The sequence below is a fragment of the Sphingomonas sp. 4RDLI-65 genome, from assembly GCF_049472435.1.
Taxonomy (GTDB): domain Bacteria; phylum Pseudomonadota; class Alphaproteobacteria; order Sphingomonadales; family Sphingomonadaceae; genus Sphingomonas.
Genome location: NZ_JBCEBT010000007.1, coordinates 1 through 57,671, shown reverse-complemented (window position 1 = coordinate 57,671; position 57,671 = coordinate 1). Strand labels below are relative to the sequence as shown.

Genomic DNA, 57,671 nt, shown 5'->3' with positions numbered 1-57,671 from the left:
AGCCGCGATCAAGTGGATCAAGGGCCTCGTCGAGGAAGCCGAAGTCGGCAAGGTCTATGACGGCAAGGTCGTCAACCTGGTCGATTTCGGGGCGTTCGTGAACTTCATGGGTGGCAAGGACGGTCTCGTCCACGTGTCCGAAATCAAGAACGAGCGCGTCGAGAAGGTGTCGGACGCTCTGACCGAAGGCCAGGAGGTCAAGGTCAAGGTTCTCGAGATCGATCCGCGCGGCAAGGTGCGCCTGTCGATGCGCGTCGTCGACCAGACGACCGGCGAAGAGCTGGAGGACACCCGTCCTGCACGTGAGCCCCGCGAGGGTGGTGACCGTGGTCCGCGTCCTCCCCGTCGTGATGGCGATGGTGGCCGTGATGGCGGCGGTCGTGGTCCGCGCGGCGAAGGCGGCGGCGGTGATCGTGGCTCGCGCGGTCCGCGTCGTGACGGCGATGGCGGTCGTGACGCAGGCGGCAACGGCGGTGGCCGTGGCCCGCGTCGTGACGGCGGCGGTCAGAGCGGCGAGCGCGCTCCCCGCGCCGAGCGTACCGAGGGCGACAAGGCTCCCGAGTTCGCGCCGGCGTTCCTGACGGGCGATCGCGACTAAGCCTTTGCCATATAACGGCAATTGATCGAGGGGCTCGGGAAACCGGGCCCCTTTTTCATGAATGGATCGTCCTGCCGCTTTGTTCGGTCCAAAGAGCGTAAACGACGGAACGGAGCGATGGGTCGGCAGTTCGACCCGGTATGATTGCTATTCCGAAGTCCGTTATTCTCGTCGTCGACGATGATCCGCTCGTCCGTGTGCATTCCCAGTTCGCGCTGGAAGACGCCGGATTCGAGGTGGTCGAGGCAGGCAATGCGGCCGATGCGCTGGAGCGGCTGGCCGAGCGGCCCGACATCGCGGCGCTGTTCACCGATATCCGCATGCCGGGCGCGCTCGACGGGGTCGGGCTGGCAAAGACCGTTCATGCGCGTCGGCCCGACATCTCGATCCTGGTCACATCGGGTGCAAATGACGGCAGCGAGCTCGCGCTTCCCGACGCCGCGCAGTTCGTCCGCAAGCCTTATACCGGGATACAGCTCAGCCGGATCCTGGTCCGAATGGATGAGCTTGCTTAAGATCTGACCGCCTGTCGGTTAGATCGATAATCGATCGGACGCCCCGGGCATCTCCCCGCGCACTGCGATAGACAGTGCAGCAAGCGTGGGGCCAAATCCAATATGCCGAGCAAATTACCGATACCAGTCTTGCGGCTCCGTCCTCGTGCCGGCCTGGACATGATCGCGTCGCGACTTCGTCACGCCTTCGGTTTCGCGCACAGCGTGCCGCGCGATGTGTCGCTGGGCGCGCTTGAGACTCGGCTGGACGATGTCGACTCGGTCTGAACGCCATGTCGCCGCCTGTTTTGCCCGCCATTTTAGCGCCTGCCTTAACCCCTGCCTTAACCATTGCCTTACGCGCCGTGGCTAGATCGGTCGGCAGGCAAAAGGCGAGGCGCAGTGGCGCAATTCCGTATCGATACTTCACTATTCTCGTCGCTGCGCACGATCGGCAGGACACCGCTGGGCGCCGCGATCGGCAAGGGCTTGGTCGCGCTGGCGGTATTTGCGAGCGTGTTCGGCGGATGGCTGTTCGTGGTCCAGTCGCGCGCCGCAACGCGTGCTGCGACCGCGCAGCTTCCGGGCGGCGGCGCGGCGGCGGCGTGCGCGATATGGTTCGTCGGCAGCTCGTCGATCCACAAATGGACGACGCTGGAGGCCGACATGGCGCCGTGGGACGTGCGCAATCGCGGCGTCGATGGCGCATCGATGCCCGAAATACTCCAGATGCTTCGCAACGAACCACGCGGACCCGGCCCGCGCGCGATCCTGTTCTATGCCGGCGAGAACGACATCGCGCATGGGGCGCGCGCCGCCGACGACATCGGCAACCTGCGTGCAGTTCTCGCCCTCAGGATGCGCCGCTGGGGCGACGTTCCGATCGTCATCATGTCGCTGAAGCCAAGCCCGACGCGCTGGGGCAATCTGCCCGAGCAGACCGCCTTCAACGCCGCCGCCCGGACCATCGCCGCCCGGACGCCCGGGGTGACGTTCGTCGACGTCGTCCCGCGCTTCCTGGTGAACCATCGCCCGGGGCCCTTCTATGTCGACGACGGCATCCACCTCAATCCGGCGGGCTATGCGCGACTGACCCGCGCGATCCGACCGGTGTTGCAGACCATCGTCCGGCACGACGGGTCCGGGCGGTGCGATCACCGCGAACCGGACGCGTAGCCCTGCGGGTTCGCCCGCAATCATGACCAGCGGCCCACCCAGTACCAGGATCGAGGGCCTGTCGGTGTGGCGCGCGGTCCTGATGCTCGGCGGCGTCGTCCTGCACGGTGCGATGGGCCTCGAACATCTGCCCGTATTCGCGGCCATTCCGCTGATATCGCATGCGTTCCGGATGGGCAGCTTCATGCTGATCTCGGGACTGTTGTGCGGCTATGCCCTCGCCCGCCGGCGTTCGCCGCTGGCCTGGCTCGGGCGACGCAGCATCCAGCTTGGCGTACCCCTATCGGTCGGGCTGCTGGTGATCTGCCCGCTGATCGGCTGGATGCTCGACGATGTGACGGACCGAAACCGCTGGCCGTTCGCCATCGCGCACGACTGGTATCACCTGTGGTTTCTGGTCGCGCTGCTTGCCTATGCGCCGCTCAGCTATGCGTTTCACCGGATCGACCGACGCCATGACGTGGTCGGAAAGCTCGAACAGGGTCTCGTCGCGGGTCGCCTCGGCCGGAGCGGGTCGGCGCAGACCATCGTGCTGCTGACCGCGGCGGTGGCGTGTTGCGCGCTGATGATGGTGACGCGCCAGATGCTCGCCGGACGGGCGCCGCCGCTCTATGCCGCGGCGCTGTCGCACGTCCAGCTGATGCTGGGCTACGCGCCCTTTTACCTGCTTGGCTTCCTCCTCGCGCGGTCGCCGATGCTGTACCGCATCCTGACCGCCTCGATCCGCACGCCGATCGTCATCCTTGTCGCGGTCGGTTGCGTGTACGCGCTGTGGTTCGGCGGCGTGAGCGCCATGCTGGGCCCGACGCTGGGCCCGATACGCCAGGCGATATTTGGCGATCTGATCGAGCTGATCGGCATGTCGCTGTGCCCGCCGGCTGCATCGGTGCTGATCCTGCGATCGGCGGTATCGATCCGCACGGTGCCGCTGATCGTGCGACGGTTGGCCGATGCCTCGTTCACGATCTATGTCCTGCATTTCCCGATCATCATCGCGCTGAAGATTGCGCTGAGGCACGTGCCGTGGAACCCGTATGTCGAGTTCACGATCACGATCGCGATCGCATCGCTGACAACCTATCTCGCGCACATCCTGATCGTCGAAAGATTTCCGGTGATGTCGTTCCTGTTGAACGGTCGTTATCCAGAGCCCGCAAAGACACGGGCCGCCGCCGAGATCTAGTTTTCCAAGTTCTTGATCTATAGCAATGCCATGGCAGGCCCGTGTGATCTTGCTTGCCGGAACCTTCGATTAGGATCATCCCCTTCCCTCCAAGCATCGACTCGCGGGGGCGACAGGATGGCGACGGGCGTTACGACGAGGGTACCGCGGACCGCACTGGCCAGCGAGCGACGGTTTTTCCTGCTCATGGCGATCGCGATCGCCGTCACGGTGATCGTCGGCTTCACCGTGAACGCCGCGCGGATGCATTGGAGTTTCCTGGAACTGCCGACGCAAGTCCATCTCCATGCCGCCGTCTTCCTGGCGTGGATCCTGCTCTATGTCGTGCAGAACTGGCTGATCGTGCGTGGCTCGGTCACGCGGCATCGCCAATTGGGCATGCTCGGCGCAGGCATCGCAGCGGTGATGGTCGTGCTCGGCATCGTCACCACCGTCATGGCGATCCGCCAGCACCGCGTTCCCGGCTTTTTCCCGCCGGGCATATTCCTGATGCTCGACGTCCTGGGCGTCCTGGGGTTCGGCGTGCTCACCGCCTGGGCGATCGCGCTGCGCAGACAGGCGGCATGGCACAAGCGCCTGATGCTGTGCGGCACGATCCTGGTGATGTCGCCGGCGCTCGGGCGGATCCTGCCGATGCCGTTGCTCGGCTCGCTAGCCCCGCTGGCGGTGTTCGGGTCGATGGCGCTGTACGTCATCGCAGGCATGCTGTTCGACCTGACGTCGCGCGGTCGCGTGCATCCCGCCTATTGGTGGGGTGGCGGCGTGCTGGTCGTGACCCAAGTGCTGATCGGCCCGCTCGGCTTCAGCCCGCCGGTACTGCGGCTGGTCGAGCATATCGCCGCGTGATCAGAGGATAGTGGGGAGCTTCTGTTGCTCGGTGCCCCCCGTACCGCCGGTGTCCACTTCTGTTGCCCGGTGTGGCCCGAACCGCGCTTTCGTCCGTATAACTTAGGTCGTTAGACCGTCAGTTATGCGGCAATTGCGAGTGCTTCGTTATCGTTGGCACTTGTGTATGGGCCGTTGCGGTGGTCCCATTCCGAGCGAAACATAGCGTCGTTGAACACACGTCGATCCTAGTTCGACCCCGTCATCGTCCCCCTCTTGCGAAGAGGGCGGTGGTGGAGTCGCCGGGTACTGCCCCCGGGTCCGCTGTGTCTATGACACGCCACGGTTTATCGCCATAGCCGCCAAGAGAAGATTCCCCCGACGGCATCCCCGATATAGGCGCGCCGCAACGCGATGAAAAGCCCGGGCTCCGATGCTTTTTTATCGAGAAACGCCAATGTCCTAGCACGCCGCGTGCCAAACCGCCTTCCGCTCGCCACAAAGCGCGTGCATAGCAACCTGCATTATGTTGACGCAGCGCTCCCGCTACGCGCTCCGCGCGATGATCTTCCTTGGCGGTGCCCCCGCCGGTGGCCCGCCCATCCCGATGACGCGCATCGCCGCCGAGGCGAACGTGCCGCGCAAGTTCCTCGAGCTGATCCTCGCCGACCTGCGCGAGTCCGGCCTGTTGATCAGCCATCGCGGCAAGATGGGCGGCTATTGCCTGTCGCGGCCGAGCCATCTGATTTCGCTCGGCGAGATCATCCGGATCATCGAGGGGCCGCTCGCGCTGGTGCCGTGCGTAAGCCGGACCGCGTATCGGCCATGCCTCGACTGCAAGAGCGAGGCGGATTGCGCGATCCGCTATGCGATGATGCGGGTCCGGGACGAGACTGCGCGGATCCTGGATGGGACGAGCCTGGCGGATGCCAACGCCGAAGATCTCGTAGCGGCGTAATTCTATCCTTCTCCCCTCGGGGAGAAGGTGGCGCGGCAGCGTCGGATAAGGGGGAGTTGGGATACGCTCCCGAGCCTCAAGCCCCTCACCCTTCCGTCGCCTGACGGCTCCTCCCTCCCTCTCCCCACAGGGGAGAGGGACAAGGCGGTCACCCCCTAGCCTTCAACTCGTCACGGATCTCACGCAGCAGCGCGATCTCGACCGGCTCCGGCGCAGGCGCGACCGGCGTGGCCTCTTCCTCGCGCTTCAACCGCGCCGTCTCGCGTTCGAGCAGCGCGGCGGTACGGTTCACCACGCGCAGGATCATGAAGATGATGCCCGCGACGATCACGAAATTGACCAACTGCGTCGCGAACGCGCCATAGCCGAGCAGAGGCACGCCGGCCTTCTTGAGCGCGGCATAATCGCTGAGCGAACCCGCGTAATTCGCTGGCACCGGCCCCATCCGCCAGAAATAGCTCGAGAAATCGAGCCCGCCGAAGATCTTGCCAATCACCGGCATCAGCACGTCGTCGGTCAGCGAGGTGACGATCTTGCCGAACGCCGCGCCGATGATCACCGCGATCGCGAGATCGAGCACGTTGCCGCGCATGATGAAGGCCTTAAATTCCTTGAGCATCCGCGCTCCCCTTGCTGTTCGACGTTCAGGCTACCCGCCGATTTCGGTTTCGCCAACCCTGCCGACTGTCCTATGAGGGTGACACAGGTATTCAGGAGAGCCCCGATGTCACGTGCCCCAATCGCCCGCGGTACCGCCGCAATCCTCCTCGCATCCGCACTCGCCGGCTGCGGGATCAACAGCATTCCGACCGCCGAGGAGACCGCGAAGGCGCGCTGGGCCGACGTTCAGAACAACTATCAGCGGCGCGCCGACCTGATCCCCAACCTCGTCGCGACCGTGAAGGCGGCCGGCGCGCAGGAGAAGGATATCCTGGTCCAGGTGACGCAGGCGCGCTCGGCCGCGAACTCGGTTCAGGTCTCGGCCGCCGATCTGTCCGATCCGGCCAAGATGGAGCAGTATCAGCGCGTCCAGGGCGCGGTCGGGCTGTCGCTCCAGCGCTTGCAGGAGGCCTATCCCGAGCTGAAGAGCCAGGCCAATTACACCACGCTGATGAGCCAGCTTGAAGGCACCGAGAACCGCATCACGATCGCGCGGCGCGACTACAACGGCGCGGTGCAGGCGTATAACACGAAGATCCGCACCTTCCCCGACGCGGTCGGCGCGAAGATCTTCTACGGCGCCAAGCCGATGGTGCCGTTCGCAGCGACCACCCCGGGCGCCGAGACCGCGCCGACGGTGAACTTCGGCAACGCGAGCTGATCGCGGCCCGATGTTCCGCCACCTCCTGACGCTGGCGTTCGCGGTGCTGCTGGGAAGCGGTACCGCGAGCGCGCAGACGCTTCCGAAGTTCACCGGCTTCGTCGTCGATGCGGCCAATGTGATCCCGCCCGATCAGGAAGCGGCGCTGACCAAGCGGCTCGACGACCTGCAAAAGTCGACCGGCAACCAGCTGGTGGTCGCGACGGTGCCCGATCTCGAAGGCTACCCGATCGAGGATTACGGCAACCGGCTGATCCGGAGCTGGGGCGTCGGGCTGAAGGATGCGAACAACGGCGCGATCCTGCTGGTCGCGCCGAACGACCGCAAGGTGCGGATCGAGGTCGGCTACGGGCTCGAGCCGGTGCTGACCGACGCGTTCTCCAGTGTCGTCATCAACCAGCAGATCCTGCCGCGCTTCAAGGCGGGCGACATCCCCGGCGGCATCGTCGCGGGCACGAATGCGGTGGCGGACCAGCTCGCGCTGCCCGATGCGGAGGCGCGCGCAAAGGTGACCGCGGCGGCGGCCGAATATGACAAGACGCATCGCCGGTCGAATTCGGGCGGCGGCGGCGTGCCGATCGGACTGATCTTCTTCGGGATCGTGCTGGCGGCGATCGTCATCCCGATGATCTCGCGGCGCGCAGGCGGAAAGCATTATGTCGATGGCGGGAGCCGGGGCGGCGGCAGCGGTGCCTTGCCGATCGTGCTGTGGAGCATCGCCGACGCGATGACCCGTGGCGGCGGTGGTGGGGGTGGCGGCTTCGGTGGCGGCGGCGGCGATAGCGGCGGTGGCTGGGGCGGCGGTGGTTTCGGTGGCGGCGGCGGTGGATCCGGCGGCGGCGGCGGCGCATCGGGGAGTTGGTGACATGCGGCTGAACGAAACCGATCACGACCGCGTCACCGCAGCGGTCACGCAGGCGGAAACCGCGACGACCGGCGAGATCGTCACGATCGTCGCGCGGCAATCGGATGCGTATCACGACGTGTCGCTGCACTGGGCGGTGCTGGCGATGCTGCTGACGCTGGCGCTGCTCGCGTTCCACCCAGTCGCGGCGGATCATATCTACGCGCTGGTCGATCCCTGGCAGGCGGCACCGCAGGGTGCGCTGTACGTGGTGGCGCTGGCGCTGGTGACCCTGGTATTCCTGGCGGTGCGGCTGGTGCTGGCATGGACGCCGGTGCGGCTCGCGCTGACGCCGGGTGCGACCAAGGCGCGGCGCGTGCGGCGGCGGGCTTTGCTCCTGTTCCGTGCGGGGGCCGAGAAACGCACCAGGGGCTCGACCGGCGTGTTGCTGTACCTGTCGCTGGCCGAGCACCGGGCAGAGATCATCGCCGACGACGCGATCCATTCACGCGTGCCGAACGAGACCTGGGGTGCGGCGATGGCGGCAGTGCTGGCCGGCGTCCGCGATGATCGCCCTGCCGACGGCATGGCCGATGCGGTCGCGCAGATCGGCGCCGTTCTGGCGGAACATTTCCCGCGGACCGGCGCTCCCGTCAACGAACTCCCCGACAGGTTGATCGAGCTATGAGCACCACCGCCTGGTCCGGCAAATTCATCACCGTCCAGACCGAAGGCAGCTGGGAATTCGCTGCCCGAAAAGGGGACATCGCCGCCGCCGTGATCGTCGCGATCGACGACGGCGACGTGATCCTCGTCGAGCAGTTCCGCGTGCCGTTGGGACGTAACTGCCTCGAACTCCCTGCCGGCCTGGTCGGGGACGAGACCGCGGGCGAGAGCGTCGCAGTGGCGGCGGGGCGCGAGCTGGAGGAGGAAACCGGCTACCGCGCGGACGCGATCGAGGATCTCGGCGTGTTCTACTCCTCGCCGGGGATGACCTCGGAATGCTTCACGCTGGTCCGTGCCACCGGGCTGGCCAAGGTTGGCGATGGCGGCGGCGACGGTGACGAGAACATCACCGTGCACCGAGTCGCGCTGGCGAACGTGCCGGCGTTCGTGGCGGCGAAGCGGGCGGAAGGCGTGGCGATCGACACCAAGATGCTGCTGATCTTGGCGGGCTCGATCCTCTAGGACGAATCGGCAATAAGCGGCGGACACCAGAACTGACTAGGTCCTGCGGCCCATGACGCGCCGGGGTTCGACCGAAATCTTCACCTGCCGCACCCGCTCGACCAGAAGCGATTGAGTCCCCATCCACACATCGGGCATTCCTACCGCAAGCATCTGCGACGTTGTGGAGTCACCCCTGCCATAGTCGAACAGGCTTTCGTCACGGTCTTCTTTTCGACGAATATATCAAGACAAGCGATCTTGGTCCTGATCGTGCGCAAATACTGCAGATCATGACCGACTCATCTCGGCTTGACCTCCACCAGCGGCATCCGCATCACCGATGATCGGGCCGCCGGGGCATGGCCTGGGGGAGCGGCGATGACTATCCTGAGGATCGACGATTTCGCGGGCGCGGTGAATGACGGGTTCGACATGGCGCTGGGCGAGGCGACGATGGCGCTGACCCTGGTCGAGGTCGCACAGCTTCCCGTCCATCCGTTCCCCGGCATGCTGCGTGCACCGTTCGCGCTCGTATTCCGCAGCGGCCAGGCCGTGATCCTCCCGCAGCGCATCTACCGGCTGCGACACGATCGGCTCGGCGCGCTCGACGTCTTCCTCGTGCCGACCGGGCGCGACATGCGCGGCGCGCTGTACCACGCCGTGTTCAACTGACGGCGAGATCCGCGACCGGCTCGCGCGTCTACCGCGAACCGCAGGTCTACTTCGCGTGCGACCGCTCCGTTTGCCGCCCGCGGACGTCGCGCCACAGCATCCGCCGATGCGTCGGATAGGCCGTGATCGCCTCGACGAACCCGAGCGCGGTATAGAGCCGGGCCGCGCGCGAATTGTCACGCGCGACGTGCAGGTCGACGTCCTCCGCGCCCCCGCGCCGCGCCGCATGCTGGACCCAGCGCAACAGCGCACGCCCCAGGCCGCGGCATTGCAGGCCTGGATCGATCGCGATGTCGACGATCCGCCACATCGACGAGGTCCGGTCGAGATACAGCCGTCCGGCCCACTGCCCGCGATACTGCACGATCAGGAAATCGCCACCGCCGTGATGCGCGAGGAAATGCCGATGTTGCAGCACGAACTGACGCTCCCCGAACGCCGTCTTCTCGGCATCGGTCCATGCCAGCCGCGCCAGTTCGTCGGCGCGCGTGCCGATATAGAGCGCGCGAAGAAACGCCAGGTCGGCGTCGACCGCGCAACGCAGCGTCACGCCGATACGGCGCAGCGCTTCCCGATCGGGCAATGCGGCTTGGTCGGGCAGCGCGGCTTGGTTGGGCAGTGCGGCCGGTTCGTACGGCGTGCCTGGATCATGCCCGGCATTGCGATCGGAAAAGCCACCTTTAGCCGGCAGGGCATCGTGATCGGGCGAACCAGTTCGACCGGCCAGCCCCCCCGCCGATACCGCACCTCGATCGGACGATGTCTTACGATCGGTCGGCGACGGCGCTAGCGGAAAGGACGCGGGCACCCGCGTCAGTTGAATGTGGGAAAGATGCCGGTCATCGCGACCGCATAGATCAGTCCCAGGAACGGCTGTCGGTTCTCGTGCGGGATTCCGTTCCCGGACATGCTGACGGCGGCGGGGTTCAGGCTGGTGGCCGGTCCCACCGGCGCGAAGATATTGATGCCATTGGTCGTGCCGATTCCCGAGGTTGCCGCCGGAACGCCCGAGAGCTTGCCGACGCCTTCGGGCTGGTAATCGCTGAAACCATGCGTGTGCATCGGCATCTGCACCCCGGTGAGCGCGACGTTGGGCGTGCCGAAGGCCTCGCCGATGACGCGCGCGGAATTGCCCGGCGACCCACCCGTGTTGCAGCCCGTGCGCGCCGCCATGTTGGGCAGCCCGAAATTGTTGGAACCGTCGCCGCCGAACGTCGTGCCGTAGAGCGCATACAACGCCGTCGACTGCCTGAGCGGGATCAGCTGGCCGGTCGCCTGCGCCCAGTTCATGGGTGCGAAACCGAACCCCAGGATCTGCACTTCGCCCAGATATGGATCGGTCATGACATTGTCCTCGAATAGGCGGGAGAGGCGCGGCCGGCGCTCACGACGGGCATCAACTTTGGCTCGGAAAGACGCCGTACAGGGAGATGCAATAGCGCAGCGTCAGCGTCGGTGCGGTATTGTCGTGCGACTGGCTGCCGCCGCCGGTCTTGACCATGGTGGCGGGAAACGCGACGCCGTCGGCCGGCGCGGGGCTGGTCGCATAGAGAACTTCCTCGGCCACGCCGCCGACCGCGCCGAGTACCGTGTTGGCCGGGCTTGCGGTGGTGCCGACCACAGTCGACGCCTGCATGACGTGGAAATGCTGCCCCATCTGCTGGGTCGTCAGCGTCACGGTCTCGACGCCACCGACCTCGCCCATGGTCCGCGGCGTCAACCCCGCGCCTTTGCCCTGATGCAGGGGGACCCGCGATCGCAGGTCCGGCACCGCGAAAGTGGACTGACCGTCCCCGCCATAGGTGGTGCCGATCAACTGGTACAAAACGTCGTATTCGGCGATCGACAACAGCGATCCGTCGCAGCCCTGCCAGTTTTCCGGCGCGCCCCGCGCATAGGGCAGGATGCGGATTTCCCCGATATATGGCGTGCTCATCGCGTCGTCCTCCCGCCGGTCTTGGTCCTGCCGCTCTTGGTCCTGCCGGCCATGGTGAAACCGGTCGTACCCCGACCGATCGCGCCCCAGCCTGTTACGCCTGAGCCGGTTACAGGTGCGCCGATTACACCCCAGCCGGCTACGCCCAGGCGCCGCATCCCCCTGCCCGCGCCACGCCGGTCCGTAACACCTATGCGTATGACAGCCCCGCGTGTCGCAGCGCCGCTTGTGGTCACGCCGCTTGTGCTTACGGCGCTTGTGGTCACCCCGCGTGCGACCGCCCCGCCTGTCGCGACCCCGCCGGTCGCAGTCCCATCGGCCGCTCCGCCGGTCGCGACCTCGCCACCTACGGCCGGGCCCGTCGTCGCCGAGCGCGCTCTGGTCCCGACCACTCCTGTGACACTTCGCCTGCGCATCATGCCTCCCCTACTCGCTCGCGCCGTCGCGAACCTTTGATGGGGTCCGGCGCCATGGCCGACGCGAAAATCCGCGCCGATGGTTGTTGATCTCCGCGTCACGACCGCGAGGGAAAGACCCCCGACAGCGCGATCGCGAAGTTGATCACCGCATAGGGCTGCATGTTGCCGTGCGGCTGTCCGCCCCCCGCGATCGTGGATGGCCCTCCCCCCAAGGGCACGAGCGTGTCGGGCGCTGCGTAGGTCAATGCCGGGATGCTTGCCTGCGCAAGGACATAGGGGCCGTCGACGAACGTGCCGATGCCGGGATCGGTGGTCGCGGTCATCGCGTGCGTGTGCGGACCGTTCTCGGCCATCGTCAGGCTGACCTGCTCGACACCCCCGGGCGCGCCCCAGGGATAGACCGAGGGCTGCCAGCCGGGATCGGCCGAAGGACCCGCGCCCGCAGGACTCCGCCCACGCAGATCCGGCAACGCGAACGTTTGCCTGCCATCACCACCAAAGGTCGCTCCCAATAGCGAGAACAATGCCTGGTTCTGCTGGACGGCCATGATCGCACCATCGCACCGCGCGAAATATTTTTGCGCGAAGCCGAACCCCGTCATCATGACCTGGCCCATGAAAAATTCCGACATGCGCGGTATTCCTCCTCCTGCCCGGATTCTTCGCCCTTTGGCGGCTTTCGGCATATCTCTAACATTTGCCCTTGCAGACTAATCATGTGCTCGATTCGTTTATTTAACAAGCGTCTTTAGACTTGATGCAAATCACACCATCGCGAATATTGGATTGGTTGATAATGGTTGAAAGTCCCGACTGTTTCTTATTGATATTATACTCGCAGTAGGTCCATCTCGACTCTCCTTCTTATTGCTAGACTTCACGAGTCGATGATGCGTGCGACCAGAAGGGGAGAAGTCGCGATAGGGTGAGCGCGACAGGGGACGAGACAGTGTCGATGGTCGGGGACGTGGCGCAACGATCGCTACATCAGAGGTGTCCAGCTTCGGAGTCCGGCTCGGGGCCAGCATCGCGGCCGCTCGTCCGTCGGCTGCTCGCGCTGTTGCTGATGCTGTGCGCGACGCTCGGCACCACCGCGGCTTATGCCGCGACCTGCGCGGTCGTCGCTGGCGCCGGCGGAGACGGCAGCGGCACGCTGACGACGCTGCGCATCCTGAACGACGGTGCCGCCAAGGCGATCTGGAACCCCATTCTCGCCAATGCCGGCGCATCGACCAATAATCCCGGCAAGGTCTGCGGCGCGCCGTGGAACGGGTTCAATTCCTATGCGCGGTTCAAGAAAACCAGCACCGGGTTGTTCAAGTCGCTGAACCAGAGCGGCTTCATCGTCCAGTTTGCCGATGGCGCGACTTTGACGCGGAACGGTGGCGACTATTTCTACACGCCTGCGGCCGGTGCATCGGGCGTGAAGCTGCTGACCGGGCCGGTGACGATCCTCGCGGTCGGCAGCATCAATGGCGGCTCGGTCGATGCCAACGACGTCGCGGTCGGCGATACCGGGACGTTCGACGGCTATGCCGGCGGGCAGACCGACACGAACGCGACCAACGCGACCGGCGGCACGTTCGACATATCGGTCACGATCGTCCCGCCGCCGGCGATCAGCAGCGTCGCGCCCTCGGCCGGCCCGGTCGCGGGCGGTACCAGCGTGACGATCGCCGGCACCGGCTTCAGCGCGTCGGGCAACGCCGTCTCGTTCGGCGGCACCGCGGCGGCGATCACCACACAATCGACAAACGCGATCACCGCCACCGCCCCCGCGCATGCCGCCGGCGCGGTATCGGTGGTCGTCACCACCAGCGATAGCCAGACCGCGACGGCGGCCGGCGGCTATACCTATGTGGTCGCACCGACGCTCGCCTCGCTCGCGCCCGCCACGGGCAGCACGGCAGGCGGAACCGTGGTGACCGCGACGGGCACCAACCTGTCCGCGGTCACCGCCCTCACCGTCGATGGCAGCCCGGTGACGGTCAGCGGCAACAATGCCACCGGGTTCACCTTCACCACACCGGCGCATGCGGCGGGCCCGATCGCGGTCATTGCGACGACGGCGGGTGGTTCGGCGACGATCGCCTACACCTATGCCGATCCGCCGACGCTGACGACCGTCGCACCGGCCGCAGGGCCGCTTGCCGGCGGCAATGTAGTGATCCTGACCGGGAGCAACTTCACCGCCACGGGCACCAGCGTGCTGTTCGGCGCCACCGCCGCGACAGCGACGTTCAACAGTGTCACGCAGCTGTCGGTGATCGCGCCAAGTGGATCAGGGACCGTAAACGTCACGGTGACGACGCTGGGCGGCAGCGTTACCAAGACCGCCGCCTATGGCTATGCGGCCGCGCCCACCGTGACGCTGGCGGCGCCCGCCAGCGGTCCGATCGCCGGCAATGCCGTGGTGACGATCACCGGTACCGGTTTCATCGCCGGCGCCACGGTCGCCATCGGCGGCGTCGCGGCGACCGGCGTCACCGTCGTCGACGCGCTGACGATCACCGCGACGAGCCCCGCACACGCGGCCGGTGCGGTCGGGGTGACCGTGACCACGGCCGGCGGCACCGCGACGCTCGCCAACGGCTATACCTATATCGCCGTCCCCGCCGCGCCGATCGTGACGGCGCCCGCCAATGGTGCGATCGTGACGACCGCGACGCCGACGGTGACGGGTACGGCCCCCGCGAACACGACGGTCACGATCTTCCTCAATACCGTGCAGGCCGGGCAGACGACCGCGAGCGGCGGCGGCAGCTGGACGTTCACGACGGGAACCGCGCTGCCGCAGGGGGCCGCGACGGTCTATGCCACCGCAACCAGCGCGGGCGGCACGTCGGCGAATTCGGCGATCACCAGCTTCACGATCGACTCGATCGCGCCCGCCGCGCCGGTCATCACGGCGCCGGTCAACGCCGCGACGATCGGCACGACGACGCCGACGATCACCGGCACGAGCGAGGCCGGCGCGCTGATCACGCTGACGATCGACGGCGGCGCCGGGGTCACGACGTCCGCGAGCGGCGGCGGCGCCTGGAGCTATACGACGACGGCACTCACCCGGACCGCGCACACCGTCTCGGCAATCGCGCAGGACAGCGCCGGCAATGTCTCGGTGGCGAGCAGCACGACGACCTTCACCGTCGGCACGCCGCCCACCGTGTCGTCGCTCAGCCCGGTCCAGGGGACGACCGCCGGGGGCACGATCGTGACGATCGCCGGCACCAACTTCACCGGCGCGACCGGCGTCGCCTTTGCCGGCACGAGCGCGGGCTTCACGGTCGTCAGCGATACCCTGATCACCGCGACGAGCCCGGCCGGGGCAGCCGGTGCCGCCATCGTCAAGGTCACCAATGCCGCAGGCCCGGGCACGGTCGATGGCAGCTATACCTATGTGGCCCCGCCGGTCGCCGCCGCGCAGACGATCGCGGTGCCGTTCAATACCGCGACCGCGATCACGCTCGGCGCGAGCAACGCCCCGACTGGCTACACGGTCGCGACGGCGCCCTTGCACGGCGTGCTGAGCGGCGCGGCGCCCGCGCTCACCTACACCCCGACGACAGGCTATCGCGGCGCCGACAGCTTCACCTTCACCGCGACCAACGGCGGCGGACCGTCGGCGCCTGCGACGATCGGCATCGTCGTCGCCGACCCGATCCTCACGCTCAACGGCACGCCCCCCGCAGGAACCTACGGCACAAGCTACAACTTCGCCTTCGCCACCAGCGGCGGCACCATGCCCTACAGCTATGCCGTGACGTCCGGCATCCTGCCGAGCGGCGTCACGCTCGCGCCCGACGGCACGCTTTCGGGCACGCCGGCCGGCAGCGGCAGTTTCCCGATCACCGTTACCGTGACAGATTCGACACCGGGAAGCCCATCGATCACGGCATCAAGAGCCGTCACCCTGATAATCGCAGCACCCGCGCTCGCGCTGACGCCCGCGACGTTGCCCGGCGCTGCGGTCGGTACGGCGTACAGCCAGGCGCTTGTCGCCAGTGGTGGGACTGCGCCGTACGGCTATGCGGTCACCGCGGGCGCGCTCCCGGCCGGGGTGACGCTGTCGGCTAGCGGCACGCTGGCCGGTACACCGAGTGCGGGGGGCAGCTTTGCCTTTACCGTCACCGCCACCGATGCGACCGCGGCTGGCAGCGGCGGGCCGTACACCGTCTCGACCGCCTATACGCTGGCGGTCGCCGTACCGAGCATCACGCTCGCGCCGACCACGCTGCCCGCGGGAACGTCGGGGGTCGCCTATAGCCAGGCGCTTGCGGCAACCGGCGGGACCGCGCCCTATGCCTATGCGGTCACCGCGGGCGCACTGCCCGCCGGGCTGACGCTGTCGCCGGCTGGGGTGCTCGCCGGCACGCCGACCGCGAGCGGCAGCGCCAGCGTGTCGGTCACCGCCACCGACAGCTCGACCGGCAGCGGGCCCTATGCCACCACCCGCAGCTATACGCTCGTCGTCACCGCGCCCGCGCTGACGCTGGCGCCTGCGACCTTGCCCGGGGCTGCGGTCGGGGCGGTGTACAGCCAGGCGCTCGTCGCCAGTGGTGGGACTGCGCCGTATGGCTATGCGGTCAGCGCCGGTGCGCTGCCGGCCGGGGTGACGCTGTCGGCGAGCGGTGTGTTCGCTGGGACCCCCACCGCGGGCGGCAGCTTCGCCTTTACCGTCACCGCCACCGATGCGACCGCGGCTGGCAGCGGCGGGCCGTACAGCGTGAGCGCCGCCTATACGCTCGCGGTTGCCGTGCCGAGCGTCACGCTCGCGCCGGCCACGCTGCCCGCGGGAACGTCGGGGGTCGCCTATAGCCAGGCGCTCGCCGCAACCGGCGGGACCGGGCCGTACAGCTATGCGGTTACCGCGGGCGCACTGCCGGCCGGGGTGACGCTGTCGCCCGCCGGGGTGCTCGCCGGCACGCCGACCGCGAGCGGTAGCGCCAGCGTGTCGATCACCGCCACCGACGCCTCGACCGGCAGCGGACCCTATGCCACCACCCGCAGCTATACGCTCGTCGTCGNCNGCCCCTGCACTSGCGCTGACGCCYGYGACCTTGCCCGGSGCTGCRGTCGGTGCGGTCTAYGGCCAGGCGCTCGTCGCCAGTGGYGGGACKGCGCCSTACGGCTATGCGGTCAGCGCCGGCGCGCTGCCGGTCGGAGTAACGCTGTCGGCCGGCGGTGTCCTCGCGGGCACGCCCACCGCGGGCGGCAGCTTCGCCTTTACCGTCACCGCGACCGACGCGACCGCGGCTGGCAGCGGCGGGCCGTACACCGTCTCGACCGCTTATACGCTCGCGGTTGCCGTGCCGAGCATCGCGCTCGCGCCGGCCACGCTGCCTGCGGGAACGTCGGGGGTCGCCTATAGCCAGGCGCTCGCSGCRACCGGCGGGACYGCSCCSTAYGCCTATGCGGTCASCGCMGGCGCGCTGCCSGCCGGGSTSACGCTGTCGCCSGCCGGGRTACTCGCCGGCACGCCCACCGCCAGCGGCAGCGCCAGTGTGTCGATCACCGCTACCGACAGCTCGACCGGCAGCGGGCCCTATGCCACCACGCGCAGCTACACGCTCGTTGTCGCCGCGCCCGCGCTCGCGCTGACGCCCGCGACCTTGCCCGGGGCTGCGGTCGGTGCGGTGTACGGCCAGGCGCTCGTCGCCAGTGGTGGGACCGCGCCCTACGGCTATGCGATCAGCGCCGGTGCGCTGCCCGCCGGGGTGACGCTGTCGGCGAGCGGTGTCCTCGCCGGCACGCCCACCGCGGGTGGCAGCTTTGCCTTTACCGTTACCGCCACCGATGCCACCGCTGCGGGGAGCGGCGGGCCGTACAGCGTGAGCGCCGCCTACACGCTCGCGGTCGCCGTACCGAGCGTCACGCTCGCGCCACCTACGCTGCCCGCGGGAACGTCGGGGGTCGCCTATAGCCAGGCGCTCGCCGCAACCGGCGGGACCGCACCGTATGCCTATGCGGTTACCGCGGGCGCATTGCCCGCCGGGCTGACGCTGTCGCCTGCCGGGGTGCTCGCCGGCACGCCGACCGCCAGCGGCAGCGCCAGCGTGTCGATCACCGCCACCGACAGCTCGACTGGCAGCGGACCCTATGCTACCACGCGCAGCTACACGCTCGTCGTCGCGCTGCCGCCGCCGCCGGTCGCCACCGACGCGCCTTCGCACAGCATTCCCGCCTCAACCGCGACGACACCGCAATCGAGCATCACCGACCTGTCGAGTCTGGTCACCGGCTCGGTAACCGACATCCAGATCGCGACCCAGCCTCAGCATGGTACGGTGACGGTCGCATCATCGAGCACCGCCACGGGCACCCGCTTCCTCGCGACCTATACGCCGGTCGCCGGGTTCAGTGGCGACGACGGCTTCACCTATGCGGCCGTCGGACCGGGCGGGCGATCAGCAACGGCGCGCGTCGCGTTCACCGTCGTCGGCGCAGTACCGATCGCGGGTGCGGTACGTGGCGAGACGCTGTCGGGCCAGGCGGTGATCATCGACCTGACCGCAGGCGCCACCAACGGGCCGTTCACCGCCGCACAGATCGTCACGGTCTCGCCGGTCGATGCCGTCACGCTCGAGCTGATCGAGGGCGGCACTGCGGCCAGCCGACTCTATCAGCTTCGTGTCACGCCTGGCGGGCGGTTCAGCGGGACCGCGACGATCCGGTACACGATCAGCAACGCGTTTGGGGCATCGGCGCCCGCGGTTGTCACGATCAACGTCACCGCGCGTCCCGATCCGTCGCAGGATCCCGACGTGCGCGCGATCAGCGCAGCGCAAGCCGAGGCGATCCGGCGTTTCGCATCTGCGCAGACCGACAATTTCATGCGCCGCACCGAGCAACTCCACGGCGATGCCGCCGCCAGCCAGCGGTCTCCGTTCGGGATCACCATGAGCGGTCTCGCGAACGGTCTAGGCGGCAACGGCCTAGGTGGCCGCGGCGGCTATGGCGGCGTGCGGTCCGGCGCCGCGCCCCCTGATTTCCCCGCAGAGTCCGACGTCGCGATGCTCAAGATGGGCCATGCCACCGCGGTCGCCGATGCGGAGCGTGCCGCAGGGCTGATCTCGTTCGAACGGAGCGACGCGACGACCCCGCTCGAATCGGTGATGGGCCGCGGCCGCTATGTGACGTCGACGCCGAACGGAGCGAGGATGGCTCGGGATGCCGACCGGTCACACCCGGGGTCGGGATCAAGGTCAGGATCAAGCTCGTCACCCGGATCGGATGCGAGCGTGAACCCGCGCATCGGCGACACAGTGGCCGGCGAGGATGCAGGTCGTAAGATCGGCTCGCTCGCGCTGTGGAGCGGCGGCGCGGTATCGGTTGGTACGCGTGACCAGACCAACCGCCGCGCCAAGCTGTCGGTCACCACCGCAGGGCTGAGCGCAGGCGCCGACATCAAGCTCGCAGAGGGCATAACGCTCGGCGCGGGTGGTGGATATGGGGCCGATCGCACGAGGATCGGCGGCGATACCGGACAAGTGGACGGGGATAGCTGGGTCGGCGTGGCCTATGGCAGCATCGCACCGGTCGACGGACTGTTCGTCGACGGCGTCTTCGGGGCCGGACGACTGGCCTTCGACACGCGCCGCACCATCGCCGCCAACGGCGCCGTGGCACGGGGACACCGCGAGGGATCGATGCTCTTCGGCTCGCTCGCCACCGGCTTCGATCGCACAACCGATCGCTGGAGCCTGTCGGCCTATGGCCGGGCGGACATCCTGTCGGCCGATCTCGACGGCTATGCCGAGACCGCGGGCGGGCTGTACGGGCTCGCCTTCGATAAGCGCGACGTGACCTCGCTGACCGGCGTGCTGGGCCTGCGCGGGGCCATCGCGGTCGGTGCCTTCACGCCGCGGGTCCGTGTCGAATGGCGGCATGAATTCCGCAATGGCGGCGTCCAGGCGCTCGACTATACCGGCCTGCCCGGCTTCGGCTATCGGATCGACGGCGACCAGTGGCTGCGCGATGCCTTCCGCATCGATTTCGGCAACGACATCCGCTTCGGCAATGGCTGGCGGTTCGGGACCGAAATCGGCGGGGCGTTCGGCCAAGGCGCGGCAAGCGCCACGGGCCGCGTGACGCTTGGCATGCAGTTCTGATGCGGTTCCGGTTATGCCCGCTGCGCGGTTGCGCGAACGCGGTCGAAACGGGCGGATGGGACTTGGGCCTGTGTCGTACAAACAGCCTTTTGGTACACTTCAGTCGGATCGGTTTCCAACGCCGACCTGACGAAAGCGCGAACGCCCATTGGCGATGACATGCGCCATAGTCCTTTGACGGCCGCGCCCCGATGACGTCGGCCGACGATACGAAGCTTGGGTGTTACATCGCCGACTAACGGCTGGGCGGCGGTAGCCAGAGCATGCGCGACGTGCTCAACCCCCGCGATCCGCGCGGGCCAGCGGCACCACCGCTCGCCAATGTCGCTGACGCGATCGAGCGCTGGAGGCAGCACCGCGTGGCTTCGGCGCCCAACTCGCCACCCCGGCCGAAAGCGGGCCGCGGGCCCAACCGATCGATCACTGCTGGCCCTACTGCTTCGACCTAGCCACTCGGCTCCGCCAACTCTGCCAATGTGGTCCCGCCTCAGGTTCGCTATTTTGGCTCCGTCTCAGGTTCGTCGCTCGGCTCCGCCTCAGCTTCACCAGCTGGCATCGCCCCGGCTTCTCCACCCGGCCCGACCAAGTCGGTCTCCACCGTCTGGCCCCACGGCATCGCGCTCACAACTCCGCTCCACCGCTATCGGTTCAGCCGGCTTTCAGGGTCCGCCCCGCTGCCCCGGACTTATCCCGCAGGCACACTCTGAAAATCAGGGCCCGCCGCTATTCTGTCCGACCGAAACGCATCGGTTTTTCCTGGGCGTTGGATCCTGCAATCGGGTTTGCCCGGATTCAGCCGAAGGGGCGTTGGCAGAAGGCAGGATGGTGCCGCCTATTCCAGCCGACCATCGCGCGGCGCTGGAATCACCGTGCACGTCCGCGCACCTCATGGCTAACAAGCCGTTTCAAGACGCCGCCATCACGGTGCGAACTCAGCCCCGTGTTTTGTTGCCGGCACGCCAGTTGCGCAATAGCGCAGCCTGGACATCGGACCCGTCCGACCGGTCCGACCGAAAATCGGTCGGGACAGGCACGATCGCGATCGGCCGAGCCGCTACCGGCCCAACCGCCACAGCCGCCCCCGCCCCGCTCACTCCAGCCACGACGGATGGCCCGGATAAGCGATCGCGTGCGGGCCGGCGCGCGATCGCGTCGCCCTCGATAATCTGGCGCACCGTCTCGCGGCCGCGGCTGACCCTGCTCTTGATCGTACCGAGCGCCACGTTCTGCAGGCGCGCAGCCTCTTCATAGCTCAATCCGTCGCGCGCGATCAGCAGCAGCGCGTCGCGTTGTTCGTCCGGTAGCATCGCGAGCGCGGCGGCCAGATCGTCGGACAGCAACCCGCTCTCCTGCTCGGCATGCACCGCGACGTCGGGAAACTCGTCGCCATATGTGTCGGTGCGACGAACCTTCTGCTGCCGGATGTGGGACAGGAACGCGTTGCGCAGGATGCGGAACGTCCACGCCTTCAGGTTCGTACCCGCGACGAACCGCGCCCGAAACCGCCAGGCCTTGGCCAGCGCGTCCTGCGTCAGATCCTCGGCCAACGTCCGATCGGCGCACAGCGACACCGCATAGCGATACATCGATACCGCGAGTGCGCTGACCTGCGATGCGAATTCGCGGTCCGGTAATGGCGCCGGGCGCGGTACTGCGTCCGTCATGAAAAACGTCGTCATATATGCCTCGAAATATTCCGGCCGAAGATCGCACGGGCCGATGAGGGACGGCTGACCGAGCCGCCAATGGAAAGGCGGATCGTCGCAAAGCCGGATTGCGGCCTCTCGGCCATGCCGGGGGCGCAATCGGTGGTGAGGCCGCTGCTCCGATGACGACGCCACCGGCAACCTTATCCACCCGACGTGCCAGCGCGTCCGACCAGCCAGAATGGCGATGTCGCGGCCTGTCCAGCCACGCAGCCGCCCGATCCGGCCTGCACGTCTAAAGCCATGCGCCGCGCGACGGTTCCGCTCCGCTGAAAATAAATCTACCGGACAGTGTCCTTATTTCCGTCTTGGGAAAGTGCCGCGGTCGCTCCGCGCGCGCCCTGTCTCCAGGGGCCGATATCGTTCGAAAGCGCATCGTCGGCGTCCCTGTCACGTCCCGCCGAAATGCCGCTTGGCGTGCGTGTTCCTCCCTCGCATCGGCACACGCGATCGCGCCCAGCACCTGATGGCTGCGTTCTTGTAGCGCTCGAGGATTCCCGGGGTTCGTCGCCTGTTCGCGCGCAGGATCAAGACGTTACCGGTCGCTTGCCGAGCACCGGCATGTCGACCGCGGACTGCTCGCAATCGCTCGATGCGTCGCGCATGAATTCGACCGGCAGAACACGACGTCTCCGTCCCGACGATCAGCCCGCGACGGCCGCCGTGCCCGCCCGACGATCGCATCCCGCCGCATTATCGGCCCCGGCCAGTTGCAGGAACGCCGCCCAGCGCGAGGCGAAAAACGTCGTTTCGGACAATCCCCCCATCACGCTCGCCACGGGGCTGTTGAAGGTCATCCGCGTGTTCGGGCCCTGCAGAAGGTCCATCAGCAGCAGCGTCAGCAAATGCGGCTCCCCCGCCACGACCTCGCCCGCGGCCTGCGCCTGGACGATCAGCGCATCGGGACGCTCGGTAGCGCGCCGCGTCCAGGTCTGGAGCCGGTTTGCGAGATCGGCGTCGTTCAGTCGTTCGAAGCTCAGGAACACGCCGAACCGCTGCACCGCCGGATCGAGCGTGAACACGAAATAATGGCGCGCCCATTCCTCCAGCGCGAACAAGGGGCTGGGCGGCGCTCCGTCCGCGGGCAGCATCGCGGTCTCGACGCGCAGGATCTCGCGTTCGACGACCGCCTCGACCAAAGCGAGCTTGTTCTCGAAATGCCGATAGATCGTCCGCTTGGTAACCGCAGCCTTCTGCGCCAGTGCATCCATCGCAAGACCGCCGATGCCGCGTTCGCACAGCATCGTGAGCGCGCATCCAAGCAGCCGCTCGTGCAACGCGCTTGCAGCCTCGAGCGTGGGGCGTCCGGTCTTGCGCGGTAATGGATGGTCTGGCTGCATTCGTCCGCTCCCTCGCGCGCGCGTTCCCTGTCCTGCTGCGTTCAACATCGGGCCTCGTCCAGCGTTGAATCGAACGGCGATGACGCATCGTGCGCCTCGCTTCACCCGATACCCTGTTTCGAGCCCTGATCGATCCACCATTCGGCATTGGCGGAAGGATTTCGTTCGTCATCGCCCTCCGCAGCGTACCTGCAAGCAATTCGACGCGCCATCGACCACATGCCCTCCCCCCCGAATATCAATTCTGCGGTAGCGCCGGCCCGCGCGCGAACCTAGGGTTCCGGGGTGGCGACGATCTCCGTTCTGATCCGCCCCCGAATTCTCAGCCTCACGAAGGAGTTGGCATTGGCGATCATCGACAGGCGCATGGCATTGCTGGCGGGAGTGGCATTGGTGACCGCCTGTGCGGATCGCGCGCATCTCGGCAACGCGATCGCCGACCGGCGCGCACCCGCATCGTTCGTCACCGTCGCGGGGCACGGCTTCGAACGCAACGGCAAGCCATATCGCTATGCCGGTGCCAATATCTGGTATGGCGCATGGCTCGGCGCGGAGACGGCGTACGGCAACCGGGCAAGGCTGGCGCGCGAGCTCGACCGGTTGCAGGCACTCGGCGTCCGCAATTTGCGTATTCTCGGCTCGGCGGAACTGTCGCCGCTGAAGAACTCGATCACGCCCGGCTTCCGCGACAAGAGCGCGACCTACAACGAGGATCTGCTCAACGGGCTCGACTGGACGCTCGCGGAGATGGCGAAGCGCGACATGACCGGCGTGATCTACCTGACCAACTTCTGGGAATGGTCGGGCGGGATGATGACCTATCTCTCGTGGGTCAACGGCGGCAAGTACATCAACATGAACGACCCCGCGCACCCGTGGCCCGAGTTCGCCGACTGGAACGCGGCGTTCTACACCAATGGCCAGGCGCAGGCGATGTACCGCGATTACATCCGCGCGGTCGTCTCGCGGACCAACAGCGTGACGGGCGTCGCCTATGCCGCCGACCCCACGATCATGGCGTGGCAGCTGGCGAACGAACCGCGTCCGGCCGGCGGCGACAAGGTTGCCGTGCCCAACCTGCCCGCCTTCTACCGCTGGATCGACGAGACCGCGCGTTACATCAAGACGCTCGATCCCAACCACCTCGTCTCGACCGGATCCGAAGGTCTGAAAGGCTCGATCGAACGCGAGGACGTCGTGCTCGCCGCGCATCGCCCGTCGTCGATCGACTATCTCACCGCGCATATCTGGCCGAACAACTGGACGTGGATGGACGCGGGCAACCTCGCCGGCACCTACGACGCGGGCGCGGCGAAGGTGGCCGACTATATCGACACGCACATCCGGCTCGCGACAACGCTCGGCAAGCCGCTGGTGATCGAGGAGTTCGGCTATCCGCGCGACGGCCAGGACGCCTATGATCCGACCATCACGACGGTGTACAAGGATCGCTTCTACCGCCAGATCTACGCCGCGATCGAGGCGAACGCCAAGGCCGGCGGGCCGCTTGCCGGCTCGAATTTCTGGGCGTGGAACGGCGAGGCGCGCACGCCTCATGTGGACCACAGGTTCCAGCGCGGCGACCTCGGATATATGGGCGATCCCCCGCACGAACCGCAGGGCTGGTACGGCGTGTTCGACAGCGACGCGTCGACGCAGTCCGTGATCCGCGCGCACGCTGCGGCGATGGCGGCACTCTGATGCTCAACCGTCGCGAGACGCTGGGGATGACGGCGGCGCTTGGCCTGCTCCACGGCGTACCGGCGCTAGCCGCAGTGCCGAACCGCAGCTTGAGCAATCCGAAAGCCACCCCCGCCACCCGGCAACTCTACGCCTATCTATGGAGCCAATACGGCAGGAAAACGCTGACCGGGCAACAGGAGCAGGGTTCCGGCCCGACCAATCCGAACGGCGAGCTCGACTATCTCCAGCGCGTGACGGGCAAGCTCCCCGCGATCCTCGGCCTCGATTACATCGACCCGCGCGACAATGATGCGGTGAACGACCGTGCCACCGCCTGGGCGCGTTCGCGCGGAATCGTCACGCTGTGCTGGCACTGGGGCGCACCGGACGTCGGCACCGGCTACGAGAACTCCAAGAAGGATTTCGACGTCGCCGCCGCGCTGAAACCCGGCACCCCGCAGAACGTCGCGATGATGCGCGACATGACCGAGGTGGCGCGCCTGCTGAAGGTGTTGCAAGACCGGGGCGTCCCCGTCCTGTGGCGCCCGTTCCACGAATTCAGCGGCGACTGGTTCTGGTGGGGCAAGCACGGCCCCGACGCGTTCAAGGCGCTCTGGGCGCTGATGTACGACCAGTTCACGCGCGTCCACCGGCTGAACAACCTGATATGGGTGCTCGGCTGGGCAGGGCAGAACGTCGATCCCGCCTGGTATCCGGGCCGCGCTACGGTCGATGTCGCGGGTGCGGATATCTACGCGAACGACCACGGCAATCTCGCAGCCATGTTCGCGCAGGTGAAGGCGATCGTCGGCGACACGCTGCCGATCTGCCTGCACGAGAACGGCCCCGTTCCCGATCCGGCGTTGCTCGGTCCGACCGCGGACTGGCTCTGGTTCATGACCTGGCACACGCGCTGGCTGACCGGCGCCGACCAGAACACGCCCGACCAGTTGCGCCGCGATTTCGCATCGAAACGCTACGTCACCAAAGACGAACTCCCCGCATGGTTGAAGGTGAAGGCATGAAGACGATCCTCGGGCTGTTCGCTGCCGCACTGCTGTCGACGTCGGCAATCGCCGCCCCGCCGACTGTGACCCCGACGACCGCGAAAGCCGGCGCGCCCCTCCCGGTCCACATCGGCGGCCGCGTCGAGCGGACCGCGGATGGCTATGAGCGCCAATGGCCCGGCACCTATTTCGAAGTTGCGTTCCGCGGCCCGAGTGCGCTCCTCAGGATAGGCCAGGGCGATGTCATCCTCCGCGTGGCCGTCGATGGCGCGCTCGCCGTTAAGCTCGTCAAGCCGAAGCCCGGCCTCTACCGCGTCGCCGGCCTGTCGAACGGCCGCCACACGATCCGCGTCGACGTCGCCAGCGAGAGCCAGGCCGGACCGAACGTCTTCGGCGGCTTCTTCGCAGGTCCCGAAACACGCGCGCTCCCCGCGCCCACCCGCACCCGCCAGATCGAGTTCATCGGCGATTCGCATACCGTCGGCTACGGCAACGTCTCGGCGAAGCGCGACTGCACCGGAGCCGAAGTCTGGGCGACCACCGACACCGCGCAAGGCGTGCCAGCACTGACCGCCCGCCGCTACGGCGCGGACTATCAAGTCAACGCGATCTCGGGCCGCGGGATCGTCCGCAACTATGACGGCATGGCCGCCGACACCGTCCCCGCCGCCTACCCGTTCACGCTGTTCGACAAGGCCAAGCGCTACGCAGACCCGGCCTGGCACCCAAGCCTGTTCGTGATCGCGCTCGGCACCAACGACTTCAGCACGCCGCTGAAAGCCTCCGAACCGTGGCAGACGCGCGATGCGCTCCACGCTGATTACGAGGCGAAGTACGTCGCCTTCGTCAAAGCCGTTCGCGCGCGCAATCCGGGCGCGCATGTCGTGCTCTGGGCGACCGATCTGGCGGACGGCGAGATCGCGGCGGAAGTCGGCAAGGTCGCCGCGCGCCTCAAGGCCGAAGGCGAGCGCAACATCGGTTTCGTCCCCGTCACCGGCCTCGCCTTCTCGGCCTGCCATGCGCATCCCTCGACCGTCGACGACGGCAGGATCGCCACCGCATTGGCCGGCTATGTCGATGCGCATCCCGAAATATGGACCGCGACCAAATGACCAAATGATTTGCGTAATACTGCCCGGGGCCGGTAGCAGGGTCGCAAAGGTACCGATCGCGATCGGGTACCGCCCAGGGAGAGTATGATGTCGGCGAGTTTTTCCACGTTCACGATCGCGCTTCTGCTGCAATCGGCGGCAACGCCGGTAGCGGCCCCGACCGCCCCCCTGTCGGCGGTCGCGCATCCCGAGATCTGGCCGACCGCCAACGCGCGGCCGCTGCGCGATCCGAAGGTCGAGGCGCGGATCGACGCGATCATCAAACGCATGTCGGTCGCGGACAAGATCGGCCAGCTGATCCAGGTCGACATCGCCAGCATCGAGCCGTCGGACCTGCGCACGTACAAGCTCGGCTCGATCCTCAACGGCGGCAATGCCGGGCCCGGCGGCAACGATCTGGCGCCGCCCGTCGAGTGGCTGAAGCTCGCCGACGCCTTCTATGACGCCTCGATGGCGCGCAGCGACGGCCGGCCCGCGATCCCGGTGATCTGGGGCACCGACGCAGTCCACGGTAACAACAACATCCCCGGCGCGACGCTCTTCCCGCATAACATCGGCCTCGGCGCCGCGCGCGACCGCGACCTGATGCGCGAGATCGGCCACGTCACCGCGATCGAGACCGCCGCCGCCGGCATCGACTGGACCTTCGCGCCGACGCTCGCCGTCGTCCGCGACGATCGCTGGGGCCGCACGTACGAGAGCTATTCCGAAGAGCCGCAGATCCAGGCCGATTACGCCGGCGCGGTGATCGAAGGCGTCCAGGGCAAAGTCGGCACCAAGGAATTCCTCGCCCCCGACCACGTCATCGCGACTACCAAGCATTTCCTCGGCGATGGCGGCACGGGCGGGCGCGACCAGGGCGATGCGCGCATCCCCGAAACCACGCTCCGCGACATCCACCTCGGCGGCTACCCGGCCGCGATCGAGGCCGGCACGCAGTCGGTGATGGCCAGCTTCTCGAGCTGGAACGGCGCCAAGATGCACGGCAACAAGAGCCTGCTGACCGGCGTGCTGAAAGACCGCTTACACTTCGACGGCTTCGTGGTCGGCGACTGGAACGGCCACGGCCAGGTCGATGGCTGCTCGAACGAGAGCTGCGCCGCGGCGATCAACGCCGGCCTAGACATGTTCATGTATTCGGGCAGCGGGTGGAAGACGCTCTACGCCAACACGCTGAAGCAGGCGCAATCCGGAGAGATCCCCGCCGCCCGCCTCGACGACGCGGTCCGCCGCATCCTGCGCGTGAAAATCCGCGCCGGCACGTTCGATCGCGGTCGCCCGTCGTCGCGCGCGCTCGCCGGCAGGATGACCCTCATCGGTGCCGCCGACCACCGCGCGATCGCGCGGCGTGCTGCACGCGAATCGATGGTCCTGCTCAAGAACGAAGGTGGCCTGCTCCCGCTGAAACCGTCTGCGAAAATCCTCGTCGCGGGCGGCGGTGCGGACAACATCCCGCAACAGGCCGGCGGCTGGTCGCTGACCTGGCAGGGCGGCGGCACGACCAACGCGAACTTCCCCAATGCCGAGACGATCTGGTCGGGCATCAGCACCGCGGTCAAGGCAGCGGGCGGCACCGCGACGCTGTCGGCCGACGGCAGCTTCGCCAAGAAGCCCGACGCGGCGATCGTCGTGTTCGGCGAGCAGCCCTATGCCGAGTTCAAGGGCGACCGTCCGAACCTCGAATACAGCGCCGAGGACAAGTCCGACCTCGAACTGTTGCGAAAACTGAAGGCGGCGGGCGTCCCCGTCGTCGCGGTGTTCCTGTCGGGGCGTCCGCTCTGGGTGAACGCCGAGTTGAACGCCTCCGATGCGTTCGTCGCGGCATTCCTGCCGGGCAGCGAAGGCGGCGGCGTCGCCGACGTACTGTTCCGCAAGAAGGACGGCAGCGTCGCCAACGACTTCCGCGGCAAACTGAGCTTCTCGTGGCCAAAGCGTCCCGACCAGTATGTCCTCAACCGCTCCGCCGCCGGCTACGACCCGCTGTTCGCGTTCGGCTACGGCCTGAGCTACGCCAAGCCGGGCACCGTCCCCAAGCTCGACGAAACCCGCCCTGCCGGCATGGCCGCGTCGTCGAATGGCACGATCTTCGGCAAGGGCCGCGTTCCCGAGGGCTGGTCGCTCACCCTGGTCGAGCAGGACCAGTCGAAGGTCCGCCTGCTCGGCGTCAACGCTACGACCGCGACCAAGCGCCTCACCGCCTCCGCGGTCGACCGCCGCCGCCAGGAGGACGCGCGCGCGCTCGTCTGGGCGGGGGGCCCCGCGGATGCGCGTGTCGAGGCCTCGGGCCCGCTCGACCTCACGCGCGAGAGCAATGGCGAGCTGAGCCTCGTCGTCGACGTCCGCGTCGATCACGCGGGCAACGCACCGGTCGGGCTCGGCATGGTCAGCAACGACGGCAAAGCCGTGACGGTGCCGATCAGCAAGACACTCGCGGCGGGCAAGCCCGGCGACTGGCAGCAGGTCATCGTCCCGTTGCAATGCTTCGCCAAGCGCGGCATCGACATGGCGCACGTCACCGCGCCGTTCGTAATCGCCACCGACGGCAAGCTCGGCCTGTCGATCTCCGACGTGAAGATCGACTCCGCGCCCGTGCCGATGACGAAGTGCGGCGATTGAAGCGGCTCCTGCTTGGTGCGGCGGCCGTCCTGCTGACGACCGCCGCCACGCAAGCCCCACCCGCACCGATCCGGATCGACCAGGCCGGGTTCGAGACGACCGGCCCCAAGCTGGCGGTGCTGCCATCTGCGCAGACGAAACCGCTCGCGTGGACACTGACCGACGCGCGCGGCAAGATCGTCGCGTCGGGCCAGACGATACCGATCGGTCCCGATGCAGCGTCAGGCGAAAGCGTCCACCGGATCGACTTCGGCATTTTCCGGACGCCCGGCACCGGCTATCGCCTCCACGTCGGCACAGCCGCCAGCCACCCGTTCCCGATCGCCGAGCGCCCGTTCGCGGCCGTGGCGACCGCGGCGATGGCGTTCTTCTACCAGCAACGCAGCGGCGTCCCCATCCTGCCCGCGTTCGTCGAGCGCAAGGACCTCGCCCGCCCCGCCGGCCATGCAACCGACATCGCCACCTGCTTTGCCGGCCGCGACCAGAAGGGCGTCGAATGGCCCGGCTGCAGCTACAAGATCGACGCGACCGGCGGCTGGTACGATGCCGGCGACCAGGGCAAATACGTCGTCAACGGCGGCGTCTCGACCTGGACTCTGCTCGACTTGCACGAACGGCTCGCGGCGTTCGGTGACGCAACCGCGTTCGCCGACGGCCGCCTTGCCCTACCCGAACGCGCCAACGGCAAGGACGACCTGCTCGACGAAGCGCGCGTCGAAGTCGCCTTCCTGCTCGCAATGCAGATCCCCGACGGTACCAAGCTCGCTATCGCTCCAGACGCGGGCGTCGCAGGCGAGGCGATCACCCGGTTCGAGACGATCGACGCAGGCGGCCTCGTCCACACCAAGATCGCCGACGAGAACTGGACCGGACTTCCAACCGCCCCCGCCGACGATCGCGAACGCCGGTTTCTCTACCCACCATCGACCGCGGCAACGCTCAACATGGTCGGCATCGCGGCACAATGCGCGCGGATCTGGCGAACGATCGACCCCGCCTTCGCCACCAAATGCCTCACCGCGGCGCGACGCGGCTGGGCGGCGGCACTTCGCCACCCAGCCCTCCTCACCAGCTCCGACTTCACCGGCAGCGGCGGCTATGGCGACCCAGACGTCCGCGACGAGTTCACCTTCGCCGCCGCGCAACTCTACGCGACCACTAACGAAGCGGTTTTCTTCGATCGCTTGCGCAAGGACGGCATCTTCACCGATCCCGGCACGGATATCGGCTGGGGATCGCTCAGACTGGCGGGGGCGCTGACGCTCGCGACCGTGCCCGACGCGCTCCCCGCGGATGACCGTACCAAGCTCCGCACCCGGATCACCGCGCTCGCCGACGGCTTCGTCGCCGAGGGCAAGCGCAGCGGCTACGGCATACCCTTTGGCGGCACCAGATATCCCTGGGGCTCGAGCAGTTCGATCCTCAACCGCGCGATCATGCTCGGCGTCGCGTGGCAGATCGACCGCAAGCCCGCCTATCGCGACGCGGTATTGGCGAGCCTCGACTATATACTCGGCCGCAACCCGCTCGACCGGTCTTACGTCACGGGCATCGGCACGCGCCCGATGCAGCACCCGCACCACCGCTTCTGGGCGGCCGCAGCCGACAAGCGCTACCCCGCACCACCCGCCGGCGTTTTGTCAGGAGGCCCCAATTCCGCCGCCGCGAACGAGCCCGGCCCGATGAAAGGCTGCGCACCGCAGACCTGCTGGATCGACGACTACCGCGCCTTCACCGTCAACGAAGTCGCAATCAACTGGAACGCCCCGCTGGTCTGGACCGCAGCCTTCCTCGACGCGACGCGAGGCCGCTAAATTCGGCGCTAGCGTCGTTCCAGCGTTCGCGCGAGGTATCCGCGGATCGCTTCGGTCCGTTCCGGCGACGGGCTCCCCAGCACGCCGCGCATCGCCTCGGGCAGGTGCGCGGCCGCGGCTTGCGCATCGTCGCCAAACACATACTGGTCGAACCAGCCCCGCACCGCCGCCCGCTCGCCCTCCGGCAGATCCCGGATCGCCAGGATGGCGTGGATCAGCGCGGGGAACGGCGAAGTCGCGCCCCCCTGCCCCCACCAGTAATTGACCAGCACGTTGAACCGCCCAAGCGCCTTCACGTCATGCCACCACATTGAGGGTATGAAGATCGCGTCGCCCGGCTCCAGCACCGCAACCTGCATCTGCTCACGCGCCGTCGCGAACCGGGGATACCGCTCCAGATCGGGCGCCTCGAGATCGACCAGGCTCACCGGCTGGCCGGCGATCGTCACGTCGAGCGGCCCGACATACAGGTTCGGCCCCTGCTCAGGCGGAAACAGGCAGAACCGCCGCCGCCCCGCGACCACGACCGCGACGTTGCTCGACACGTCGTAATGCGTCGAGACCCGGCTCTCGTTCCCGATCCACACCCGCGGCACCGCATCGGGAGTCGGCAGCGGCAGGACGTTCGCCTCCGCCCAGCCCGGCAGGAACTCCCCCGCCGCAGCCGCCCCGGCATAGATTGCCGGCGCGCCCGGCACTCCCTGCAACGCGATCAACTGGTCGACCAGCGTCGGGATCGGCGCCTTGGCGCGCTCGAAATTAAAGCCGCTCAGGTCGTCGCTGTAGAAGAACCGCCCGCGCACGTCGCTTTGCGCGACCATCACGTCGGCGGAGCGCCCGCCATCGAACGACACGATATGCTCGCCGATCGCGCGATCGGATTGCCGCGCGGCGCGGACGGCGGGCCAGTCCGCCGCCAGCCCGCGCATCACCACCGGGCGATAGCCATGCGCGATCTCGGCTTCGAACCGCACCGCGTCGATCGCACCGGTTTCGGCAACCGGAAGGCCAAGGATCTCACTCATCGCGTGCGTGTAATCCCTGGCCTCATATCCCGCTACCTCAGCCCGCTACCTCAGAAGGTCATGCGCGCCGAGAGCGTATACGACCGGTCGTTCTTGAAGAAGCTGCGCGGCGCTTCGAGACCCGCGCCGTTCAACAGGAAATTGGTCTTGGTCGTCTCGTCGAGCAGGTTCGACGCGGTCACGCCGAGCTTGAAATGCTCGTTCACCGTCACGAATGCCGAGGCGTCGAGCTGCCCGGTCGGCAATGCGTAGACCGGCAGGAACGGGAAGCAGCAATCGCGGTTGGTCAGCAGGAACTTCGAGCGCCAGCTATACGCGACGCGGGCATAGAACGGACCCTTGTCGTAGAAGCCGGCGACGTTGACGGTATGCTTCGACAGGCCCTGGAGCGGGAGGTTGTCGTACAGGCCGGCGACGTCCTGCGGCGGACGGCTGCCATCCGCGGCGCCGTTGGCGGGCACCGGGTTGGGGATCTTGCCCGCCTTCACGAAGGTGTAGTTCGCCTGCATGCCGAGACCGCTGAGCGCGCCGGGCAGGAAGTCGAAGGTCTGCTGGTACGCGATTTCCGCACCCTTGATCCGCGACTTGCCGTTGACGTTGGCGGGACCACTCACCTGCACGTCGAACGTCTGCCCGTTGTTGGTCAGCGTGCGCGTATAGCCGAGATTGTCGACGATGATGTTCGACAGAGTCTTGTGGAACAGCGTCGCGGTGAGCGAGCCGACCTTCGAGAAATACCACTCGCTGGTCAGGTCGAACTGGAGCGCCTCGACGGGGCGCAGGAAGGGATTGCGCGACTGGGCGGCGAACTGGAAGTTGCCGGTCGTGTTGCCACCCGATGCGCCGACACCGACATAGTTGCGCAGATCGCCGAAGTTCGGTCGCGAGATCGCCTTGGATCCTGCCGCACGGAACAGCAAGGTCGGCGTGACCTGAAGCTTCACGTTCGCGCTCGGCAACCAGAAGTTGAACTTCTGCTTGGCGATATCGGGGGTCGAGGAGCCATTGGCATACGCCACGATCGCCGCCTGTTGCGCAGCCGGCACTGTACAGATCGGATTGATCGATCCGGTGGTCGGCGGCACGTCGCGCTGCGATTGGCAGAAACCCGCCAACGTGGCCGGATAGGTGCCGCCGTTGGGATTGGCGGGCAGGTTGGTCGTGCTAAAAATCGTGTTCTGTTGCGGGAAGGTGATCGCACCGTCGGAGCTGTCCTTGGTACGGACGAAGCGCAGACCGATATTGCCCGTCAGGCTCATGCCGTTGCCGAAATCCTCGACGCCGAAATCGGCGCGGGCATAGGCGGCGAAGGTCTGCTCGCGATTTCGGTACACCTCGCTCGGCAGGTATGCGCCATCGATCAGCGGACTGCCGTCGGCGGTCTTGCGATCCTCGGCAGGCGTATAGGTGCCGCCACCCAGCGCCGTAATCTTGCGAAGCAGGTTGGTGAACGCGTCGTGGTCACGCAGGATATCGTCGGAAACGAACGTCGTGCTCGGCGGCGTGTTGGTACCGCCGCGGAAGAAGTTCGTGAAATTGTGAAGGCTCTGCTCGTTCTGGTCGAGTGCCGCATAGCTGACCACGCCCTTGGCGGACCAGGTTTCCGACAAATAGCCCCAGTTATTGTAGTCGACCGCCTTCACCGTCTGCTTGCGATCGGCATAGCGGCCGCCGACCCGGACGTTGCGCAGGAAGGCATCGTCGCTGACGTCGAACTGCGCATCGCCGCGGAACGCCCACTCATGGCCCTCATTGTCCTGACGCCCGTTAAAGGCGTCGCGGAAATACAGCGAGTTCGGGTTGGCGAAATAGCTGGCCGTATCGAAGCCCGGCGTGATCGAGGTGATCTGCGGGATATTGCCACGCAGGTCGATCGCGGTCTGGCTGAACGTGGCAGTATCGAGGATGTCGTCGCGGACCTTTACCTTCGACGTCGCGTACTGGCCGTCGAAGTTCAGGTGCAGGCGATCGATCGGCTCGAACTTGATGTTGAGCGACTGATCCTGCGAGATCGACTTCGAGAAGAAATGCCGGTTGGATTCGGTCGTGAACACGCCATCGGGCGCGAACTGGGTGAGAACGCCGTAGCCGGCCGGGGTATTGCCCTGCACCGCACCGCTGCGCTTGCCGAGCGTGCCGCTCGTGAAGACGCCATCGTCGTCGTAGGTGAAGCCCGATGCGCCGACCGGGAAGACGGTATTGGCATCCCCGTAATACACGTTCGGCTCGACCGTGTGCTCAAGCCAGTCGTCGGTCGATTCAGCCCGAACGAACTGTCCGGTGATCAGCAGATTACCCGATGCGTTCTCATATTGCGCGGCGCCCGAATAGCCGATGCGCGTGCGGTTGAAATCCTGCGTGCGGGACCCGGCGCCCAGCGGCGCGTACACCACGTTGCGACCGGCGGGCAGCGGGAAGGTGTCGAACAGCGTGGACTGGTACGGCGTCCCTGCGTTGAGCACACGACCTTCGCCGGCATCCTGAACGCCGTTGCCATTGGTGTCGTCATTGTAGCGCGGCAGCATCGACGAGATGAACACCGAGTCCGAGCGGCTGTAGAGCTTCTGGTAGGTGCCGCTGGCGAGGATGCCGAACCGGCCTGCGCTGCCCAGGTCGAACTGCTTCGAGACGAGCCCGACGAACTGCGGCGCGCCGCGCTTCTCCAGATCGCCGAGGTTCATGCCTGCCGAGAGGAACAACAGGTCCTTCTTCGAATCGAACGGCTTGCGCGTGTTGATGTTGACGGTGCCGGCGATGCCGCCCTCGACCAAGTCGGCAGTGAGATTCTTGAACACCTCGACCGACCCGACGATTTCCGCCGGAATGTCGTTGAAGCCAATCTCGCGACCGCCGCCGGCTGCGAACGCGTCGCGGCCGTTGAACTCGCCGCGAACGTAGCTGAGGCCGCGAATGACGACGCCAGAGCCCTGTGCGGAATAATGTGCGGAGTCGCTGGGCGCGGCGAAGCGGCTGATCGACACGCCGGGGACACGCTGCAACGCTTCGTTCACCGAGCGATCGGGCAGTGCGCCGATGTCTTCCGCGGTGATCGCGTCGACGACGGTGTCCGAATTGCGCTTGATGTTCTGCGCGTTGGCCAGGCTCTGGCGGATGCCGGTGACGACGATCTCTTCGCGCTCTGGGTCGGGGGTGGGGTTGCCTGCGTCCTGCGACGCGCCCGAGGTGCCGGTGGTGTTGCTGGCAGAACCCGGCGCGGTGCCTGCGACGGCCGAGTCTAGGCTGGTTGCGCCCGAGGTCGTGCTGGCGGCGCCCGAACCCGCCGGAGCCGGCACAGCCTGCGCGTCGGCGGCAGGCGTCACGGCAGGATCTGCGACCTGCGCGAAAGACGGCTGGGCGATGAATGCGATCGCGAGCGCGGATACGCTCGCCCCGAACAGACGCGACGCAACATTAGCCATGATTAACCCCTTCAACATCCACAAGCGCAGGTCGTCGCCGCTATGAAGCAGGCGTTCTGACCGGGCTTTTCCCCATCGGCACGAACGGCAGTCGTTCGCTTGACCAGCGTGGTAGGCGGCTATGTTTCACGCCACAAGTCGAATAAGACAATTTGATAGACAGATATGTCGGACGTATCCGGACTGTGGCCAAAGTGTAACAGGCTCGGATCGGTCCTAACCGGCGAGAGGGGATCATGAACGGTATCGAACGGACGCGCGTGGTGGTTGTGGGAGGCGGTACCGCCGGCTGGATGACGGCGGCGGCGCTGGTCCGGCTGTTGCCGGCGGCGTGTACCGTGCACCTGATCGAATCGGCGGAGATCGGCATTGTCGGTGTCGGCGAGGCGACGCTGCCGCATATCCGCGCATTCGTCGAACGGCTCGGGCTCGACGAGGCTGATTTCATGCGGGCGACGCATGCGACGTTCAAGCTCGGCATCGACTTCCGCGATTTCGGCGCGATCGGCGACAGCTACATCCACCCGTTCGGGACGTTCGGACGACCGCTCGGCGACGTCGGTTTTCATCACTATTGGCTGCGGCTGGCAGCGGAAGGGCGCGCTGGCCCGATCGGCGACTATTCGGTCGCGGTCGCCGCGGCCAAGGCTCACCGGTTCGCGATTCCAGATGGCCCCCCCGACGATCTCGCCGCCAGCTTCGGCTATGCGTATCAGTTCGATGCGACCTTGTTCGGGCCGTATCTGCGCCGTTTCGCCGAGACGCACGGCGCGCGTCGTACCGAAGGCCGGGTGCTGTCGGTTGAGAAGGACCCGCTCACCGGCGACGTCCGCGCTTTGCGGATGGACTCGGGCGAAACGATCGAGGGCGACCTGTTCGTCGACTGCTCGGGCTTCCGCAGCCTGTTGCTCGGTGACGCGATGGCCGAGCCGTGGGAGGACTGGTCGCGCTGGCTCCCCTGCGACGGTGCCGTCGCGATGCCCTGCGCGTCACCAGAGGGACCGATCGAACCCTATACCCGCGCCACCGCGAAACCCGCCGGCTGGCAATGGCGCATCCCGCTCCAGCACCGCGTCGGCAACGGCTATGTCTATTCAAGCGCACATCTGGACGATCAGGCGGCCGCCGACGCACTGGTCGCCTCGGTCGAAGGCACGCCGCTCGCCGACCCGCGGTTCCTGAAGTTTCGCGCAGGCCGTCGCCGCAACTCGTGGGTCGGCAACGTCGTCGGCGTCGGGCTCGCCTCGGGGTTCCTCGAACCGCTCGAATCGACCAGCATCTACCTTGCGCAGATGGCGATCACGCAGCTGATCGAGCTGTTCCCGCAGCGTGCTGGATCGGCAGGAATCGCGGCCACAGACCGCGCCGAGTTCAACCGCATGGTCGACATGGAATATGACCGCATCCGCGACTTCCTGATCCTCCATTATCACGCCACCACCCGCGACGATTCGGACTTCTGGGACCACGTCCGGACGATGGACGTGCCCGATACGCTGGCCGAGAAGATGGAGCTGTTCCGCCGCGCCGGCCGCGTCACGCACTATAGCGAGGGGTTGTTTCTCGAACCGAGCTGGCTGGCGGTATACCTCGGCCAGGGCATCATCCCGTCGGGCTGGGACCAGCGCGCCGACGGCCCTGCGCTCGAAGGCCTCGACCGCGCGATCGCCAGGCTGCGCGACCAGGTCGCCGCCACCGCCGGCGCGATGCCCGACCACGCCACGTTCCTCGCGCGCCGCAATGCGACGATCCCCGCATGACCGAGCGTACGCCTATTCGCAGCGTCGCGATTCTTGGCGCAGGTATCGTCGGCCTGTCCGCGGCCGTTGCGTTCGCCCGCGCGCTGCCCGGTCTCGCGATTACGCTGATCGAGACGCCGGCCGATCCCGCGGCGCTGGCCGACAGGATGCCCGGCACGCTGCCGTCGATCGCGACGTTCCATGAGCGCATCGGACTAAGCGAGGCCGACCTACTCGCCGCGGGCGCGACCCACCGGATCGCGACGCGGCTGTCCGACTGGCGTGCGGACGGCGTGCCGGTCATCTTCGCGTACGGCGAACGCGGAGGACCGATCGCTGACGGCGCGTTCCACCAGCACTGGCTGAACGCCCGCCGCGCCGGCAAGGTCGCCGCGTTCGACGCGTTCTCGCCGGCCGCGGTGCTTGGCGCGGCCGATCGGTTCGTCCACCCATCGGACGATCCCGCATCGCCCCTGTCGGGCTTCGGCTCCGCCCTCCGCCTCGATCCGCCGCGCTACCGGGCGCTGCTCTCGGCCTATGCGCGGCATCTCGGGATCGTCCCCGTTGCGGGGCCGTTCGCAGCTATCGAGCGTCGCGCAGATGGCGGCGTCGAAACGCTGCTGCTGGCGGATGGCCGCCGCGTGAGTGCCGACCTCTATCTCGATTGCGCAGGCCCTGCCGCCCCGCTCCGCTCGGTGATCGATCCGCAATGGGAGGATTGGCGCGCGTTCCTGCCGGTCGATCGCCTGCTGCTCGGCACGGCCCCCGCGCGCGCGGTCACGCCGACCGACGATCTGGTGGCGGTACCGGCCGGCTGGCGGTTCGAGACGCCGCTGCGCGATCGCACGTTGGTCGGTCTAGCCTACACGTCCGAGCAGATGCCCGACTCCAGCGCTCGTCGAACCCTCCCCGTGGGCAACGAAATCATACCGATCGCCCCCGGCATCCGCCCTCATCCCTGGGTGCACAACGTGCTGGCGATCGGCGATGCCGCCGTCGTGCTCGATCCGCTTGCCGACGCGAACCTGCATCTCGCGCAGTCCGCGATCCTGCGCGCGATCGACCTGCTGCCGGGCCGCGATTGCGCGCCGACCGAACTCGCTGAGTATAATGCGCGCACTCACCGCGAAGCCGCACGCGTCCGCGATTTCCAGGCCGCGCATTATCTTGCGACCGAGCGCACCCGCGGGCCGTTCTGGAAAAGCATCCGCCATCTCGCACGCCCGGACAGTCTCGCCCACACGCTCGACCAGTTCGCACATCGCGGGCGCCTGCCGTTCCACGAGGACGAGAGCTTCGATGCAGACGACTGGCGCGGGCTGTTGCTGGGGCTCGGCATGATCCCGCAGGTCCCCGATCCGATCGCGGCGGCAACGCCGCTGGAAACGGTACGCGCCGCACTGACCCGCATGGCCGAGGCCAACGCCGCGCTGCCGTCGCGGCTCCCCCCCTACCCCGCCTATCTCGCGCAAGCGGACCGGAGACGATGAATCCCCCCATCCGCAAAGTCGTCATCGTCGGCGGGGGGACCGCCGGCTGGATGGCCGCCGCCGCCGCCGCGCGCTATCTCGACGACGGCCAACGCCAGGTCATCCTGATCGAGTCCGATGCGATCGGCACGGTCGGTGTCGGCGAGGCGACAATCCCGCCGATCCTCGGCTTCAACCAGCTGATCGGCGTCGACGAACGCGAGTTCGTCCGCGCGACCGGCGCCACCTTCAAGCTCGGGATCGAGTTCGTCGGCTGGGACACCGGCGCGGATCGCTACATGCACGCATTCGGCGGACACGGCCGCGACATCCAGGGCCTCGCCTTCCACCAGCTCTGGCTGAAGCTGCGCGATCGTCCCGGCATCGGCGGGCTCGACGCCTATTCGCCGTCCGCGGTCGCCGCGTATCTCGGGCGTTTCGGCCAGCCGAGCGGGACCGCGCCGCTCGCCTACGCCTATCATTTCGACGCGAGCCTCTACGCCGCGTTCCTGCGCCGCCGCGCCGAGGAGGGCGGCGTTACCCGGATCGAAGGGCGTATAAACGCCGTCGACCGCGATCCCGAGAGCGGCCATGTCCGCGCGGTTCGGCTTGACGATGGCACCGCGGTCGAGGGCGACCTGTTCATCGACTGCTCGGGTTTCCGCAGCCTGTTGCTCGGCGAGACGATGGGCGTCGGCTTCGAGGACTGGTCGCACTGGCTACCCTGCGACCGCGCGGTCGCGGTGCCGACCGAACCGAGCTCTCCGCTGCTGCCCTACACGCGCGCGACGGCGCGCCCGGCCGGGTGGCAGTGGCGAATCCCGCTCCAGCATCGGACCGGCAACGGCCATGTCTATTCCAGTGCGCATATTTCAGATGACGAGGCGACCGCCACGTTACTCGCCAATCTCGACTCGAAACCAACGGCCGAACCGCGGCAACTCCGCTTCAAGGCGGGTCGGCGTGCGAAGATGTGGGAGGGGAACGTCGTCGCGCTGGGGCTTGCCGGCGGGTTCCTGGAACCGCTCGAATCGACCAGCATCCACCTGATCCAGACCGGCATCTCGAAACTGTTCGCGCTGTTCCCCGATACGGGCTTCGGCGATGTCGAGCGCGACGAATATAACCGGCTGATGGGCGACGCCTACACGTCGGTCCGCGACTTCATCATCCTCCATTACCACGCCACCCGCCGTGACGGTTCGGCATTCTGGCGGCACGTCCGGACGATGCCGATCCCCGACAGCCTGACGCGGAAACTCGCGCTGTTCCGCGAGAAGGGCCGCATCTTCCGCTACGACGACGAACTGTTCGGCATCCCGAGCTGGGTCCAGGTGCTGCTCGGGCAGAACGTCGTGCCGGTCGGCTATGATCCGATCGTCGACGCGCTGGATGCGGACCGGGTTGCGGACGCGCTACGGCAGATACGCGCTGCCACGTTGCGTGCTGCCGAAGCCCTCCCCGCACATGCCGATTTCGTCGCCCGTCACGCGCCGTTCGACCGTCTCCAGGAATTTGCCAAATAATTTGGCTTTTTCCGTCGAGCGTGCTTTTTGGCGTCTCGATCGTGCAGCCCGGCCAGAGATCCGGCTGCCGAAAAGGGGATGACTGATGACCGACCGCTCGATCCGTATCTTTGGCGCCACCGCGTTCGCGTCGCTGCTCGCGTCTACCGCGGCGGCCCAGACGCCGCTCCCCTCCGGTTACGCCGAACGCGACCCGGTTCGGTCGGAATGGCCGGTCCAGGTCCGCCAGTCGCTCGGCCAGGTCACCCCGCAGGACCCCGCCACGCTACCCCGCAGCCGCGCGCCCTTGTCGAAGCCGGTCGCCAAGCCCGCCCCGCGCGGCCCGGCCCTCGCACAACGCTCGCCCGGACTGTGGACCGTCGCCGGCTGGCGGCTCGCCGAAGCCCCGACCGCGCAGGCGGACGGCGCGGCGGTATCGCGCGCCGGCTATGACGCGAAATCCTGGTACGTCGCCACCGTGCCCGGCACCGTGCTGACGACGCTGGTGGATCGCGGCGTCTATCCCGACCCTGCGTTCGGGCTCAACAACATGGCGATCCCCGAACGCCTCGCACGGCAGGATTACTGGTATCGGACCGAGATCGACATCCCCGCCGAGACGGTCGGCAAGCATCTCGAACTGAACTTCAAGGGCGTGAACTACGCCGCCGAAATCTGGCTGAACGGCGCGCGCCTCGGCACGATGAAGGGCGCGTTCATCCGCGGTCGGTTCGACGTCACCGGCAAGCTCGCCCCCGGCCGCAACGTCATCGCCGTGAAGGTGTCGCCGCCGCCGCATCCCGGCCTCGCGCACGAGGAATCGATGACCGCAGGCGTCGGCGAGAATGGCGGCATGCAGATGCTCGACGGCCCGACCTTCGTCGCGACCGAGGGCTGGGACTGGATCCCGTCGATCCGCGACCGCAATACCGGGCTGTGGCAGGGCGTCGACCTGATCGCGACCGGCGACACCGCACTCGGCGATGCGCAGGTCGTGACGACCCTGCCCAATCCCAACAACAGCGTAGCGAACGTCGAGATCACTGTCCCTGTCCGCAACCTGACCGACCAGCCGACGACCGCCACCGTCACTGCGAAGTTCGACGACGTGACGGTCAACAAGTCGGTGCCGCTCGCGCCGCGCGCCAGCGCCGACGTCAAGATGACCCCCGCCGAGTTCCCCGCGCTCGCGGTGCGCAACCCGAAGCTCTGGTGGCCGAACGGCTACGGTGCACCCGCGCTGCACGACCTGACGCTGACAACCGCCGTGAACAATGCGGTCTCGGATACAAAGACGCTGCGCTTCGGCATGCGGCAAGTGACGTACGAAATCTCGCTGATGGACAAGACCGATACGCTGCGCCGCGTCGGCATCGACCTGTCCAAGGCGCGCGCGCTCCACACGCAGATCGTCGACGGCACGCACCAGGGTATCCGCCAGACCGAGAATGGCTGGGCCGCGTCGCTGGTCCCCGGCGCCGAGACCTCGCCCGCGGTGACGCCGATCGCCGGCGATGCCGGCCTCGCGCCGTATCTGCTGATCAAGGTCAACGGCGTGCGGATCGCCGCGCGTGGCGGCAACATCGGCATGGACGACTTCATGAAGCGGACCGAGCGCGAGCGCCTGCTCCCGTTCTTCCGGCTGCATCAGGACGCCAACCTCAACATCATCCGCAACTGGGTCGGCCAGAACACCGAGGAGACCTTCTACGATCTCGCCGACGAGCACGGGCTGATGATCCTCAACGATTTCTGGGAATCGACGCAGGACTACAACATCGAGGCGCAGGACGTGCCGCTGTTCGCCGCCAACGCCGAGGACGTGGTAAAGCGATTCCGCAACCACCCCTCGATCGTCGTCTGGTTCGGCCGCAACGAAGGCGTGCCGCAGCCGATCCTCAACGAGGCTTTGCAGGGCATCGTCAACCGCGACGACGGGACGCGGCTGTATATGGGCTCGTCGAACCGGGTGAATTTGCAGAATAGCGGGCCGTATAACTGGCGTCCCGAAGCGAGCTATTTCACCGAGCATGCCAAGGGGTTTTCGGTCGAACTCGGCACGCCCAGCTTCCCGACGCTGGAGGCGTGGACGCGCGCGATCCCAAAGGCGGATCTGTGGCCGATCGGCGATGCGTGGGCGTATCACGACTGGCACCAGACCGGGAACGGCGCGGTCAAGACGTACATGGATGCGCTCGCGACGCGTTATGGCGCGGGGACCAGCCTGCCCGACTTCGAACGCAAGGCGCAGATGATGGAGTACGACTCCTACCGCGCGATCTTCGAGGGGTTCAACGCCGGGCTCTGGACGACCAACTCGGCACGGATGCTCTGGATGACGCAGCCCGCCTGGCCGTCCTCGGCATGGCAGATCTTCTCGTCCGACTACGACACGCACGCCGCGTTCTACGGGACGAAGAAGGCGTCGGAGCCGGTCCATGTCCAGATGAACCTGCCCGATCACAAGGTCGTGCTGGTCAACAACGGCCCGGCGCTTACGGGCGCGGTGGTTCATGCCAAGGTGACGTCGCTCGACAACCGCGTGCTCGCCGAGCAGCGCGCGACCGTCAGCGCGGGCGCAGGCCTCGTCGCCGACGCCTTCACGCTCGATCTCGCGCCGTTGCTCGCACAGGGCATGGTGCTGGTGTCGCTCGACGTGACCGACGCCGCGGGGAAAATCGTCTCGCAGAACGTCTACTGGCAAGGGGCCGACGACGCCGCCTATCGCGGCATGACGACGATGGCGAAGGTCCGCCTCACATCGACCGCGACCAGCCGCCGCGACGGCGACGAGATCGCGACGACGCTCGACCTGTCGAATACGGGGCCGTTCGCCGCGCTTGCGACCAAGCTGACGGTGATGAACGCCGACGGGACGCAGGTGCTGCCCGCGTATTTCACCGACAACTACGTGTCGCTGCTGCCCGGCACGCGCCGCCGCATCGAAATCCGCTATCCCATGTCCGCGGCGAAGGGTCGAACGACCGTCGCCCTGCGCGGCTGGAACGTGACGCCGACCGTCGTGAAGGTACAATGATGAAGACGCTCCTCGCCCTCGCACTCCTGTGCACCGCCGCCTCGGTATCGGCGCAGGACCGGCATCTCCTGTCGCCCGATGGTGCGATCGACGTCACGATCGGCCAGGACGCGGCGACCAGGGGGCCGACCTACGCCATCGCCTTTCACGGGCGGCCGATCATCGGCACGTCCCCGCTCGGCCTCGCGTTCGAGGGGTATAAAAAGCTAGGGCCCGACACCGCGGTTTCGGCCGCGACCCGCGCGAGTGCCGACACGCGCTATCGGCTGCTCGCGGGCAAGACATCCTCCGCGCGCGATCATTACAATGAACTGACGCTCGGGCTGACCGAGACGGGCGGCGCACATCGCAAGCTCGAGATCGTGTTCCGCGCGTACGATGAGGGCGTCGCGTTCCGCTACCGCCTGCCGGTCCAGCCCGGTTTCACCGACCTGCGGCTGGCGGGCGAGTTGACCGAATTCGCCTTTCCCACAGATTATCACTGCTGGGGCCTCAACCTCGGCCGCTTCGATACCAGCCATGAGGGCGAATACGATCAGGTCCAGGCATCGCAGGTCCGCCCGCACAATCTGTTCGAGACGCCCGTCACGTGTCGCACCGGTGTCGGCGATACGAGCTTCGCGCTGACCGAGGCGGATCTGCGCGAGTATTCGGGCTCCTACCTGACGGGTCGCGAAACCGGTGCGCTCGGCTTCGTTACCCGCCTGACGCCGCGCCTCGACGATCCGGCGATCGCGGTGAAGGCGGACGTCCGCACCACCGGGCTGACCACGCCGTGGCGCGTGGTGATGCTCGGCGACACGCCCGGCAAGCTGATCGAGTCGACCATCCTGACCAGCCTCAACCCCGCGCCGCAGGGCGACTTCTCGTGGGTGAAGCCGGGCAAAACCGCGTGGGACTGGTGGAACGGCCCGACGCTCAAAGCCTTGCCCAAGGCGGGCATGAACGACGCGACGATCAAGGCCTATATCGACTTCGCCGCCGCCAACTGCCTGCCCTACATGCTGATCGACGAGGGCTGGTACATCAACAGCGGCGGCGGTCCGGTGGTGTATCCCGGTGCCGACATCATGACGATCGTCCCGACGATCGACCTCCCCGGCCTCGTCCGCTACGCCGCCGACCGCAAGGTGGGCCTGTGGCTCTGGGCGAACTGGCGCGTGCTCGATGCGAAGATGGACGCGGCGTTCGCGCGCTATGCGGCGATGGGGATCAAGGGCCTGAAGGTCGACTTCATGGATCGCAGCGACCAGCAGATCGTCGAATTCTACCAGAAGATCTTCAAGGCGAGTGCCGAGCATCAGCTGATGCTCGACCTGCACGGCGCGTATCACCCGACCGGCGCGACGCGGACCTGGCCGCAGTTCCTGACGCAGGAGGGCGTGCTCGGCGCCGAATACAACAAATGGACCCGCCGCATCACCGCGCGGCACAACGTCACGCTCCCCTTCACGCGCGGTCTGGCCGGGCCGTACGACTATACGCCGGGGGGTTTTCGCAACGCGACGCCGGCGACGTTCCGTATCGAGCCGCAGACGCCGATGGTGCAGACGACGCGCGGCCAGGCGCTGGCGATGTACGTCGTGTTCGACAGCCCGTTCATGGGAGTCTCCGACAGCCCGGACAATTATGCGGGGGCCGCGGGCTTCGATTTCCTGCGCGCCGTGCCGGCGAGCTGGGACGAGACCCGTGTCGTCTCGGGCGCGATCGGCGAGCGGATCGTCACTGCGCGGCGATCGGGCAAGGACTGGTTCGTCGGCGCGATGACTAACGAGACGCCGCGCATGCTCGACGTGCCGCTCGACTTCCTGGGCAGCGGTCGCTTCACCGCGACGATCTGGCAGGACGGCGCTGCACCGACCGAAGTCGTCACCACCACCCGCATCGTCACTGCGCGTGATACGCTTGCCTTGAAACTCGCAGGATCGGGCGGCGGCGCGATCCGCCTCGTGCCGATCCGATAAAGGAAACCCGATGAAACCGACCCGCCTGTTGTTCGCCGCGCTCGCCTTTGCCGTGGCCGCGCCCGCTTTCGCCGCCGACCCCACGCCCGAGCAGAAGGCGCAATGGGCGAAGGAGGCCGAGGAGCGGCTGCACACCGACTGGGCCTATCTCGGCCGGTACCGCGACGCGAACGCCGCCCTGCCCGAGCCCGTCAAGGGCCAGCCGCGGATCGTGCTGATCGGCGATTCGATCACGCAGGGCTGGTTCGATCAGGTCCCCGCGTTCTTCAAGGGCGGTCGGATCGGTCGCGGGATCGGCGGGCAGACCACGCCGCAGATGCTCGTGCGCTTCCCCGCCGACGTCATCGCGCTCAAGCCCGCCGTGGTGCAGATCATGGCCGGCACCAACGACATCGCGTTCAACACCGGACCGATGACGCCCGACGAGAGCAAGGCGAATATCCGCGCGATGACCGAACTGGCGCAGGCCAACGGCATCCGCGTCATCCTCGCCTCGATCCCGCCCGCCGACCAGTATCCGTGGCGTCCGGGTCTCGACACCGGCAGCAAGATCGTCGCGATGAATACGTGGCTGAAGGCCTATGCCGCGGCGACCGGGTCGACCTATGCCGATTACTGGTCCGCACTGGTTGCGCCCGGCACCATGGGCATGCGCGAGGGGCTGTCGTCGGATCACGTCCACCCGACACCCGCCGGCTATGCGGTGATGGCGCCGGTCGCCGAGCGCGCGTTCAAGGCAGCGCTGGCCAAGCCCGCCCCGACCCGCGCGGTCATCGCCCAGTGATCCTGCTCGCCGCGCTGCTCGCCGCCACGGTCGTTCCGACTCAGCAGGGCGCGCTGCGCGGCGAGGTCACCGCGGACGGCCGCCACCTGTTTCGCGGGATCCCCTATGCCGCGCCGCCGATCGGCCCGCTCCGCTGGAAACCGCCACAGCCGGTGCGGCGCTGGACGCGCGCGCGCGACGCGACGAAGTCCGCGCCGTCCTGTCCGCAGGTCGATCGCAGCTGGAACACGCAAGCGGCGTCGTTCGCGAGCGAGGATTGCCTGTATCTCGAGGTCGCGACGCCCGACCTCAAGCCGGCCAAGCCGCTGCCGGTGATGGTCTGGATCCATGGCGGCTCCAACTACGCCGGCGGCGGCGCGGGCACGATCCAGTCCGGGCTGGTACGCAAGGGCGTCGTACTCGTCAGCATCCAGTACCGGCTCGGCGCGCTCGGCTTCCTGTCGCACCCGGCGCTGACCCGCGAAGGCGGCGGCGCCTCGGGCAATTACGGGCTGATGGACCAGCAGGCGGCGTTGCGCTGGGTCCGCGCCAACATCGCCGCGTTCGGTGGCGATCCCGGCAACGTCACGCTGTTCGGCGAGAGCGCGGGCGCGATGGACATCGGCCTGCATCTGCTCAGCCCAGGCTCGCGCGGGCTGTTCGCCAAGGCGATCGAGGAAAGCGGCACGCTGGGCTTCGGTACCCCGCCGCGGAGTCTCGCCGAGAACGAACGCCTCGGCACCCTGATCGCGGCGAAGGCCGGTATCCCGCAGACGGCCGCCGCCCTCCGCGCACTCCCGATGGCCGACCTGATCGCCGCGACCGAGGCGGTCGAGGTGCCAGGACTCGCCGACAAGAGCTTCATCTGGCTCCAGGCGATCGTCGACGGTCGCGTGCTGACCGAAACCCCTGCCGAAACCCTGGGGAAAGGCGGCAACCCCGCCGCGCTGATCGTCGGCAGCAACGCGCGGGAACTGACGCTCCACGGCGGCGTATCGCGCGCCGGCGAGACGATCGCGGAAGCCTTTGGGAGCAACGCCGCGTTCGCGCGAAAAGCGTACGGTATCGACGCGATCCCGGTCGCCGATCCGCGCATGGGCGACCTCGACCTGATCCTGTCGAACGACATCAATTTCCGCTGCCCGGTGACCGTGGTCGCCGCGGCACGGGCACGCGCGGGCCAGCCGGTCTGGCAGTATCAGTTCGACTATAGCGCGCCCGACGCCAAGCCCGTGACGCACGGCAGCGAAATCCGCTACGTGATGGCGGGCAGCGAAGACCTCGAAGCGGGTGCGCCGCCGATGCAGGCCTATTGGCTGTCGTTCGCGCGCACCGGAAATCCGAACGCGGCGGGGCTTCCGGCGTGGAAGCGCTACGATCTGGCGACGAAGACCTATCTGGGCTTCGTCAACGGCGGCCCGCAACCGGGCAACGATCTGCGCGGCGAGGTGTGCGGGTTGCGGACCGCGCCGTAGCGCCTCCTTGTTCTCCCGCGAAGGCGGGAGCCCATACTGGCTCCCCCCTTCGCCGGGAAACAAGCTTCCAAGCGACGGAGGCAATAATCCTCCCCCGCCCGGGGGAGGATCCTAAGTCCCTGCCGGCCACAACCGGGCGGCGCCGCGGACGCCGCTGCTGTCGCCCCAGACGGCCTGGACGATCTTCGCGTCCCAGCCGTCGGAGAAGGTGTGGCGACGCACCGCATCGGGCAGCCGGTCGTAGATCTCGGCGACGTTCGACATGCCGCCCCCCAGCACGACGCAGTCGGGATCGATGAGATTGGCGATCAACGCGATCGCGCGACCGAGGCGATCGACATAGCGTTCCAGCGTCGCCGCGGCGTCGGTGTCGCCCGCACGCGCCGCAGCGACGATCATCTCCCCCTCCAGCGCGTGGCCGGTGACGGTTTCGTGATCGCGCCGAAACCCGGTGCCCGACACCCAGCTTTCCAGGCAGCCGCGCTGGCCGCACCAGCATTCCGGCGCCGGAAACTCGGACTCGTTCGGCCATGGCAGCGGCACATGCCCCCATTCGCCGGCAATGCCGTTCGCACCCTCGACGATCCGCCCGTCGATCACGAGGCCGCCGCCGCATCCCGTCCCGACGATGATCGCGAACGCGGCGCGCGCACCGGCGGCGGCGCCATCGACGGCTTCGGACAGAGCGAGGCAGTTGGCGTCGTTCGCCATCCGCACCGGCCGGCCGATCGCGATTTCCAGGTCCTCGCGAAACCGGCGCCCGTTCAGATACAGCGAGTTGGCGTTGCGCATCAGCCCGGTGCGCGGCGAGATCGATCCCGGCGTACCGATGCCGATCGTCCCCTGCTGCCCCGCCTCGGCCTCGACCGCCTGCACCAGCGCGCGGACATCGCGCACCGCGTCGTCATAATCTCCGGGATTCGGCACGCGCAACCGGCTCAGGAAACGGCCATCGTCATCCAGCGCCGCCGCCTCGATCTTCGTGCCGCCGAAATCGATACCAATCTGGACCATCGTCCGTGTCTCCCTCCGCGCGCCGTCACGCGACGTCGAGATCGGATGGGAACGCGAGGCGCGGTGTTCGGCGCAGCGATCGGGATCGTCTGGCGCCTGTCTCTCCCACCGTCGCTCTGTCGCTGCGGCTATTGTCGACTCGACCTAGCCAGATTGCTGCAGATTAAAAAGACAAATTGCATTAATCGGATCGGCCATTGCGTCCGACCTGCATCAGGATCGCCTCGGACGGCAGGATATGATCGAGGAACGGCAGGATCGCTGCCCCGATCGCTGGCGCGTCGTCCGACATCGCCGCCCGCATCACGCGCGCCACAGACGGCAGCGCGGTATCGGCAAGCATCGTATTCAGGCGATCGACGAGCGCATCGACCAGTACGGCCGGCAGGCGGCCACCGATCAGCACCGCACCCGGATCCACCAAGCAGCTGACCGCGATCAGCGGCTCGATCAGCGACTGCGCTGCATCCTCGATCCAGCGTTCGACGATCACCGTCACCGCCGGATCTTCGCGGGTCAGCGCATCGACGCCTTCGACCTCGCATCCGCCTGCGTCCAGCCTCGCATACAGCGCGGACAGCGACACGGTTTCCTGTACCGTCTGGCCCGCCGCACGCCGCGTCATGTCGGGCATGAATCCGATCTCGCCACTGCGCGCACCGGCGCCGCGAAAATAATTGCCGTCGATCACCAATCCGCCACCCAGGCCTGCGCTGACCAGCACGTAGAAGAAGCTGCTCAGGACCATGCCCGATCCGAACTGCGCCTCGCCGATCGCCGCCGCGGCCGCGTCGTTGTCAACGTGTACGGACCAGGGGACGATATCCTCGACCATCGCCTGTACGTCGATGTCGTTCCAATTCTCGTACGCGGATGGCCGATGCGGCAACGTCACGCGGCCAAGATCGTCGGGCATCGCGACTCCCACGCCCAGCATGCGACTTTCGTCGATCAGCTTGGACGCGCGGATCGCGGCAACCTCGTCGCGCAGCCACGCGACGACCGCATCGGGCATAGCAAACGCCACCTCGAGCGTCGCACGGGTCAGCACGGTGCCGGCCAGATCGAGCGACACGATCGTGATGTGATCGCGGTCGATGTTGATGCCGATCGAAAAGCCACCGGCGGGATTGATCACTAACTGTGCCGCGGGCTGGCCACGCGCGCCCTGCCGCCGCCCCGCTTCGCTGATCAGTCCGGCGTCGAGCAGCCGCCGCGTGATGTTCGCGATCGTCGGGGCGGTTAGTCCCGTGATCGCCGCCAGGTCGGTGCGGCTGGCTTCGCCGCTGACCCGGATCGCCTGCAGCACGGTGCGCTGGTTATAATCGCCCGCGCGTTCGAGATTGGTACCGGACAGGCTGATCCCCAGTCGTGCACCCCGATCGAAGGACGCTGGCTTGGCGGTCGCGGTGCTCGCAGTGGATGCGCCATCCTGTATCGCCATGCCGGTCAGCTCCCCCGTTGTCATCGTTTGGTCCCATAATGGTCTTGCCTTTGTGTCAGGCCCGACCTCCACTGGCAACGCCGCGTCTGGCTAGCATGACGATGCCGGTCGTTCATACCACCCGTCGTGACGTCGCAACGACGATATCTGCGGAATCTACGGAAGCACCTGCATGAGCTTCGAAACCCTGCGCCGCAAGCCAGGCGCTGGAAGGCACGCTCGCATCGGTCTTCGCCCGCACTGCTTGGCAAGTCGGCGGCCGATGCGGCAATCGCCAGACTATTTTTGATGGCCTCTGCCGGTATGCCTGACGCCTCGCCGTCGTCGCGACAACGACAAGATCGATAACACGCTGACGGAGCACCCTACCCGTTCCACGACCAAGCGCATCTGCTTGGCCGTGGTTCGGAATCGGATCCAAAGATCAGAACTTCACGCGCACACCGAAATTATAGCGTGCGCCGGTTTCCTGGAGCGCCAGGAACCGGTCCTCGACGGCGGACCATTCGTTCACCCGCTCGTTGGTGACGTTGACGCCCTGGACATAGACCTGGAAATTGGAGGTCAGGTCATAGGCGACGTTGAAGTCGAGCTGGCCGTAGGACGACCGGTTGCGCGGACGGCCCTGGCTCGACCGGCACTGGCGCAGATAATCCGAGCGCCAATTATACGACGTGCGCGCCGAGATGCCGTATTTCTCGTAGAACACGCTGCCGTTGGCGGAATGCGGCGACAGCCCGTTATAACCGCAGTCGAAATCGGCGAGCGTGTCCTCACGTTGAACCTTACTGTCCACATAGGTGTAGTTGCCGGTGACACCGAAGCCCGAGGCGAAGCCGGGCAGCCAGTCGAACGCATATTGCGCGCCCACCTCGATGCCGCGGATATAGCCGGTCTGCCCGTTTCGGGTGCGGGTATCCTGGAACACGCGGCCGAACCGGTTCACCGGCAGCGTCTGCAGTTCGAGGAAGTTGCTCAGATCCTTGTAGAACCCGCCGACGCTGACATAGCTGACCGGGGTCATGTACCATTCGACCGACAGGTCGTAATTGGTCGACTTGAACGGCAGCAGGCTGGGGTTGCCGCCGCTCGACTGCGGCACCGAGATACGGCCGCCGAAGTCGTTGTTGACGCCGAGATCGGTCAGCGTCGGGCGCGTGACGGTCTGCGAGAACGCGGCGCGCGCGAGCAGCTTTTCGGTGACGTTGAACCGGATGTTCGCCGACGGCAGCGCGTTGACGTAGCTGTTGCGGACCGACACCGCCGTCGCCGGCCCGTAGGTGAACTGCAGCGTGTCGTCGCCAGGCGTGTTGGCGATGTTGATGACGGGCGTGTCGAAGCCCGAGGACACGACGTCGGTCTGGACGACGCGGACGCCGACGTTACCGGCCCAGCGCTCGCCGCCGAACTGCATGCTGATATAGCCCGCGGTCAGCTTCTCCTGGACGTTGACCGTACCGCGAAGCTGCTCGCGTACGCCGAACGGTCCCCCCGGCAGCGCGAGGAGCTGCTGCGCGAAGGCAGCCTGCTGCGCGGGCGTACGGCCGTTGGTCGGGATCGACAAAGTGGCGGGGTCGTTGAGATAGGCGAGGAACGCCTGCGGATCGAACTGGAACAGCGACGGCGGAATATTCTGCCCCCCGCCCAGCAGGTTGGTCCAGTCGTAGCCCTCCAGCAGGCCGGACGCGATCGGTACCTGGTATCCGCAATAGGTGCAGTTCGAGTCGCTGTTGTTGAACTGCCGATTGATCTTGCGCCGCTCGGTATAGGACCCGCCGATCTGCACCGATTTCAGCACCGAATCCTGGATGTCGTACTTGGTATCCAGGTGGAACTCGGAGCCGCGATCGCGCGATCGGTTGGTGTCGATGCCCATGTAATGCAGCCGCATGCGATTGGGATCGTTGATGATCGCGTTGTCGAACGTTGCGGTCGGCAGTCCCTGGCCAGGGTTGAGATTGAACTGGTAGCTGTACGGCAGCAACGCACCGATCACGAGATACTGGTTCGGCGAGACACGGTTCGCGCCGGTGACGGACGCGTCCAACCGCACTTCGACGTCCTCGGCAGGGTTCCACTTGATGTTGCCGCCGAACTGATAGGCCTCGGACTCACGCTTCGTCAGATTATAGACATGGTCGATCTTCGAATTGAGACCGTTGTTGGTCAGCCTGTCTCGATTGTCCGCCAGGAACTGCGGGTTCTGGGCGATGAAGTCGCCGCCGATCATGCCGAGCCCGGTCGCCGTCCCGTTGCTGTCGAACGTCGGCTGGAAATAGGGCGCGGACAGGAAGTTATCCATCTTGCGGACCACGCCTGACACGGTGAACTTCGAATAGATGCCGTCGACGGTGATCTCGAGATTGTCGCGCGGCTTGAACTGGACGGCACCGGCGAGGTTGATCCGCTCGCGCTCTTCCTGCGAGCGCTGGTAATACAGGCTCTGGGGAACGTTGACGTTGCCCGTTGCCGGGTATCGCGGGTCGGCGCCGGTGATCAGCGTCGGCGTGCCGCCGATCACCGAGATGATATCGGGCCGGCCGTTGATCCAGCCGTCGATCGCGATCGTGTCTTCCTGGTTTTTGCGCTTAGTGTACGATCCGGACAGCACGACGCCGAACGTCTTGTCGGTGTTGGTCCACGACGCGGTCGCCGACGTATCCGGCCCGGCCTTGTCGCGCAACGTGTCGTAGATCGCGCCGGCGGAGGCCGAGAAATGGAACCCGTCGCGCCCCGACAGCGGGCGTGCGGTGATGATGTTGACGGTGGCCCCGATGCCACCCTCCTGAAGCTCGGGCACATTCGATTTGAACACGTCGGTGCGCTGGATCATGTTGGACGACAGCACGTCGAACGAGAATTCGCGTCCCGGATTGTCGGTCGCCATGACGCGCCCGTTGACCAACACGGTATTGAACTCCGGGCCGAGGCCGCGAACGGTGATGAACTGGCCCTCGCCGCCCGACCGGTCGATCGCGACACCGGTGATGCGCTGGAGGGATTCGGCGATGTTGGAGTCGGGGAATTTGCCGACGTCCTCTGCACTGATGCTATCGACGATCTGCTGCGCGTCACGCTTCACGCGCGCCGAATTGGCCAGGCTGCTGCGGATACCGGTGACGACGATTTCGTCGCCTCCGGCAGGATTGTCCTGGCCGGGTTCGGCGGCGGCGGGAGTCGGATCCTGCGGGAGCGCGGTGGCGCCCTCCTGCACCGATCCGGGCGCGGGTGCGGTTACCTCTTGTGCCAACGCGGGCGTGGTGACGAATACGCTGCCAAGCAACAGACAAGCACGTGCAGTAAGTAGCTTCATATTGCCTCTCCCTGTATCGATCCAAATTAATCAGATTCGTCTATGTTTTTTTCTCAAGCTATAATTGCTCGATGTTTTTGATAGAATTGGAATGTGTTTTGCTGAGCGATATTTGAATTAGAACGCTCATTTAAATTCACGAAGCGCACGTCCAATTAGGACTGGACGAATATTCATTTACAAAATCCTGCTGACGCCGTGTTCATCCAAATGAACGATGCTGATCGTTGCCGGTAAGCCAGTCCTGCTGCGGTACGCCGACCGTCGGCCCCGGATAGAGCAGACGCCCATTTGGAAGGTTATAGGGATAAGGTGCCCCGCGACGTTTCGACCTCCGGGTCGACGGTTCTTGCAGGCAAACCGGCGAACGTGAGCCAAGGACGTACACTTGGGCTTGCGGCCGCTCCACGCTGTCGGTCACGAAGAAATTGGCCGGGGCATGCGCAGGCTGTGCAGCCAATGGGCAGATTGCGTTGCCGGCCCCACGCGCCTTTTCGTCGCGCGCAACCTTTACAAGATCGGCGCATCGCTTCCCGCCGATATCTTCAGCCCACCCTCTTTTAAGGGTACACCGAAGTATCTCGTCGCAATATCGACTTGATTGCCTGCGACGAACCACGGGAACGCACAATAGACAACCCTCCGCTGAAGTCAGCCTGGCACGCTTGTCAGTACTTCGTTCACCGCCATGTTCGATCGCGGCTCGGCTCGACCAGATAACGGCCTTGTCCGATCTCATCGGAAAAATTCATGTGCTTTCCTGATCGCTGCATATGCTGTGATCATGCTCACCTCTCCTTTCCCGACGTCTTAGCGTCAGTTTGAATCGGTATTATTGTAATAAATGGCCTATGTAAAGGATTACATTCCTCTGTTGGTCGCTATTTGGCGTAGCGCGGGGCATGGCGCGGCTTCCGCCGATGGCCAGGATATGCATCGTCAGCGGTCGGTTCCGCTCCGCGAGCCAAGCGCGATGGCGGACAAGTCGGTGCCTGGATCGATCGGAACGCCCGCCTCCTTGCGTTCGGAATAGCGATCCACCAGCCGGCCGGCATGTGGGCGTAACAGCACGGTGAAGCGCACCAGCTCCTCCATCACGTCGACGATGCGGTCATAATAGCTCGATGGCTTCATGCGACCGGCGGCATCGAACTCCTCGAACGCCTTGGCGACACTCGACTGGTTGGCGATTGTCACCATCCGCATCCAGCGACCGAGCACGCGCAGCGTGTTGACGCTGTTGAACGACTGAGATCCGGCCGAAACCTGCATGACCGCCAGCGTGCGCCCTTGGGTCGGGCGCATGCCCCCAATCGCCAGGGGTAGGTGATCGACCTGCAATTTCATGATGCCGGTGATCTGCCCATGCCGCTCCGGGCTGCACCACACCTGCCCCTCCGACCACAGCGATAGCTGACGCAGCTCATGGACCGCCGGATGATCGTCTCCCGCCACCTGATCCGGCAGCGGCAGGGTAGACGGGTCGAAGATGCGCGTGTCGCATCCGAAGAAACGCAACAGCCGCGCTGCCTCCTCGACACAGAGTCGCGAATAGGAGCGTTCGCGCAAGCTGCCATAGAGCAGCAGGATACGCGGGGGCGGATCGCCGGCACCAAGCCCCAGCGCCGGCCGCTCGACCGCATAGCGGCGATCGAGGGCGGGAAGATGATCGGGGTCGGATAGATCGCGCACCGGCATCAGGCGAACCCGATCCGCAGCGCAAGCGCCGCGAGAGTGATGAGCAGAACCGGGACGGTCAGCGTCACACCGACCTTGAAGTAATAACCCCAGCCGATCCTGATGCCCTTCTGCCCGAGGACGTGAAGCCACAACAGCGTCGCCAGCGATCCGATCGGCGTCAGCTTGGGCCCGAGGTCGCAGCCGATGACGTTGGCATAGATCATCGCGTCCTTGATCGCGCCGGTCGCGTGCGTTGCGTCGATCGACAGCGCGCCGACGAGAACGGTCGTCATGTTGTTCATGACCGACGACAGGACCGCCGCGATAATACCCGTGCCGAACGCCGCACCCCAGACGCCGCCTTGCGCCGTCCGATCGAGCAAGGCCGCCAGATGGTTGGTCAGGCCGGCGTTCCGCAAGCCGTACACGACGAGGTACATGCCGAGCGAGAAGATCACGACCTGCCACGGCGCGCCGCGCAGCACCTTGCCGGTCTTGATGACGTGACCGCGGCCGGCGATCACCAGCAGCAGGATGGCACCGGCAGCGGCGACGGCGCTGACCGGCACGCCAAGTGGTTCGAGCAGGAAGAAGCCTCCCAGCAGCAGCGCCAGCACGACCCAGCCGGCGCGGAAGGTTGCGAGGTCGCGGATCGCTTCGGACGGGCGCCGAAGTGCGGTGACGTCATAGGTTGCCGGGATATCGTGCCCAAAGAACAGCAGCAGCGCGCCCAGTGTCGCCGCGATCGACACGAGATTCACCGGGGCCATGACGCTGGCATAGTGGCCGAAGCCGATCCTGAAGAAGTCGGCCGACACGATGTTGACGAGGTTCGAGACGACCAGCGGCAGGCTGGCGGTGTCGGCGATGAAGCCGGCCGCCATCACGAACGCCAGTGTCGCCTTGTCCTTGTAGCCCAGTGCACGCAGCATCGCGATGACGATCGGTGTCAGGATCAGCGCCGCACCGTCATTGGCGAACAGTGCCGATACTGCGGCGCCCAGCAGCACGATCAGGACGAACAGCCAACGGCCGTTCCCTTTGCCCCAGCGTGCGACGTGCAGCGCCGCCCATTCGAAAAAACCGGCTTCATCGAGAAGGAGGCTTATGACGATGATCGCGACGAAGGCTCCGGTCGCGTTCCAGATGATGCCCCAGACCACCGGCACGTCGGGCAGCGAGACGACCCCGGCGAGCAACGCCACCACGGCTCCCCCCATCGCGCTCCAGCCGATGCCGAGCCCCTTGGGTTGCCAGATGACGAGCGTGATCGTGGCGACAAAAATAGCGATGGCAAGCAGCATCAGGCGACGCGCTGACCCGAGGCGTCGACGACCTGTTCGCCGTCTTCCTTCGTGAACGCGCCCTGTTGCGGCTCAGGTAGCAGATCCAGCACCGCTTCCGAAGGGCGACACAGCTTCACGCCGAGCGGCGAGACGACCAGCGGTCGATTGATGAGGATCGGGTGCGCCATCATCGCATCCACCAGCGCGTCGTCGGACAGCGACGTATCGCCCAGGCCCAGCTCTGCATAAGGCGTACCCTTCTCGCGGAGCAGATCACGGGGGCGCATCCCGGCCCGGTCGATCAGCTCGACCAGCAAGGCGCGCGACGGTGGAGTCTTCAGATACTCGACGACGTGCGGCTCGATGCCGGCGTTGCGGATCATCGCCAGCGTGTTGCGCGAGGTGCCGCATGCGGGATTGTGAAAAATGGTGACGTCGGTCATGTGCGGATTTCGCCTTTTTAGTCTTCGACGGCATTGTCGTGAATGTCCTGCAAGCATTGGCGGATAGCCATTGCAGGAACGTCACGTCTCAGGATCACCAGTTCGACCAGTCGGGCACCTCGATCGGCGCTCTCCACCAGCTTGAGCAGACTTCCCCTGCTGCACCGCCGCCCTTCCCCCCGCCGGTCGACGATCGCCGCGCCGAAAATCGAGCGTGCGCTGTCATGCGTGCACAGCAACAGCCCATCTGTGATGGCCGCGGTCACGCGACCGCCTGCGCATCGCACCGGCTACGCAGAACGACATCGGCAAGTGACGCGCAAATCTCAGGCGATCCGCCGCAACAGTCCTTCATCAGATATTCCAGCAATTCGGTCATGGTCTCGTACCTTGCCGAGTAGATTATCGATCGGCCTTCGCGACGGCTGTCGATCAGCCCGGCGTGCGACAGGATGGTAAGGTTTGCCGAAAGCGTGTTTGGCGGAACCTTCAAACTCCGCGCGATTTCGCCAGCAGCGATGCCGGTCTGGCCCGCCTGCACCAACATACGAAACACCGTCAGGCGTCCCTCGTGAGCCAGAGCAGAAAGTCCCGCGACTGCGTTCCTGATATCCATGATTCTACTTTACCAGAAATCTCGCATTGGCCAAAGGGAGATCCTGCGTTTCCCCTGCCGTCGAATGTCGATTTCACCGGAAGCTCAGACCTCGACAGTCTGCTCCCATTCTTTCGCGTGGGGGTTGGTCGCAGACAGGCACAACGGCCACGACGCATTTGAAGCGTGAGCCGTTGGCCGGATGCAACCCGATAGGAGCGATAACCACCCAGAGGATCGCCGGACGACCCGCCCGCATTTCTCGCCGCCTCCTTTGCAAAACCAGTCCGGCGCGCCGTTCGCGGCGGCGGCAGCGGCGACGCTAATCTGGAGCGTAACGGTCTACCGGGATGGCGAGTTCGGCGCCGTTCTCGAATGGCTGGGCGCGCCGATGCTGCAAGGCCAGAAACGACGCCAGCCCCGTGGCTTGCGCTACGGGGCTAGGATTGTCGTTGGGTATGGTTGCGGGGACAGGATTTGAACCTGTGACCTTCAGGTTATGAGCCTGACGAGCT

The 57,671-nt window shown here is 66.6% G+C and carries 43 protein-coding genes, 1 other RNA gene and 1 pseudogene (1 of these 45 running past the window's edge); 26 read left to right on the top strand and 19 right to left on the bottom strand.

Annotated elements, in window-relative coordinates:
- The 6 genes from pnp to VH567_RS14600 form a co-directional block, all read left to right on the top strand.
- Positions 1 to 598, top strand: partial view of a polyribonucleotide nucleotidyltransferase gene (gene pnp, locus VH567_RS14625; protein ID WP_423326990.1) — the 3' end only. 1,814 nt of this gene lie to the left of the window's left edge; the window shows 598 of its 2,412 coding nt (coding positions 1,815-2,412); its start codon lies off the left edge, out of view; its stop codon occupies positions 596 to 598.
- 140 nt (positions 599 to 738) lie between these two features.
- On the top strand, positions 739 to 1,113 hold the full coding sequence (locus VH567_RS14620; RefSeq protein WP_423326989.1) for a response regulator: 375 nt from the start codon (positions 739 to 741) through the stop codon (positions 1,111 to 1,113).
- Between the two features lie 129 nt (positions 1,114 to 1,242).
- Positions 1,243 to 1,380 (top strand): hypothetical protein, encoded by a 138-nt coding sequence (locus VH567_RS14615; RefSeq protein ID WP_423326988.1) that lies wholly within the window; start codon positions 1,243 to 1,245, stop codon positions 1,378 to 1,380.
- Between the two features lie 114 nt (positions 1,381 to 1,494).
- A complete protein-coding gene (locus VH567_RS14610) occupies positions 1,495 to 2,268 on the top strand; it encodes a GDSL-type esterase/lipase family protein (protein WP_423326987.1) in 774 nt (257 codons plus the stop codon).
- 22 nt (positions 2,269 to 2,290) lie between these two features.
- A complete protein-coding gene (locus tag VH567_RS14605) occupies positions 2,291 to 3,451 on the top strand; it encodes an acyltransferase family protein (RefSeq protein WP_423326986.1) in 1,161 nt (386 codons plus the stop codon).
- Between the two features lie 117 nt (positions 3,452 to 3,568).
- Positions 3,569 to 4,297, top strand: a complete 729-nt coding sequence (locus tag VH567_RS14600) for a hypothetical protein (protein WP_423326985.1) — start codon at positions 3,569 to 3,571, stop codon at positions 4,295 to 4,297.
- Positions 4,298 to 4,345: 48 nt separating this feature from the next.
- Here the strand turns inward: VH567_RS14600 and ssrA are convergent.
- Positions 4,346 to 4,701, bottom strand: a transfer-messenger RNA (tmRNA) gene (gene ssrA / locus VH567_RS14595).
- A gap of 101 nt (positions 4,702 to 4,802) precedes the next feature.
- On the opposite strand from ssrA, the gene VH567_RS14590 reads away from it, so the two are divergent.
- Positions 4,803 to 5,234 carry an RrF2 family transcriptional regulator gene (locus tag VH567_RS14590; protein ID WP_132735874.1) on the top strand — a complete coding sequence of 144 codons (432 nt, stop codon included), beginning with the start codon at positions 4,803 to 4,805 and terminating at the stop codon, positions 5,232 to 5,234.
- Positions 5,235 to 5,382: 148 nt separating this feature from the next.
- Here VH567_RS14590 and mscL read toward each other — a convergent pair whose 3' ends face one another.
- Positions 5,383 to 5,853: a large conductance mechanosensitive channel protein MscL gene (gene mscL, locus VH567_RS14585; RefSeq protein WP_423326984.1), complete on the bottom strand. Its 471-nt coding sequence runs from the start codon at positions 5,851 to 5,853 to the stop codon at positions 5,383 to 5,385.
- Positions 5,854 to 5,958: 105 nt separating this feature from the next.
- On the opposite strand from mscL, the gene VH567_RS14580 reads away from it, so the two are divergent.
- From VH567_RS14580 to VH567_RS14560, 5 genes are all read left to right on the top strand, one after another.
- On the top strand, positions 5,959 to 6,555 hold the full coding sequence (locus VH567_RS14580) for a LemA family protein (RefSeq protein ID WP_423326983.1): 597 nt from the start codon (positions 5,959 to 5,961) through the stop codon (positions 6,553 to 6,555).
- Between the two features lie 10 nt (positions 6,556 to 6,565).
- Positions 6,566 to 7,420, top strand: coding sequence for a TPM domain-containing protein (locus tag VH567_RS14575; protein WP_423326982.1), 855 nt, complete (start codon positions 6,566 to 6,568; stop codon positions 7,418 to 7,420).
- Position 7,421: 1 nt separating this feature from the next.
- On the top strand, positions 7,422 to 8,087 hold the full coding sequence (locus VH567_RS14570; RefSeq protein WP_423326981.1) for a TPM domain-containing protein: 666 nt from the start codon (positions 7,422 to 7,424) through the stop codon (positions 8,085 to 8,087).
- The gene (locus VH567_RS14565) at positions 8,084 to 8,587 is read left to right on the top strand and encodes an NUDIX hydrolase (protein ID WP_423326980.1); all 504 of its coding nucleotides are present in this window, start codon (positions 8,084 to 8,086) and stop codon (positions 8,585 to 8,587) included. Before VH567_RS14570 ends, VH567_RS14565 begins: the two co-directional genes overlap by 4 nt.
- 360 nt (positions 8,588 to 8,947) lie before the next feature.
- On the top strand, positions 8,948 to 9,241 hold the full coding sequence (locus tag VH567_RS14560) for a DUF6916 family protein (RefSeq protein ID WP_423326979.1): 294 nt from the start codon (positions 8,948 to 8,950) through the stop codon (positions 9,239 to 9,241).
- Positions 9,242 to 9,287: 46 nt separating this feature from the next.
- Here VH567_RS14560 and VH567_RS14555 read toward each other — a convergent pair whose 3' ends face one another.
- From VH567_RS14555 to VH567_RS14540, 4 genes are all read right to left on the bottom strand, one after another.
- Positions 9,288 to 10,049, bottom strand: a complete 762-nt coding sequence (locus tag VH567_RS14555) for a GNAT family N-acetyltransferase (RefSeq protein ID WP_423326978.1) — start codon at positions 10,047 to 10,049, stop codon at positions 9,288 to 9,290.
- Between the two features lie 5 nt (positions 10,050 to 10,054).
- Complete coding sequence (locus tag VH567_RS14550; protein WP_423326977.1) at positions 10,055 to 10,585, bottom strand: phage tail protein; 531 nt, start codon at positions 10,583 to 10,585, stop codon at positions 10,055 to 10,057.
- Between the two features lie 52 nt (positions 10,586 to 10,637).
- Positions 10,638 to 11,177 carry a phage tail protein gene (locus VH567_RS14545; RefSeq protein WP_423326976.1) on the bottom strand — a complete coding sequence of 180 codons (540 nt, stop codon included), beginning with the start codon at positions 11,175 to 11,177 and terminating at the stop codon, positions 10,638 to 10,640.
- 514 nt (positions 11,178 to 11,691) lie between these two features.
- Positions 11,692 to 12,228, bottom strand: a complete 537-nt coding sequence (locus VH567_RS14540; RefSeq protein ID WP_423326975.1) for a phage tail protein — start codon at positions 12,226 to 12,228, stop codon at positions 11,692 to 11,694.
- Positions 12,229 to 12,551: 323 nt separating this feature from the next.
- On the opposite strand from VH567_RS14540, the pseudogene VH567_RS14535 reads away from it, so the two are divergent.
- Positions 12,552 to 16,610, top strand: a pseudogene (locus VH567_RS14535) (beta strand repeat-containing protein); the annotation flags it as partial.
- Positions 16,611 to 16,656: 46 nt separating this feature from the next.
- The gene (locus tag VH567_RS14530; RefSeq protein ID WP_423326974.1) at positions 16,657 to 19,707 is read left to right on the top strand and encodes a putative Ig domain-containing protein; all 3,051 of its coding nucleotides are present in this window, start codon (positions 16,657 to 16,659) and stop codon (positions 19,705 to 19,707) included.
- Positions 19,708 to 20,639: 932 nt separating this feature from the next.
- On the opposite strand, the gene VH567_RS14525 is transcribed toward VH567_RS14530, so the two are convergent.
- The gene (locus tag VH567_RS14525) at positions 20,640 to 21,386 is read right to left on the bottom strand and encodes a sigma-70 family RNA polymerase sigma factor (protein WP_423326973.1); all 747 of its coding nucleotides are present in this window, start codon (positions 21,384 to 21,386) and stop codon (positions 20,640 to 20,642) included.
- Positions 21,387 to 22,057: 671 nt separating this feature from the next.
- A complete protein-coding gene (locus VH567_RS14520; RefSeq protein ID WP_423326972.1) occupies positions 22,058 to 22,753 on the bottom strand; it encodes a TetR/AcrR family transcriptional regulator in 696 nt (231 codons plus the stop codon).
- A gap of 345 nt (positions 22,754 to 23,098) precedes the next feature.
- Here VH567_RS14520 and VH567_RS14515 point away from each other — a divergent pair, with 345 nt between their 5' ends.
- The 5 genes from VH567_RS14515 (at position 23,099) to VH567_RS14495 (ending at position 30,985) form a co-directional block, all read left to right on the top strand.
- Positions 23,099 to 24,454, top strand: coding sequence for a glycoside hydrolase 5 family protein (locus tag VH567_RS14515; protein ID WP_423326971.1), 1,356 nt, complete (start codon positions 23,099 to 23,101; stop codon positions 24,452 to 24,454).
- The gene (locus tag VH567_RS14510) at positions 24,454 to 25,461 is read left to right on the top strand and encodes a glycosyl hydrolase (RefSeq protein WP_423326970.1); all 1,008 of its coding nucleotides are present in this window, start codon (positions 24,454 to 24,456) and stop codon (positions 25,459 to 25,461) included. The genes VH567_RS14515 and VH567_RS14510 overlap by 1 nt, the downstream gene beginning before the upstream one ends.
- Complete coding sequence (locus tag VH567_RS14505) at positions 25,458 to 26,555, top strand: SGNH/GDSL hydrolase family protein (protein ID WP_423326969.1); 1,098 nt, start codon at positions 25,458 to 25,460, stop codon at positions 26,553 to 26,555. The genes VH567_RS14510 and VH567_RS14505 overlap by 4 nt, the downstream gene beginning before the upstream one ends.
- 87 nt (positions 26,556 to 26,642) lie before the next feature.
- On the top strand, positions 26,643 to 29,171 hold the full coding sequence (locus VH567_RS14500) for a glycoside hydrolase family 3 protein (protein WP_423326968.1): 2,529 nt from the start codon (positions 26,643 to 26,645) through the stop codon (positions 29,169 to 29,171).
- Positions 29,168 to 30,985 (top strand): glycoside hydrolase family 9 protein, encoded by a 1,818-nt coding sequence (locus VH567_RS14495; RefSeq protein WP_423326967.1) that lies wholly within the window; start codon positions 29,168 to 29,170, stop codon positions 30,983 to 30,985. Before VH567_RS14500 ends, VH567_RS14495 begins: the two co-directional genes overlap by 4 nt.
- Positions 30,986 to 30,993: 8 nt before the next feature.
- Here the strand turns inward: VH567_RS14495 and VH567_RS14490 are convergent, their stop codons facing one another.
- On the bottom strand, positions 30,994 to 32,010 hold the full coding sequence (locus VH567_RS14490; protein ID WP_423326966.1) for a cupin-like domain-containing protein: 1,017 nt from the start codon (positions 32,008 to 32,010) through the stop codon (positions 30,994 to 30,996).
- A 50-nt stretch (positions 32,011 to 32,060) separates the two neighbouring features.
- Positions 32,061 to 35,429: a TonB-dependent receptor gene (locus VH567_RS14485; RefSeq protein WP_423326965.1), complete on the bottom strand. Its 3,369-nt coding sequence runs from the start codon at positions 35,427 to 35,429 to the stop codon at positions 32,061 to 32,063.
- A 236-nt stretch (positions 35,430 to 35,665) separates the two neighbouring features.
- On the opposite strand from VH567_RS14485, the gene VH567_RS14480 reads away from it, so the two are divergent.
- The 7 genes from VH567_RS14480 (at position 35,666) to VH567_RS14450 (ending at position 47,381) form a co-directional block, all read left to right on the top strand.
- Entirely contained in the window at positions 35,666 to 37,189 is a 1,524-nt protein-coding gene (locus tag VH567_RS14480; protein WP_423326964.1) for a tryptophan halogenase family protein, read from the top strand.
- Positions 37,186 to 38,658: a tryptophan 7-halogenase gene (locus tag VH567_RS14475; protein WP_423326963.1), complete on the top strand. Its 1,473-nt coding sequence runs from the start codon at positions 37,186 to 37,188 to the stop codon at positions 38,656 to 38,658. Before VH567_RS14480 ends, VH567_RS14475 begins: the two co-directional genes overlap by 4 nt.
- Positions 38,655 to 40,163, top strand: a complete 1,509-nt coding sequence (locus tag VH567_RS14470) for a tryptophan halogenase family protein (protein ID WP_423326962.1) — start codon at positions 38,655 to 38,657, stop codon at positions 40,161 to 40,163. The genes VH567_RS14475 and VH567_RS14470 overlap by 4 nt, the downstream gene beginning before the upstream one ends.
- Positions 40,164 to 40,248: 85 nt before the next feature.
- Positions 40,249 to 43,179: a glycoside hydrolase family 2 protein gene (locus VH567_RS14465; RefSeq protein WP_423326961.1), complete on the top strand. Its 2,931-nt coding sequence runs from the start codon at positions 40,249 to 40,251 to the stop codon at positions 43,177 to 43,179.
- Positions 43,179 to 45,143: a glycoside hydrolase family 97 protein gene (locus VH567_RS14460; RefSeq protein WP_423326960.1), complete on the top strand. Its 1,965-nt coding sequence runs from the start codon at positions 43,179 to 43,181 to the stop codon at positions 45,141 to 45,143. Before VH567_RS14465 ends, VH567_RS14460 begins: the two co-directional genes overlap by 1 nt.
- A gap of 10 nt (positions 45,144 to 45,153) precedes the next feature.
- On the top strand, positions 45,154 to 45,927 hold the full coding sequence (locus tag VH567_RS14455; RefSeq protein ID WP_423326959.1) for a GDSL-type esterase/lipase family protein: 774 nt from the start codon (positions 45,154 to 45,156) through the stop codon (positions 45,925 to 45,927).
- Positions 45,924 to 47,381 carry a carboxylesterase/lipase family protein gene (locus tag VH567_RS14450; RefSeq protein ID WP_423326958.1) on the top strand — a complete coding sequence of 486 codons (1,458 nt, stop codon included), beginning with the start codon at positions 45,924 to 45,926 and terminating at the stop codon, positions 47,379 to 47,381. The genes VH567_RS14455 and VH567_RS14450 overlap by 4 nt, the downstream gene beginning before the upstream one ends.
- 111 nt (positions 47,382 to 47,492) lie before the next feature.
- Here the strand turns inward: VH567_RS14450 and VH567_RS14445 are convergent, their stop codons facing one another.
- The 9 genes from VH567_RS14445 to VH567_RS14405 all read right to left on the bottom strand — a co-directional run.
- Positions 47,493 to 48,395, bottom strand: a complete 903-nt coding sequence (locus VH567_RS14445) for an ROK family protein (protein WP_423326957.1) — start codon at positions 48,393 to 48,395, stop codon at positions 47,493 to 47,495.
- A gap of 181 nt (positions 48,396 to 48,576) precedes the next feature.
- Positions 48,577 to 49,863, bottom strand: a complete 1,287-nt coding sequence (locus VH567_RS14440; RefSeq protein WP_423326956.1) for an ROK family transcriptional regulator — start codon at positions 49,861 to 49,863, stop codon at positions 48,577 to 48,579.
- A gap of 400 nt (positions 49,864 to 50,263) precedes the next feature.
- On the bottom strand, positions 50,264 to 53,152 hold the full coding sequence (locus VH567_RS14435; RefSeq protein ID WP_423326955.1) for a TonB-dependent receptor: 2,889 nt from the start codon (positions 53,150 to 53,152) through the stop codon (positions 50,264 to 50,266).
- Between the two features lie 939 nt (positions 53,153 to 54,091).
- The gene (gene arsH / locus VH567_RS14430) at positions 54,092 to 54,850 is read right to left on the bottom strand and encodes an arsenical resistance protein ArsH (RefSeq protein WP_423326954.1); all 759 of its coding nucleotides are present in this window, start codon (positions 54,848 to 54,850) and stop codon (positions 54,092 to 54,094) included.
- Positions 54,850 to 56,136 carry an arsenic transporter gene (locus tag VH567_RS14425; RefSeq protein WP_423326953.1) on the bottom strand — a complete coding sequence of 429 codons (1,287 nt, stop codon included), beginning with the start codon at positions 56,134 to 56,136 and terminating at the stop codon, positions 54,850 to 54,852. Before VH567_RS14425 ends, arsH begins: the two co-directional genes overlap by 1 nt.
- Positions 56,136 to 56,561, bottom strand: coding sequence for an arsenate reductase (glutaredoxin) (gene arsC / locus VH567_RS14420; RefSeq protein ID WP_423326952.1), 426 nt, complete (start codon positions 56,559 to 56,561; stop codon positions 56,136 to 56,138). The genes VH567_RS14425 and arsC overlap by 1 nt, the downstream gene beginning before the upstream one ends.
- 17 nt (positions 56,562 to 56,578) lie before the next feature.
- A complete protein-coding gene (locus VH567_RS14415; protein ID WP_423326951.1) occupies positions 56,579 to 56,827 on the bottom strand; it encodes a hypothetical protein in 249 nt (82 codons plus the stop codon).
- On the bottom strand, positions 56,824 to 57,177 hold the full coding sequence (locus VH567_RS14410) for an ArsR/SmtB family transcription factor (protein WP_423326950.1): 354 nt from the start codon (positions 57,175 to 57,177) through the stop codon (positions 56,824 to 56,826). Before VH567_RS14410 ends, VH567_RS14415 begins: the two co-directional genes overlap by 4 nt.
- 301 nt (positions 57,178 to 57,478) lie before the next feature.
- A partial coding sequence (locus tag VH567_RS14405; protein WP_423326949.1) for a hypothetical protein occupies positions 57,479 to 57,671 on the bottom strand: 193 nt, incomplete at its 5' end.

Bases quoted from the DNA above. Each gene is read 5' to 3' on its own strand.
- VH567_RS14620 (WP_423326989.1), top strand. From the start codon at position 739: ATGATTGCTATTCCGAAGTCCGTTATTCTCGTCGTCGACGATGATCCG.
- VH567_RS14605 (WP_423326986.1), top strand. From the start codon at position 2,291: ATGACCAGCGGCCCACCCAGTACCAGGATCGAGGGCCTGTCGGTGTGG.
- VH567_RS14600 (WP_423326985.1), top strand. From the start codon at position 3,569: ATGGCGACGGGCGTTACGACGAGGGTACCGCGGACCGCACTGGCCAGC.
- VH567_RS14590 (WP_132735874.1), top strand. From the start codon at position 4,803: ATGTTGACGCAGCGCTCCCGCTACGCGCTCCGCGCGATGATCTTCCTT.
- mscL (WP_423326984.1), bottom strand. From the start codon at position 5,853: ATGCTCAAGGAATTTAAGGCCTTCATCATGCGCGGCAACGTGCTCGAT.
- VH567_RS14580 (WP_423326983.1), top strand. From the start codon at position 5,959: ATGTCACGTGCCCCAATCGCCCGCGGTACCGCCGCAATCCTCCTCGCA.
- VH567_RS14575 (WP_423326982.1), top strand. From the start codon at position 6,566: ATGTTCCGCCACCTCCTGACGCTGGCGTTCGCGGTGCTGCTGGGAAGC.
- VH567_RS14570 (WP_423326981.1), top strand. From the start codon at position 7,422: ATGCGGCTGAACGAAACCGATCACGACCGCGTCACCGCAGCGGTCACG.
- VH567_RS14565 (WP_423326980.1), top strand. From the start codon at position 8,084: ATGAGCACCACCGCCTGGTCCGGCAAATTCATCACCGTCCAGACCGAA.
- VH567_RS14560 (WP_423326979.1), top strand. From the start codon at position 8,948: ATGACTATCCTGAGGATCGACGATTTCGCGGGCGCGGTGAATGACGGG.
- VH567_RS14550 (WP_423326977.1), bottom strand. From the start codon at position 10,585: ATGACCGATCCATATCTGGGCGAAGTGCAGATCCTGGGGTTCGGTTTC.
- VH567_RS14545 (WP_423326976.1), bottom strand. From the start codon at position 11,177: ATGAGCACGCCATATATCGGGGAAATCCGCATCCTGCCCTATGCGCGG.
- VH567_RS14540 (WP_423326975.1), bottom strand. From the start codon at position 12,228: ATGTCGGAATTTTTCATGGGCCAGGTCATGATGACGGGGTTCGGCTTC.
- VH567_RS14525 (WP_423326973.1), bottom strand. From the start codon at position 21,386: ATGACGACGTTTTTCATGACGGACGCAGTACCGCGCCCGGCGCCATTA.
- VH567_RS14520 (WP_423326972.1), bottom strand. From the start codon at position 22,753: ATGCAGCCAGACCATCCATTACCGCGCAAGACCGGACGCCCCACGCTC.
- VH567_RS14510 (WP_423326970.1), top strand. From the start codon at position 24,454: ATGCTCAACCGTCGCGAGACGCTGGGGATGACGGCGGCGCTTGGCCTG.
- VH567_RS14505 (WP_423326969.1), top strand. From the start codon at position 25,458: ATGAAGACGATCCTCGGGCTGTTCGCTGCCGCACTGCTGTCGACGTCG.
- VH567_RS14500 (WP_423326968.1), top strand. From the start codon at position 26,643: ATGTCGGCGAGTTTTTCCACGTTCACGATCGCGCTTCTGCTGCAATCG.
- VH567_RS14490 (WP_423326966.1), bottom strand. From the start codon at position 32,010: ATGAGTGAGATCCTTGGCCTTCCGGTTGCCGAAACCGGTGCGATCGAC.
- VH567_RS14485 (WP_423326965.1), bottom strand. From the start codon at position 35,429: ATGGCTAATGTTGCGTCGCGTCTGTTCGGGGCGAGCGTATCCGCGCTC.
- VH567_RS14480 (WP_423326964.1), top strand. From the start codon at position 35,666: ATGAACGGTATCGAACGGACGCGCGTGGTGGTTGTGGGAGGCGGTACC.
- VH567_RS14475 (WP_423326963.1), top strand. From the start codon at position 37,186: ATGACCGAGCGTACGCCTATTCGCAGCGTCGCGATTCTTGGCGCAGGT.
- VH567_RS14470 (WP_423326962.1), top strand. From the start codon at position 38,655: ATGAATCCCCCCATCCGCAAAGTCGTCATCGTCGGCGGGGGGACCGCC.
- VH567_RS14465 (WP_423326961.1), top strand. From the start codon at position 40,249: ATGACCGACCGCTCGATCCGTATCTTTGGCGCCACCGCGTTCGCGTCG.
- VH567_RS14460 (WP_423326960.1), top strand. From the start codon at position 43,179: ATGAAGACGCTCCTCGCCCTCGCACTCCTGTGCACCGCCGCCTCGGTA.
- VH567_RS14455 (WP_423326959.1), top strand. From the start codon at position 45,154: ATGAAACCGACCCGCCTGTTGTTCGCCGCGCTCGCCTTTGCCGTGGCC.
- VH567_RS14445 (WP_423326957.1), bottom strand. From the start codon at position 48,395: ATGGTCCAGATTGGTATCGATTTCGGCGGCACGAAGATCGAGGCGGCG.
- VH567_RS14440 (WP_423326956.1), bottom strand. From the start codon at position 49,863: ATGACAACGGGGGAGCTGACCGGCATGGCGATACAGGATGGCGCATCC.
- VH567_RS14435 (WP_423326955.1), bottom strand. From the start codon at position 53,152: ATGAAGCTACTTACTGCACGTGCTTGTCTGTTGCTTGGCAGCGTATTC.
- arsH (WP_423326954.1), bottom strand. From the start codon at position 54,850: ATGCCGGTGCGCGATCTATCCGACCCCGATCATCTTCCCGCCCTCGAT.
- VH567_RS14425 (WP_423326953.1), bottom strand. From the start codon at position 56,136: ATGCTGCTTGCCATCGCTATTTTTGTCGCCACGATCACGCTCGTCATC.
- arsC (WP_423326952.1), bottom strand. From the start codon at position 56,561: ATGACCGACGTCACCATTTTTCACAATCCCGCATGCGGCACCTCGCGC.
- VH567_RS14410 (WP_423326950.1), bottom strand. From the start codon at position 57,177: ATGGATATCAGGAACGCAGTCGCGGGACTTTCTGCTCTGGCTCACGAG.